General features: G+C 72.8%; 51 protein-coding genes (2 of these 51 only partly in view). 16 read left to right on the top strand and 35 right to left on the bottom strand.

Going from position 1 to position 57,511, the window contains the following annotated elements; translation table 11 throughout:
* The 3 genes in view from asnB to I601_RS00530 are tightly spaced (at most 3 nt apart) and all read right to left on the bottom strand, a layout consistent with a single transcriptional unit that may run on beyond the window.
* A protein-coding gene (asnB, locus tag I601_RS00520; RefSeq protein ID WP_068105077.1) for an asparagine synthase (glutamine-hydrolyzing) crosses the window boundary here: on the bottom strand, positions 1-1,408 show its 5' portion. The gene continues 503 nt to the left of window position 1, outside the view; only the first 1,408 of its 1,911 coding nucleotides appear in the window; it begins with the start codon at positions 1,406-1,408; the stop codon falls past the left edge of the window.
* A 3-nt stretch (positions 1,409-1,411) separates the two neighbouring features.
* Positions 1,412-2,674 carry a glycosyltransferase family 4 protein gene (locus I601_RS00525; RefSeq protein WP_068114073.1) on the bottom strand — a complete coding sequence of 421 codons (1,263 nt, stop codon included), beginning with the start codon at positions 2,672-2,674 and terminating at the stop codon, positions 1,412-1,414.
* Positions 2,671-3,990, bottom strand: coding sequence for a nucleotide sugar dehydrogenase (locus tag I601_RS00530; RefSeq protein WP_068105079.1), 1,320 nt, complete (start codon positions 3,988-3,990; stop codon positions 2,671-2,673). The genes I601_RS00525 and I601_RS00530 overlap by 4 nt, the downstream gene beginning before the upstream one ends.
* Positions 3,991-4,376: 386 nt before the next feature.
* Between I601_RS00530 and I601_RS00535 the strand changes: the two genes are divergently transcribed.
* Entirely contained in the window at positions 4,377-5,132 is a 756-nt protein-coding gene (locus tag I601_RS00535; RefSeq protein ID WP_068105081.1) for an AfsR/SARP family transcriptional regulator, read from the top strand.
* 15 nt (positions 5,133-5,147) lie between these two features.
* Here the strand turns inward: I601_RS00535 and I601_RS00540 are convergent, their stop codons facing one another.
* Positions 5,148-5,684 carry a MaoC family dehydratase gene (locus I601_RS00540; RefSeq protein ID WP_068105084.1) on the bottom strand — a complete coding sequence of 179 codons (537 nt, stop codon included), beginning with the start codon at positions 5,682-5,684 and terminating at the stop codon, positions 5,148-5,150.
* 179 nt (positions 5,685-5,863) lie between these two features.
* Here I601_RS00540 and I601_RS00545 point away from each other — a divergent pair, with 179 nt between their 5' ends.
* Together I601_RS00545 and I601_RS00550 are read left to right on the top strand one after the other, a co-directional pair.
* Positions 5,864-6,415: a DUF6174 domain-containing protein gene (locus I601_RS00545; RefSeq protein WP_068105087.1), complete on the top strand. Its 552-nt coding sequence runs from the start codon at positions 5,864-5,866 to the stop codon at positions 6,413-6,415.
* 28 nt (positions 6,416-6,443) lie between these two features.
* Positions 6,444-7,547 (top strand): hypothetical protein, encoded by a 1,104-nt coding sequence (locus tag I601_RS00550; protein WP_157519793.1) that lies wholly within the window; start codon positions 6,444-6,446, stop codon positions 7,545-7,547.
* A gap of 68 nt (positions 7,548-7,615) precedes the next feature.
* Here I601_RS00550 and I601_RS00555 read toward each other — a convergent pair whose 3' ends face one another.
* Genes I601_RS00555 through I601_RS21000 form a run of 6 tightly spaced genes read right to left on the bottom strand, consistent with a single transcriptional unit; the run spans position 7,616 to position 14,275 of the window.
* Complete coding sequence (locus I601_RS00555) at positions 7,616-8,812, bottom strand: acyl-CoA dehydrogenase family protein (RefSeq protein WP_068105091.1); 1,197 nt, start codon at positions 8,810-8,812, stop codon at positions 7,616-7,618.
* A 3-nt stretch (positions 8,813-8,815) separates the two neighbouring features.
* A complete protein-coding gene (locus I601_RS00560) occupies positions 8,816-10,198 on the bottom strand; it encodes a phospholipase D-like domain-containing protein (protein WP_068105094.1) in 1,383 nt (460 codons plus the stop codon).
* Positions 10,199-10,214: 16 nt separating this feature from the next.
* A complete protein-coding gene (locus tag I601_RS00565; protein ID WP_068105098.1) occupies positions 10,215-11,333 on the bottom strand; it encodes a hypothetical protein in 1,119 nt (372 codons plus the stop codon).
* A 10-nt stretch (positions 11,334-11,343) separates the two neighbouring features.
* Positions 11,344-11,577 (bottom strand): DUF6752 domain-containing protein, encoded by a 234-nt coding sequence (locus tag I601_RS00570; RefSeq protein WP_237089512.1) that lies wholly within the window; start codon positions 11,575-11,577, stop codon positions 11,344-11,346.
* The gene (locus tag I601_RS20995; RefSeq protein ID WP_068105103.1) at positions 11,574-13,148 is read right to left on the bottom strand and encodes a class I SAM-dependent methyltransferase; all 1,575 of its coding nucleotides are present in this window, start codon (positions 13,146-13,148) and stop codon (positions 11,574-11,576) included. The genes I601_RS00570 and I601_RS20995 overlap by 4 nt, the downstream gene beginning before the upstream one ends.
* Entirely contained in the window at positions 13,145-14,275 is a 1,131-nt protein-coding gene (locus I601_RS21000) for a hypothetical protein (protein ID WP_068105106.1), read from the bottom strand. The genes I601_RS20995 and I601_RS21000 overlap by 4 nt, the downstream gene beginning before the upstream one ends.
* A 181-nt stretch (positions 14,276-14,456) precedes the next feature.
* Here I601_RS21000 and I601_RS00585 point away from each other — a divergent pair, with 181 nt between their 5' ends.
* Together I601_RS00585 and I601_RS00590 are read left to right on the top strand one after the other, a co-directional pair.
* Positions 14,457-16,319, top strand: coding sequence for an alkaline phosphatase family protein (locus I601_RS00585; RefSeq protein WP_157519796.1), 1,863 nt, complete (start codon positions 14,457-14,459; stop codon positions 16,317-16,319).
* A 69-nt stretch (positions 16,320-16,388) separates the two neighbouring features.
* The gene (locus tag I601_RS00590) at positions 16,389-18,014 is read left to right on the top strand and encodes a sulfatase family protein (protein WP_068105113.1); all 1,626 of its coding nucleotides are present in this window, start codon (positions 16,389-16,391) and stop codon (positions 18,012-18,014) included.
* A gap of 4 nt (positions 18,015-18,018) precedes the next feature.
* On the opposite strand, the gene I601_RS00595 is transcribed toward I601_RS00590, so the two are convergent.
* On the bottom strand, positions 18,019-19,134 hold the full coding sequence (locus I601_RS00595; RefSeq protein ID WP_068105116.1) for an endonuclease/exonuclease/phosphatase family protein: 1,116 nt from the start codon (positions 19,132-19,134) through the stop codon (positions 18,019-18,021).
* A gap of 69 nt (positions 19,135-19,203) precedes the next feature.
* A complete protein-coding gene (locus I601_RS00600) occupies positions 19,204-20,292 on the bottom strand; it encodes a hypothetical protein (RefSeq protein WP_068105119.1) in 1,089 nt (362 codons plus the stop codon).
* Between the two features lie 53 nt (positions 20,293-20,345).
* Between I601_RS00600 and I601_RS00605 the strand changes: the two genes are divergently transcribed.
* From I601_RS00605 to I601_RS00620, 4 genes are read left to right on the top strand one after another with little or no spacing between them, the layout of a single operon-like run.
* Positions 20,346-21,626, top strand: coding sequence for a magnesium transporter MgtE N-terminal domain-containing protein (locus I601_RS00605; RefSeq protein WP_068105122.1), 1,281 nt, complete (start codon positions 20,346-20,348; stop codon positions 21,624-21,626).
* Positions 21,619-22,152 (top strand): DUF1003 domain-containing protein, encoded by a 534-nt coding sequence (locus tag I601_RS00610; protein ID WP_068105125.1) that lies wholly within the window; start codon positions 21,619-21,621, stop codon positions 22,150-22,152. The genes I601_RS00605 and I601_RS00610 overlap by 8 nt, the downstream gene beginning before the upstream one ends.
* A gap of 11 nt (positions 22,153-22,163) precedes the next feature.
* Complete coding sequence (locus I601_RS00615; protein WP_068105128.1) at positions 22,164-23,327, top strand: Mrp/NBP35 family ATP-binding protein; 1,164 nt, start codon at positions 22,164-22,166, stop codon at positions 23,325-23,327.
* A 23-nt stretch (positions 23,328-23,350) separates the two neighbouring features.
* The gene (locus I601_RS00620) at positions 23,351-23,689 is read left to right on the top strand and encodes a sec-independent translocase (protein WP_068105131.1); all 339 of its coding nucleotides are present in this window, start codon (positions 23,351-23,353) and stop codon (positions 23,687-23,689) included.
* A gap of 1 nt (position 23,690) precedes the next feature.
* Here the strand turns inward: I601_RS00620 and I601_RS00625 are convergent, their stop codons facing one another.
* Positions 23,691-24,230, bottom strand: a complete 540-nt coding sequence (locus tag I601_RS00625; protein ID WP_068105134.1) for a hypothetical protein — start codon at positions 24,228-24,230, stop codon at positions 23,691-23,693.
* A 115-nt stretch (positions 24,231-24,345) separates the two neighbouring features.
* On the opposite strand from I601_RS00625, the gene I601_RS21310 reads away from it, so the two are divergent.
* Positions 24,346-24,987, top strand: coding sequence for a LysM peptidoglycan-binding domain-containing protein (locus tag I601_RS21310; RefSeq protein ID WP_169834645.1), 642 nt, complete (start codon positions 24,346-24,348; stop codon positions 24,985-24,987).
* Between the two features lie 41 nt (positions 24,988-25,028).
* Positions 25,029-25,556 (top strand): Rv3235 family protein, encoded by a 528-nt coding sequence (locus I601_RS00635; RefSeq protein ID WP_068105137.1) that lies wholly within the window; start codon positions 25,029-25,031, stop codon positions 25,554-25,556.
* Positions 25,557-25,576: 20 nt separating this feature from the next.
* On the opposite strand, the gene secA is transcribed toward I601_RS00635, so the two are convergent.
* The 15 genes from secA to I601_RS00710 form a co-directional block, all read right to left on the bottom strand.
* Complete coding sequence (secA, locus tag I601_RS00640) at positions 25,577-28,396, bottom strand: preprotein translocase subunit SecA (RefSeq protein WP_068105140.1); 2,820 nt, start codon at positions 28,394-28,396, stop codon at positions 25,577-25,579.
* 59 nt (positions 28,397-28,455) lie between these two features.
* Complete coding sequence (locus tag I601_RS00645; RefSeq protein ID WP_068105143.1) at positions 28,456-29,700, bottom strand: winged helix-turn-helix domain-containing protein; 1,245 nt, start codon at positions 29,698-29,700, stop codon at positions 28,456-28,458.
* A 7-nt stretch (positions 29,701-29,707) separates the two neighbouring features.
* A complete protein-coding gene (locus I601_RS00650) occupies positions 29,708-30,400 on the bottom strand; it encodes a response regulator transcription factor (RefSeq protein WP_237089513.1) in 693 nt (230 codons plus the stop codon).
* A gap of 104 nt (positions 30,401-30,504) precedes the next feature.
* Positions 30,505-31,125, bottom strand: a complete 621-nt coding sequence (gene hpf, locus I601_RS00655) for a ribosome hibernation-promoting factor, HPF/YfiA family (protein WP_068105149.1) — start codon at positions 31,123-31,125, stop codon at positions 30,505-30,507.
* Between the two features lie 460 nt (positions 31,126-31,585).
* Positions 31,586-32,317, bottom strand: a complete 732-nt coding sequence (locus tag I601_RS00660; protein ID WP_068105152.1) for a ComF family protein — start codon at positions 32,315-32,317, stop codon at positions 31,586-31,588.
* Between the two features lie 65 nt (positions 32,318-32,382).
* The gene (locus I601_RS00665) at positions 32,383-34,131 is read right to left on the bottom strand and encodes an LpqB family beta-propeller domain-containing protein (protein WP_068105155.1); all 1,749 of its coding nucleotides are present in this window, start codon (positions 34,129-34,131) and stop codon (positions 32,383-32,385) included.
* Entirely contained in the window at positions 34,128-35,669 is a 1,542-nt protein-coding gene (gene mtrB / locus I601_RS00670) for an MtrAB system histidine kinase MtrB (protein ID WP_237089514.1), read from the bottom strand. The genes I601_RS00665 and mtrB overlap by 4 nt, the downstream gene beginning before the upstream one ends.
* Before the next feature lie 71 nt (positions 35,670-35,740).
* Positions 35,741-36,457 (bottom strand): MtrAB system response regulator MtrA, encoded by a 717-nt coding sequence (mtrA, locus tag I601_RS00675; protein ID WP_068105158.1) that lies wholly within the window; start codon positions 36,455-36,457, stop codon positions 35,741-35,743.
* 85 nt (positions 36,458-36,542) lie between these two features.
* Positions 36,543-37,988, bottom strand: coding sequence for an adenosylhomocysteinase (ahcY, locus tag I601_RS00680; protein ID WP_068105160.1), 1,446 nt, complete (start codon positions 37,986-37,988; stop codon positions 36,543-36,545).
* Positions 37,989-38,093: 105 nt separating this feature from the next.
* On the bottom strand, positions 38,094-39,032 hold the full coding sequence (locus I601_RS00685; protein WP_068105162.1) for a DUF808 domain-containing protein: 939 nt from the start codon (positions 39,030-39,032) through the stop codon (positions 38,094-38,096).
* Between the two features lie 63 nt (positions 39,033-39,095).
* The gene (locus tag I601_RS00690) at positions 39,096-40,208 is read right to left on the bottom strand and encodes an acyltransferase family protein (RefSeq protein ID WP_068105165.1); all 1,113 of its coding nucleotides are present in this window, start codon (positions 40,206-40,208) and stop codon (positions 39,096-39,098) included.
* Positions 40,209-40,245: 37 nt separating this feature from the next.
* The gene (locus tag I601_RS00695) at positions 40,246-41,274 is read right to left on the bottom strand and encodes an SIS domain-containing protein (protein ID WP_068105167.1); all 1,029 of its coding nucleotides are present in this window, start codon (positions 41,272-41,274) and stop codon (positions 40,246-40,248) included.
* On the bottom strand, positions 41,271-41,453 hold the full coding sequence (locus tag I601_RS00700; protein ID WP_068105171.1) for a Trm112 family protein: 183 nt from the start codon (positions 41,451-41,453) through the stop codon (positions 41,271-41,273). Before I601_RS00700 ends, I601_RS00695 begins: the two co-directional genes overlap by 4 nt.
* Entirely contained in the window at positions 41,450-42,826 is a 1,377-nt protein-coding gene (locus I601_RS00705) for a phosphomannomutase/phosphoglucomutase (protein WP_068105180.1), read from the bottom strand. The genes I601_RS00700 and I601_RS00705 overlap by 4 nt, the downstream gene beginning before the upstream one ends.
* Positions 42,827-42,836: 10 nt before the next feature.
* On the bottom strand, positions 42,837-43,196 hold the full coding sequence (locus I601_RS00710; protein ID WP_068105182.1) for a DUF3499 domain-containing protein: 360 nt from the start codon (positions 43,194-43,196) through the stop codon (positions 42,837-42,839).
* Positions 43,197-43,245: 49 nt separating this feature from the next.
* On the opposite strand from I601_RS00710, the gene I601_RS00715 reads away from it, so the two are divergent.
* On the top strand, positions 43,246-43,686 hold the full coding sequence (locus I601_RS00715) for a metallopeptidase family protein (RefSeq protein ID WP_068105186.1): 441 nt from the start codon (positions 43,246-43,248) through the stop codon (positions 43,684-43,686).
* A gap of 1 nt (position 43,687) precedes the next feature.
* On the opposite strand, the gene I601_RS00720 is transcribed toward I601_RS00715, so the two are convergent.
* The 3 genes from I601_RS00720 to I601_RS00730 all read right to left on the bottom strand — a co-directional run bounded on the left by I601_RS00720 (position 43,688) and on the right by I601_RS00730 (position 48,387).
* Complete coding sequence (locus I601_RS00720; protein WP_068105189.1) at positions 43,688-45,115, bottom strand: DUF5719 family protein; 1,428 nt, start codon at positions 45,113-45,115, stop codon at positions 43,688-43,690.
* A complete protein-coding gene (locus I601_RS00725) occupies positions 45,112-48,018 on the bottom strand; it encodes a glycosyltransferase family 2 protein (RefSeq protein ID WP_068105190.1) in 2,907 nt (968 codons plus the stop codon). The genes I601_RS00720 and I601_RS00725 overlap by 4 nt, the downstream gene beginning before the upstream one ends.
* A gap of 114 nt (positions 48,019-48,132) precedes the next feature.
* Positions 48,133-48,387 carry a WhiB family transcriptional regulator gene (locus tag I601_RS00730; protein WP_068105192.1) on the bottom strand — a complete coding sequence of 85 codons (255 nt, stop codon included), beginning with the start codon at positions 48,385-48,387 and terminating at the stop codon, positions 48,133-48,135.
* A 199-nt stretch (positions 48,388-48,586) separates the two neighbouring features.
* On the opposite strand from I601_RS00730, the gene cofD reads away from it, so the two are divergent.
* The 3 genes from cofD to I601_RS00745 are packed head-to-tail and all read left to right on the top strand — an operon-like array spanning position 48,587 to position 51,377.
* Entirely contained in the window at positions 48,587-49,600 is a 1,014-nt protein-coding gene (cofD, locus tag I601_RS00735; RefSeq protein WP_068105195.1) for a 2-phospho-L-lactate transferase, read from the top strand.
* Positions 49,597-50,571 carry a coenzyme F420-0:L-glutamate ligase gene (cofE, locus tag I601_RS00740; protein ID WP_068105197.1) on the top strand — a complete coding sequence of 325 codons (975 nt, stop codon included), beginning with the start codon at positions 49,597-49,599 and terminating at the stop codon, positions 50,569-50,571. Before cofD ends, cofE begins: the two co-directional genes overlap by 4 nt.
* A gap of 53 nt (positions 50,572-50,624) precedes the next feature.
* Entirely contained in the window at positions 50,625-51,377 is a 753-nt protein-coding gene (locus I601_RS00745; RefSeq protein ID WP_068105199.1) for a DUF3105 domain-containing protein, read from the top strand.
* A 3-nt stretch (positions 51,378-51,380) separates the two neighbouring features.
* Here the strand turns inward: I601_RS00745 and I601_RS00750 are convergent, their stop codons facing one another.
* Positions 51,381-52,463: a mannose-1-phosphate guanylyltransferase gene (locus I601_RS00750; RefSeq protein WP_068114083.1), complete on the bottom strand. Its 1,083-nt coding sequence runs from the start codon at positions 52,461-52,463 to the stop codon at positions 51,381-51,383.
* 58 nt (positions 52,464-52,521) lie between these two features.
* Between I601_RS00750 and I601_RS00755 the strand changes: the two genes are divergently transcribed.
* On the top strand, positions 52,522-53,262 hold the full coding sequence (locus I601_RS00755) for a TIGR03089 family protein (protein WP_068105201.1): 741 nt from the start codon (positions 52,522-52,524) through the stop codon (positions 53,260-53,262).
* Here the strand turns inward: I601_RS00755 and I601_RS00760 are convergent.
* From I601_RS00760 to I601_RS21010, 3 genes are all read right to left on the bottom strand, one after another.
* Complete coding sequence (locus I601_RS00760) at positions 53,244-56,093, bottom strand: FG-GAP-like repeat-containing protein (protein ID WP_068105203.1); 2,850 nt, start codon at positions 56,091-56,093, stop codon at positions 53,244-53,246. The genes I601_RS00755 and I601_RS00760 overlap by 19 nt on opposite strands.
* Positions 56,094-56,311: 218 nt before the next feature.
* Positions 56,312-57,091, bottom strand: a complete 780-nt coding sequence (locus I601_RS21005; protein WP_068105206.1) for an ABC transporter ATP-binding protein — start codon at positions 57,089-57,091, stop codon at positions 56,312-56,314.
* Positions 57,088-57,511, bottom strand: partial view of an ABC transporter permease gene (locus I601_RS21010; RefSeq protein ID WP_237089516.1) — the 3' portion only. Its footprint extends 515 nt past the window's final position; only the last 424 of its 939 coding nucleotides appear in the window; the start codon falls outside the window, past its right edge; its stop codon occupies positions 57,088-57,090. Before I601_RS21010 ends, I601_RS21005 begins: the two co-directional genes overlap by 4 nt.

Consider the following 57,511-nt stretch of genomic DNA (forward strand, 5'->3'; position numbering starts at 1 on the left):
TGCGGCGGTGGTCCTCGAGCAGGCCGTCCACCAGACCGCCCAGGTCCGGGTCGAGCAGCCCCAGCAGCCCCGCGCGGTCGTGCATCGTGTAGCTGCGGCGGAAGGCCTCCTCCTCCGGCAGCCCGGCGAACGACACGAACCGCTGCGCCCACCTGACCGGGCGCAGCCCCCGGCCGGCGAGCGCCACCGGCATCCGACCGACGGCCGGCGCCAGGACCCGCTCGCGCAGCGGGCCGGGGATCCGGCGCCACCGGGTCGCCAGCAGGTTCGCGAGGTGCTTGCGGTAGCCCCCGAACAGCTCGTCGGCGCCGGTGCCCGAGAGCAGCACCTTCACCCCGGCCTCCCGGGCGGCCTGGCACATCAGGAACGTGTTCAGCGCGGCCGGGTCGCCGACCGGCTCGTCGAGGATGTCGACCATCTGCGGCAGCAGCTGCACCACGTCCGGGCCGATCTCGATGTCGTGCAGCCGGACGCCGAGGTGGTCGGCGAGGCGTCGGGCGTAGTAGGCGTCGTCGGGCATCGCCTCGAGCCGCCGGTCCTGGGCCCGGAACCCGATGGTGTAGGCCTCCAGCGAGGGATCGGCGCGGTGGGCCAGCGCGGTGATGATGCTGGAGTCGAGCCCGCCGCTGAGGAAGGTGGCCACCGGCACGTCGGCCACCAGGTGCGCTTCGACGGAGCGCTCGATGCAGTCGGCGAGGTCCACCGGGGCCCCGGCCGCTGCCCGGCCGGCCTCCTCGGTGCTGCTCCAGAAGACCCCCGTCCGGGTGCTGCCGTCGGGCCGGTGCTCCGACCAGGTGCCGGGCGGCAGCTTGTGCACGCCGCGCACGGCGTCGCACTCGGTGGGCAACCAGTAGTAGAGGGTCGAGGCGACCATGCCGGCCGGGTCGACCTCCAGCTCGGGTCCCAGCGCGTGCACGACGGCCTTGAGCTCGGAGGCGAACACCACGCCCGCACCCCGGCGCAGCACGAAGAGCGGCTTGATGCCGAACGGGTCCCGGGCCAACGTCAGCCGGCCGGTGCGCTCGTCGTGCACGGCGAAGGCGAACATCCCGCGCAGCTTCGGCAGGCAGGCGGTCCCCCAGGCCCGCCATGCCTCCAGCACGACCTCGGTGTCCGAGGCGGTGCGGAACCGGACCCCGCGGCCCTCGAGGTCCGTGCGCAGCTCGCGGTAGTTGTAGACCTCGCCGTTGTAGCTGATCGTCAACCCGTCCTTGACCAACGGCTGGTCGGACGGCGCGCCCGGGTCGATGATCGACAGGCGACGGTGGGCCAGGACCACGCTGGTCGACGGGTCGACCAGCTCCACGAGGCCCCGGGCGTCGGGCCCGCGGTGGTCGAGCCGCTCGGCCATGGCGGCCACGACGAGCTTGCCGTCCTCCTGCTGGTAGGCACCGGCGATCCCGCACACCGCTCAGCCCTCCGTCACGCGGGAGCCGGCGGCGGAGGCATCGACGCGGGCCGCGCAGCCGATGAGGTCCTCGACGACGCCGAGGTAGGTCTCCTGCTGGTGCACCCAGGCCAGCTCCTGCTCGACCCGCTCCCGGCCGGTCCGCGACATCTCGACGCGACGGGCGGGGTCGTCGAGCAGCTCGACCAGCGCCCTCGCGTAGGCCTCCGCGCCGCCGTCGGCAGCGACGTACGACGCCGCGCCGGCCGCCGACACCCGGGTCTCGGGCAGGTCGAAGGAGAGCACCGGCAGCCCGAGCGCCATGTACTCCATGGTCTTGTTCATGGTCGAGACGTCGTTGAGCGGGTTGCTGGGGTCCGGCGAGAGACCGATGTCCGCCGTCGACAGGACGGCGACCATGGTGGCGTCGGAGACCCGGCCGGGCAGCTCGACCACGTCCTGGAGACCGCAACGGTCCCGCTCGGCCACGAGGGCGGCCCGGCTGTCACCGTCGCCCATCACCGTGAAGGCGACGTCGCGCCGTCCCCACCGGTTGACCAGGAGGTCCGCCGCGGCGATGACGATGTCGACGCCGTCCTGGGGGCCCATCACCCCGAGGTAGGCCACCAGGTGACGGTGTCCGCGACGCAGGGCCGGGTCGGGCTCGACCGGGCGCAGGCGCTCGAGGTCGGGGCCGGTGCGGACCACGCTGACCTCGCTCGCCGGCTTGCCGCCACGCTCGACCGCGACCTCGGCGTACGACGTGTTGGTCGACACCACGTGGTCGGCCGCCAGGAAGGTCTGGCGCTCCAGGGCCAGCAGCCCGCGCAGGGCGAGTCGTGAGCCACCCTCGAAACGGGACCGGAAGAGCTCGGGGCACAGGTCGTGGTGGTCGAAGACGAAGCGGGTGCCGTCCCGCAGCCGCAGCCACCAGGCGATCGGCCAGAAGATGTCGGGCGGGTTGCAGGCCTGCAGCACCGCGAAGGGACCGCCCCGCCGGGCGCGCAGCACCAGCCACAGCGTCGCGAGGAAGGAGTAGGCGTACTCCAGCACGAACCCGAGCGCACTGCCGCCGGGCGCGTAGGGCCGGTAGCCGTGGATGCTGACCCCCTCGACCACCTGGAACCGTCCGGTCCCGCTGCCGCGGGGGCACACGACGCTCACGTCGAGGCCCGCACGCGCCAGCGTGCGGCACTCCAGCCACACCCGTCGGTCGAAGGGCACCGGCAGGTTCTGCACGATGATCAGGACCCGCGCGCGCTCCGCTGTGGCACGCTCGCCCCTCACCACCCCGTGCCCCCGTAACCGGCCAGTGCCTCGACGTCGGCGCCCAGGGCGCCGTGGAGGTCGATCACCATCGGCGGCGCCGCGGCGACGAGCGCCGCACGGCTCTCGGGCGAGGCGCACGAGACCACCGCGATGTCGACCCCGGCCAGTGCCTGCTCCGGGGTCGGCGCCAGCAGCCGACTGAGGTGCGGCAGGCGGGAGGCGAGGTGGGCCCGGTTCTCCCCCACCAGGTCCTCGGGCACCAGGACCGGGTCGAAGATCGTCACCTCGAAGCCCTTGCCGACCAGCCGCTCCGCCAGGTCCACGCTGGGGCTCTCGCGCACGTCGTCGGTGTCGGCCTTGAAGCTGAGCCCGAGCATCCCGACCCGCCGGTGGCCCGTCACCACGATCCGGTCGACCACCTCGCGCACCACCAGCTCGTTGCTGGCCAGCGTCCCGAAGAGCAGCGGCACGTCCACGTCGCTCTCGCGGGCCATGTGGTGCAGCGAGCGCAGGTCCTTGGGCAGGCAGGACCCGCCGAACGCGAACCCGGGGCGCAGGTAGGCCGCCGCGATGTTGAGCTTGTGGTCCTCGCAGAAGATCTCCATCACCTTGCGGGCGTCGACGCCGTAGGCCCGGAACACCCGCGCCACCTCGTTGGCGAAGCTCACCTTGGTGGCGTGGAAGGCGTTGCAGGCGTACTTCAGCGCCTCCGCGGTGCGGACGTCGACCTGGTGGCTGCCGGCGTCGAGGAAGGCGAACAGCTCCTCGAGCTGGGCGCGCGTGCCCGGGTGGTCGGTGCCCACGACCAGGAACGGCGGGTCGTAGAAGTCGGCGACCCCGCAGCCCTCGCGCAGGAACTCCGGGCACATCGCGGTGCCCACCTCCCAGCCGTCGGCCAGGGCGTCGGCGAAGGCCGGGACCACGACCTGGTCGCCGGTGCCCGGCGGCACCGTGGAGCGCACCACCACCGAGAGGAGCCCGGACGCCGGAGGCGTCGCATGCGGCAGGGCCGCACGGACCTGGCCCAGGGCACGGGCCAGGAACGCCAGGTCGGTCTCGCCGTGCAGGCCCGACGGTGTGCCCACGCACACCAGGCACACCTCGGCCCGGTCCAGCGCCTCGGCCATCTGCGTCGTCGCGGTGAGCCGCCCCGAGGCGACGCCGGCGGCGATCAGCTCCGGCAGGCCCGGTTCGACCACCGGGCTGCGGCCGGCCGCCAGCAGCGCCACCTTCCCCTCGTCGACGTCCACGCCGGTGACGACGTGACCTCGCGCTGCCAGTCCTGCGGCCGTGACCGCACCGACGTACCCCAGACCGACGATCGTTACCCTCATGTCTCCTCCAGCCCGCGTGGGAGCGGCACCGGGGTGCTCCCAGCGGCGCCGCGACCATCGTGCGGCGGCTGCACGGGGCGATCTCCGACCCGGCGGGGCAATCCCCCGAACTTGGGTAGACCCCCCACCGAGGGGGCAGACGGGCTCGTCCCCTATCTGGGGGATGTGGTGTTCACCGCGGCCGCGGGACCCTTCTGGATGAGGCCCGTGGACAGCGAAGAGGCCCTCCGGGACGCAACATCAGAGTTGACCACCGGGTGACGAGGCGTAGAGTCGAAAGTGCGGTCAGACCAGCGCTGCAACTCAGACCCGCTCGACCGGGGTCTTTTTCTGGGGGACACACCGTGAACAGGAACTCAAATCTCGGGACCATCAAAGTGCGGCTGTTGGACGACCTCGCGGTCGTCCTCGCAGACGGCACCGTCGTCGGCGCGTCGGTCTGGCGCACCGGGAAGACGATGGACCTCCTGCGGATGCTGGCGATCAACGTCGAGCGTCCGCTGCGCACCGAGACGGTCATCGAGCGCCTGTGGCCCGACGCCGACCGCGAGCGCGGACGCGGGAGCCTGCGCACCGCCGTGAGCGAGATCCGTCGCACCCTCGGCGACAAGGAGCGACTCGTGCGCGTCCACGACAGCCTGGTGCTCACCGGGGTGTGGGTCGACGTGGCGGCCTTCGAGACGGTGGCGGCCCGGGTGCGGGCGCTGCGCCAGGCCGAGCGCCACCAGGAGGGCATGCGAGCGGCGTTCGAGGGAACCGAGCTCTACCGGGGCGACCTGCACGCCTACGACGACGACCACCCGTGGATCTGCACCGAGCGCGACCGCCTGCAGCTGCTGCACCAGGACTTCCTCACCGACGCCGCCGAGTGCGCCCTCGCCTGCGGCTGCCACCGCGAGGCGTGGAAGCTCGCCACCACGGTCCTGCACGTCGAGCCGACCTCCGAGGTCGCCGTGCGGACCGCCATGGCGGCACTCGCCGGCCTCGGCGACACGGCCCGCGGCCTGCGGGTCTACGAGGAGTTCCGTCGCTCGCTGGTCGAGGAGCTCGGGGTCGACCCCTCGTCCCGCACGCAGGCGATGCACCTGCAGCTGCTGCGCGGGGAGGACCCCAGCAGCGCGGACCGGCTCGAGCAGGGCTGACCTGCTCGAGCCGGGTCACTCCTGCGCGTCGGGACCCGGCCAGTTCTTGTCCGGCTGCGGCACCGGGCGACCCGGCTGCTCGCCCCCGCGCTGCTGGAGGTAGCTGTCCTTGGGCACCATCACCTTGCGGCGGAAGAGGCACACGACCTTGCCGTCCTGGTTGTAGCCCACGGTCTCGACGTGGACCACCCCGCGGTCGTCCTTCGAGGTGCTCTCCCACTTGTCGAGCACCCGGGTCTCGCCGTACAGCGTGTCCCCGTGGAAGGTCGGCGCGACGTGGCGCAGGGACTCGACCTCCAGGTTGGCGATCGCCTTGCCCGACACGTCCGGCACCGACATGCCCAGCAGGATGGAGTAGACGTAGTTCCCGACCACCACGTTCTTGCCGAACTGGGTGGTCTCCTCGGCGTAGTGGTTGTCGAGGTGCAGCGGGTGGTGGTTCATCGTGAGCAGGCAGAACATGTGGTCGTCGAACTCGGTGACCGTCTTGCCGGGCCAGTGCTTGTAGGTCGCGCCGACCTCGAACTCCTCGTAGCTGCGACCGAACTGCACGACGACTCCTCCTGGTGGGGCTCGGACCGCGGCACGCGCCGCGGTCGGGACGGCCCCATCGTGTCCGAAGCCCGTCACCGCGTCAGCCCCCAGCGGGGTGGGCTTCGTCACCGTGCGGTGCCTCGATGGCCCAGGATGGCGGCGTGCAACCAGGAACGCGCCCCGCTCGTCCAACGACCATGACCCACCTCCGGTCCACCCCGCCCCTGATGGTCCTGCCCCTGCTCGCGGTGCTGCTCGCCGGATGCGGGGACAGCGAGCCGGGGCTCGGCGCCGACCCGACCGCTAGCGACAGCGCGGTCGAGACCGGCGACCCGACGCCCACCCCCACGACCAGCCCCACCCCCACGACCAGCGCCACGCCGGGGACGTACCCGGACTTCGCCCCGACCGACTACTCCTACACCCTGACGCTGACCTGCTACTGCCCCGACGCGGGCCTGCCGATCCGGGTCACGGTCGCGGGCGACGAGGTCGTCGAGGCGGTCTACCTCCGAGGCGGCGGGCGCGGCGGCGCGGTCGCCGGCGAGGACGTCCCCCCGGGGCGCGCCGCCACCATCGACGAGGTCATCGAGGCCGCCAACACCGAGGACGCCTACCGGGTGGAGGTCGACTGGCCCGAGGGCCAGGACCACCCCTCCTCGGTGTCCGTCGACCGCTCGAAGCTCACCGTGGACGAGGAGGTCGGCTACCGGGTCCGCGACGTCGAGGTGGCCGTCGGGTCGGGCTGAGCCTCCGTCGTGCGAGGATGACCGCTCCTTGAGCGGAGCGATCGAGAGGCAGGCGATGGCGGAGCGAGTGCTGCTGCACGTCGGACTGATGAAGTCGGGCACGACCTTCATCCAGGGTCGGCTCAACGCCAACCGGGAGCTGCTGGCCGAGCAGGGGGTGCTGTTCCCCGGCCCCACGTGGGCCCGGCACGCCCGGGCGGTCTCCGACCTGACCGAGTCCCAGCACGCCCAGGAGGGCGCCTGGGCGTCCCTGGCCGAGGAGCTGCGTGCGCACCCCGGCACCGCGATCGTGTCGATGGAGTACCTGGGCCCGATCTCCGCCGACCGCATCCGCCAGGTCCGGGCCGACCTGGACGGGTCGCCGGTCGAGGCGGTCGTCACCGTGCGCGACCTGGGTCGCAGCGTGCCTGCGATGTGGCAGGAGACCCTCAAGAACCGCAAGAGCTGGGGCTGGTCGGAGTACCTGACCTCGCTGGAGGACGGGGGCGACGCCGGTCGCCGCTTCTGGCGCCAGCAGGCCGCCGACCGGGTGGTGGGCCGCTGGGCCGAGGTCCTGGGACCCGAGAACGTCTCGGTCGTCACGGTCCCGCCGCCGGGGGCACCCGGAGAGCTGCTGTGGGAACGCTTCTGCGAGGTGGCCGGCATCGCCCCCGCAGCGTGGGTGGAGGCGCCGCGCGCCAACGAGTCGCTCGGGGTCGCCTCGGCGCTGCTGATGGGTCGGCTCAACGAGCACCTCGGCGACCTGGCGCTCCCGGAGTACAACAAGAAGGTCAAGGCCCTGGGCAAGCACGTCCTGGTGCGGCGTCGCGCCGACGAGGAGGCCATCGGCTTCACGGTCCCGCGTTGGTTGCGCAAGCGCGCGCGCACGATGATCACGGGGATCGAGGCGACCGGGGTCCGGGTCGTCGGCGACCTCGCCGAGCTCGAGCCGCTCGACGTCCCGGGCGCCGACCCCGCCGAGGTGGCTCCCGAGGCCCAGCTCGACGCCGCGGTCGTGGCGCTCGCGCAGGTCCTGCGCGACGGCGGGATCCGGCGCCCCGGCCACGGTGGCGGCAAGGGCCGGGGTGGTCGCAAGGGCCGCGGCCAGGGCAAGGGCAAGGGCCGGCGCAGGGCCAGACGCACCGAGGCGTAGGCCGCAGACGCCGCTGCCCGCACGACCAGTGGTCGGTGCGGGCAGCGGTCGGGGCGTGCGGCGCCCGGTCAGCCGATCTTGTACTCCTGGAGGAGGCTGCGCCCGATGATCATCTTCTGGATCTCGGCGGTGCCCTCACCGATGAGCAGGAACGCCGCCTCGCGGTAGAGACGCTCGATCTCGTACTCCTTGGAGTAGCCGTAGCCGCCGTGGATGCGGAACGAGGCCTGCACGACCTCGTTGCAGTACTCCGCGGCGAGGTACTTGGCCATCCCGGCCTCGACGTCGTTGCGCTGGCCCTTGTCCTTGGTCCGGGCGGCCCGGACCATCATGGCGTGGGCGGCCTCGACCTTGACGGCCATCTCGGCGAGGCTGAACTGGATCGCCTGGTGCTGGGCGATCGGCTTGCCGAAGGTCTCGCGCTGCTGGGCGTAGGCGATGCCCAGCTCGAAGGCCCGGTTCGCCACCCCGCAGGCACGCGCGGCGACGTTGACCCGCCCGACCTCGACACCGTCCATCATCTGGTAGAAGCCCTTGCCGGGCTCGCCGCCGAGGATCTGGTCGGCCGAGATCCGGTGGCCCTCCAGGACCAGCTCGGTCGTGTCGACGCCCTTGTAGCCCATCTTGTCGATCTTGCCGGGCACGGTGACGCCCTGAGCCGTCTCCCCGAAGCCCGGCTCCTTCTCGACCAGGAAGGTGCTCATGTTCTTGTAGACCGAGTCGGCACCCTCGTCGGTGCGCACCAGCACGGCCACCAGGTTGGAGGAGCCACCGTTGGTCAGCCACATCTTCTGGCCGTCGATGGTGTAGCCGCCGTCGTCACCGCGGGTGGCCTTGGTCTTGATGGCGGCCACGTCGGAGCCCAGACCGGGCTCGGACATCGAGAACGATCCACGGACCTCGCCGGTCGCCATCCGGGGCAGGTACTTCTGCTTCTGCTCGTCGGTGCCGTGCTGCATCAGCATGTAGGCGACGATGAAGTGGGTGTTGATGACGCCGGAGACACTCATCCAGCCGCGCGCGATCTCCTCCACGCACAACGCGTAGGTCAGCAGCGACTCGCCCAGCCCGCCGTACTCCTCGGGGATCATCAGGCCGAAGACGCCGAGCTCCTTGAGGCCCTCGACGATCTCGGTGGGGTACTCGTCGGCGTGCTCGAGCTCGGTGGCCACCGGCAGGATCGCCTTCTCGACGAAACCGCGCACCGCCTTCAGGATCTCCTGCTGGTCCTCGCCGAGGCCCTCGGTCTCACACAGTCGCGCCATGGGTCACTGGTCCTTCCACTCGGGACTGTCGGTCCCGAGCCCGTCGTCGTAGATGCGCTGGTCGGAGGTGGCCGCGCCGTCGAGGCCTCGTCCGCTGACGCTCTGGTAGGGCACCGCCCGGGTGCGGTTGTTCCACATCCAGTCGAAGTTGGCGAGGTACTGCTTGGTGGCCTTGCCCTGGTCGAACATCCGGAAGATCAGCTCGTCGCCGCGCAGGCCGCTGTCCTGGTAGTTGCTGGAGCCGGTGACCACGACACGCTTGGAGGAGTCGTTGCCGTAGTTGCCGGAGATGATCAGCAGCTTCATGTGGCTGTAGAGGTCGATCTCGCCGTCGAGGTCGGTGTCCATGCCGTTGGAGCGCACCGGGACGTAGCCGCGCGAGGTCCGCACCCCCAGCTCGTTGCGCACCTTCTTGCCCGCATAGCCGTACTGCAGCTTGACGTCGCAGCCCAGGGCGTAGAGCTTGCGCATCCGCCGGGCCAGGTAGGTGCCGCGGTCACCGTCCCAGGCGTGCATGTTGACGCGGATCCGCGTGCGGCCCTGGTTTCCGGTGCCACCGGTGGCGCCCAGGCACTTGACCGGGTCGAGGATGGTGTCGATCGGGTCGTGGTCCGGCCCGTTGCCGTGGAAGGGCAGCGCCTGGAGCTGGAAGGCCTTGCCGATGTTCTGCACCCAGTAGTTGGGCTTGGCGACCTTGTCGCGCTCCATCTGGTCGTGCAGCGCGTCGAACGCCCGGTAGATCTCGGGCACGTTGTTGCGCGTCCACAGGTCGTTGTACTGGTTCTTGGCGCCGTTCATCTTCATGTTGACCGAGCCGGTCATCACGACGTTCTTGGCACGACCGGTCCTGGAGAAGAGGAAGTACTTGTCGTGGTTGTTCTCGCCGGAGGAGCGGCACCCGTTGGTGCACTGGTAGATGTAGCTGCGCTTGGCCCGGTTGGCACCGATGACGCTGCGCAGCTTCTTCTGCGCACCCGGGATCTCGTGGTTGTTCATCAGCACCTGGACGTCCACACCGCGGCGGTGGGCCTGGATGAGCGCGTCGGCGACCGGGTAGCGGTCGAAGGAGAACAACGAGATGCGGATCATCGAGTCCGGCTTGGCGTGCCGGATGGCACCGAGGACCTGCTGCTCGAGGCGGAACTGCGTGGCGGGACCGGAGCGGGGCACGTTGAACTTGGCGCCGGCGACCGGCTTCCAGCCCGTCTTCTTCCTGGCTGCGACGGCGGGCCTCGCGGCGCTCGACGCGAGGGAGGCGGCAGTGGTCGTGGCTGCCACCCCGGGGGCGGTCGGACCGCTCGCGGATGCCAGCGAGGTCCCCAGGCCGCTCAGGACCAGGACCGTGGCGGCGGCCAAGGCGGTGACCGGCTTCCAGTCGCGTCTCACGTGTGTTCCCCTCTCGTCACCCCGGCCGGGGCGTGCGACGTGGAAACGTAACACGCGACAGTGACCATCTCCGTGGTCGTGACGGGACTCGCACCAGGGCGTCGCGCTCACGCGTGAGCGACCTCACGTCGCTGGTCAGGCGGGCGATCGCCACGCTCGCGGCGGCGAGCATCTCCCCGTCGTCGACCTCGTCGGGGTGGCGGCGACCGCTCAGCTCACCCGGGGCCAGCAGGTCGAGGTCCCCCACCACGTCGAAGCCGCCGTCACGCAGCATCGCCGACGCACGCTCCCCGCGGGCCACCAGGTCGGCCAGGGTCTCCTGCGAGGGTCGGAACTTCTCCCGGGAGGACGGCAGCACCCCGCCCTCCCCCAGGTAGCCGCGGATCCAGGTGCCACGGTCCACGGCGGAGCGGAAGTCGTCGAGGTGCTTGTTGACGCGGCGCAGCAGCTCGACCTCGACCAGCCCGAGCGAGGCGTTGGCGGCCGACTCCGGGACCTCCAGCCCCTCGTCCCCCTGCCCCAGGACGCCGAGGAAGCGGCGCAGCAGCTCGGCGGGCTCCGAGCGGCCGGGCGCCATCGGCAGCACGTGGACCCGGTCGTGCGGCAGCACCGCCCCCCAGCGCTCCAGCACGATGGCGAGGTCGAAGCTCGGCCAGCCCCACTCCCCCGTGTCCGCGCGCGCACCGTCGGGCGGGTAGGCGTCGATGCGCCCACGGGCGCCGTTCTTGACCCACTCCTGCCAGCGCGAGATGAACAGGTCGGGCATCGCGCGGGCGGTGACCAGCACGTGCACCTCGGTGTCGGGCAGGTCGGCGACCACGCGGTGCACCTGCTCCACGGAGGCGGCGGCGAAGAACTCGTGGGAGATCAGCACGTCGCCCGGCCAGGCCAGCGCCTCCTCCACCAGGTCGCGCCACGGATGCGCGGTGTCACCGGGGCGACGGGCCAGGCCCGGGTCCTCGCGGACGTCGAGGGAGGCCAGCAGGTGGCGACGCCGCGCACCGGGCAGGAGCAGCCCGCGTCGGCGCAGCAGCGCGCGGTTGCCCCACAGCGCGTCCTGCAGGTACGTCGTACCCGTCTTGGGCAGCCCGACGTGCAGGAAGACCCGCCGCGGCGCCGACCTCACGGTGCTCATCGGGGACCGGTCACGTGACGGAGGGACCTGCGGGGTCGCTGACCCCGGCGCGGTACTTCTCGAGGAGCTCGAGCACCCTCGGGTCGTCGCTGTCGGCCAGCGGCACGAGCAGCTCGGCGACGAGGTCGGTCAGCTCGGCGACCCGCAGGTTCATCGAGCGGCACTCCTGCACCTCGGCCTCGAGCTCGCTGACGCGCCGGGCGAGACCGGCCTGGCCACGGTACTGACGGACGAGGTTCTTCACTGAGGCCACTGGACCACCAATCTGCAGAGGTACGGGGTCGCACCGGGGTCGGTCGGGCCGGGGCGCTCCCCGGCGAGGTCGTGCCGAGCCACCACGGTGCCACCCGAGGCCTCGACCTGGGCGACCAGGGCGTCCACGTCGATCGGGTGCACCCCGAGGGGGTTGCCGCCGGGGGCCGGGGCGGAGAGCACCTGGAGGTAGAGCCGGCCCTGGCCGCCCAGCGCCATCCGCGCCAGGCGCAGCAGGTTCGCGCGACCGTCGGCGTTGGTCGCGTCGGCGACGTGGCGGGCCAGCACGACCCGGGGGCCGGGTTCGCGTGAGAGCAGGGCGCCGGTGACGAGCGCCGAGCGGACCTCGGTCAGGTTGGCCCAGCGGAACGTCGCGGGCAGCCCGCGCCTGGCCAGCTTGCGCTGCTTGCGTGCGAACGCCCGTCGCGAGTAGTCGAGCCCGATCGCGTGCACGCCGTGCTTGGCCAGGAACGCGACGTCCGCCCCGGTGCCGCAGCCGACGTCGACGGCCGTGGTGGCGTCGCGCTCGCGCCGGCGCACCCAGCGCACGAAGTCGCTCGGGCGCTCCTGGCTGCGTCCCTTGGCGCGGGAGTAGTAGGGGTCCCACACCTCCTCGCGCTGCACCCGGGTGCCGCGGAACCAGCCGTTGAGGCGGCGCCGCGTGCCGGCGGGCGTCTCGAACTGGTAGGCCGGGTCGGGCACCCGCCACGACTCGCCGTACATCGCCGCGAGCAGGCGCTCGGGCCGGGCGGGCACGGGCAGGTCCCGGCCCTCGAGGCTCGCCGTGCCGAGCGGCCAGATCCACTCCCGCTCGAAGGGATGGCCGACCTCGCCCATCAGGTAGAGCACGCCCTCGCGCAGGAAGCCGCCGAAGACGTCGAGCCCCCGGCGGGTGCCGTCGGACTCCTGGACGAAGATCTTGAACGCGAGACCGGAGTAGCGGGTGACCGGGTAGCCCATGTCGACCAGTGCGCGCTGGAGCCGGAAGGACTCGCGCACCACGTCGGCCGGGTGGTCGTGGGCGCTGACGTAGCCGAGGTCGGCGTCGGAGTCGTGGCCGATGAAGCCGCCCTGGCGGACCGCGCCGAGCAGCGTGCCGTAGGCGATGAAGGCGTGCACGCCGGCGGAGCGCAGCGCGGTCAGGACGTCCTCGATGGAGTCCAGGAGCGGGTCGAGGTGCTCGGCGGAGCGGTCGGCGAAGAGCCGCATCAGCCGCATGCTCTTGTCGAGCCCCAGCGGGTTGCCCTGTCCGTCGGCGACCGTGATCCGTTGCTGGGGGTCGTCGGGCGCGCCCAGCACCACGTCCTCGGCGAAGAGCTCCGCCGAGGTGGCGTGGTCGACCAGCGACAGGCGGGTGCGACCGACGAGGTGCGGGCGCAGCGGCGCCGGCCATGCCCAGAAGCGCTCTGCGCCACGGGCGACGGTGTCGCGCTCCAGCCAGAACGAGCCGATGCGCTGCTCGTCGAAGACGAGGTCGACGGGGCGGTCCTGCGCGCCGCGCGGCAGGTCGACCCACACCCCGGTCTCGTCGGTCCGGGCGTCGAGCCCGTCCGGCGTGCTCATCGTCGGTCCTCCTGGAGGTTCTCGGTGTCCTGCGCCCGCCGCAGCAGCACGACCGCGTCGCGGACCAGGGCGTCGACGTCGTCGCGCGCCGGCCCGGACCCGGGCGTCCCGGCGCGGGCGGCGGCGTGGTCGTGCACGACCTGGGCGCAGCGCAGCACGTGCTCCGCCGGCGGGGGCGGGGCCTGCTCGGGGTGGCCGGACAGGTCGTCGGGCACCGGGAGGTCCGCCAGGTCCCCGACGAGCCCGACCCGCCCGTCGGCGACCAGGCCGCGCAGGACCTGGTTGCGCTCCCGGGCCCAGTGGGCGGCCCGGGCGTCGAGACGCGGCCGGTCCTGCTCGTCGCGCAACGGGGCGAGGACACCCCGGGCGAGGGGGCGCACCAGGCGCCGGTAGGTGCGTGGCGCCAGGTCGTCGAGGTGCGGGTTGGCGCGGCGCAGCCAGTCGCACGAGGCGTAGCCGAGCGACTCGTTGTCCGCGACCCCCTCGAGGTCGGCCACGTCCGGCTCGAGCCCGGTGGCCCGGGCGAAGCGGCGCCACAGCTCGTCCCGGGGCGCCGAGGACGGCGGCACGGTGATGACGTCGATGCCGGAGACCGCGGGCACCGACCACCGCTCGACGATCGTCGCGACGTCCTGGGCGCGATGGAACGTGCGGTGGGCCCGTGAGGGGCGCTTGCGGGCGGGCACCGGGGCCTCGATGGCGCGCAGGTAGGCGGACCAGTCGTCGGTGCCGAGGTTGCGGGTGTAGGTCTGCCACTGGGCCGGCAGCACGCGGAACTGGTCGCGCACGGTCACCAGGACGCGGACGTCGAGCCCCTCGAGCGGCGCCAGGAAGGCCTCGACGTGCCGCGGGCCGGCGAAGCTGAGGAACTCCATCGACACGACGCCGGTGTGGCCCTCCATCTGCTGCGCGGCCCGGGCGATCTTGTGCCATCGGCGCAGGTTGCGGCGCTCGTCCTGGGGCAGCTTGAGGACGTCGCGCACCGCCTTGGTCTGGCGCGCGAAACCACCCAGGAACTCCACACCGGTAGCGGCGATCTCGTCCTTGTTGCTACCCAGGACAGACTGCACGTAGCTGGTGCCGGTCTTCATGGCACCGATGTGCAGCACGACGCGGCGACCCATCATTCTCCCTGCTCCTCGCGGCACCCTCGACCACGGCCGGCCACACGCTACGCCACGTCGTGCGCCGCGAGCACGAGACGAAACACGGGTTGTCACAGTAGCATCACCAGCACCGCTGGCCCCCTGAGCAACACCGCGGGGTCGGAGGCCTTCCCACCAGCGAGCACGTCAGGACGTCGTACCCATGAGGCTCCACAGGATCGCACCCCCCCGGTCCGGTCGCCGACTCACGACCGCACTCCTCTCCAGCGCACTGTTGCTCGGCGCGGCCTCGACCCTGCCGAGCACGGCCGAGGCTCCCCCCGCCCGGTCGGCGGCGCAGCCGGCAGGTCCGCTGACCTTCCAGGTCAGCTCCTTCAACCTGCTCGGCGCCGGGCACACCGACGGCGCGAAGCCGCGACGCGGGTTCGACAAGAGCGAGGTCAGGCTGCGGCGCGCCATTGAGATCCTCGACCGCGAGAGCATCGACGTCGTCGGCTTCCAGGAGATGCACCAGGCGCAGTTCCAGAAGTTCACCGAGTGGGAGAGCGCCCGCTTCGGCCTCTACCCCGGCAGCCAGCTCGGCGCGGCCCCGATGCACAACTCGATCGCCTGGCGCACCGCGCAGTGGCAGGCCCTGCGCACCGAGTCGATCAAGATCCCCTACTTCAAGGGCAACGAGATCCGGATGCCGTACGTGCTGCTGCAGCACGTCGAGACCGGTCAGCAGGCCTGGTTCCTCAACGTCCACAACCCGGCCGACGCCCGGGGACCGGCCCAGAAGTGGCGGGACGAGGCGGTGCGACGCGAGAGCGCCCTGGTCAACCGTCTGCGCGCGCAGAGCCCCGGGGTCCCGGTCTTCTTCACCGGCGACATGAACGACCGCGAGGAGTTCTTCTGCCCCGCCGTCGGGCGCACCGAGCTCCAGGCCGCCAACGGCGGCGGCGCGGACGGCGACGTCTGCGAGCCACCCCCGGGCATGCGGGTGGACTGGCTGCTCGGCACCGCCCCCACCGTCTTCACCGGGTACGCCGCGCTGAGCGACGCGCTCGTGAAGAAGACCACCGACCACCCCGTGATCGTCGCCGACGCCGTCATCCCGAACGCGACCGTCCAGGCCTCCCCCATCGACCGGGTCGTGGTGCTGGCGGTCGAGGGGCTGCGCTCGTCCTCCCTCGACCTCGGTTCCGGTGCCTTCGGCCGCCTGGCGCAGGAGGGCGCCTCGACGCTCAACGCCCGCACCACGCTCGAGTCGACCTCGCCGCTGCCCAACGCGGTGTCGATGCTGACCGGACGGCGGGTGGACGCCGCTGCGCTGGGCCACGGCGTGGCCTACAACAACGACCGTGGCGAGACCGTGCGCACGACCGCGGGACGCTACGTCTCGAGCATCTTCGACGTGGTGCACAACCAGGGCGGGCGCACCTACCTGGCCGCCAACCGGAACCGCTTCGACATGGTCGACCGCTCGTGGGACGCCACCAACGGCGGACGGGACCCCTACGGCTTCGACGACGGGGCCGACAAGATCGACAAGTACTTCCGCGGCGGCAACGACTACCGCCTCGTCGAGGACCTCCGGGCCCGCCTCGAGCGGCGTCCGGCCACGTTCACCTACGCCGAGCTGTCCAGCCTCGACAAGGTGGGGCGCAAGCAGGGCTTCGCCTCCGAGCGCTACGCCAAGGCGCTGCGCCGGGTCGAGCGGATGGTGGGACGCACCCTCGACAGCATCTCGGGGTCCAGGAAGCTGGCCGGTCGCACGCTGCTGGTGGTCGCGGGCACCAACGGCGGGGTCGACGGCGCCGCTCGCGACGACGACCGCACCGGCAACTACACGGTGCCGCTGATGGTCTGGGGACCCGGCGTGGTGCCCGGCGCCGACCTCTACGACCTCAACCCCGAGTGGTCGGACCCCGGCAACCAGCAGGCGGGCTACGAGTCCCCGGCGCCGATCCACACCGGGATCGTGGCCAACCTGACGCTCTCCGTGCTGGGCCTGCCGCCGCTCCCGGGCAGCCTGATGAACAACACCCAGCGGTTCGCGGTGCTGGGCGGACCGCAGGGCTAGGTCCCTCGGGTCCCTGCCTAGACTCGACCCTCCCCACCCCCGCAGGACCCGCCAAGGAGCTGTGCACCCATGTCCCCTCCGCCCAGGTACCGGCGGGTCCGGCCCCGGCGTCTCGGCGCCGCCGCCGTGGTCGCCGCGCTCACCCTGGCCGGGTGCACCTCCGGCGGCGGGTCGCCGGAGGACGGCGGCCCGGGGGCGGACCCGACCACGAGCCAGCCGCCCCGCAACGACGCCCGTCCCGGGCTGACCTCGGTGCGCGATCCGCGCCCCTCCGACCGGGTCCTGCCGCGCGGTGCCGGCGGCCGCGCCACGCCGACCCCGGTCGACTCCCCCGAGCAGCCGAACCTGCTGATGATCACCCTCGACGACGCAGCGTGGGGCGACATGGTGCACATGCCGCGGCTGCAGGAGCTGTTCGTCGACCAGGGGGTCACCCTGCGCAGCGCCCTGGCCCCCAACCCGATCTGCGTGCCCGCCCGCAGCTCGCTGCTGACCGGGCAGCACTCGCACAACCACGGCACCTGGAACACCACCCAGGACGCGGGTCACGGCCTGGACCGCCTCGACGACTCCAGCACCCTCCCGGTCTGGCTGCAGGAGGCCGGCTACGAGACGTTCTTCCTGGGCAAGTACCCCAACGGCTACACCGACGGCACCGTGGTGCCGCCCGGCTGGACGGGCTGGCGCGGTCTGGTCGACCCCACGACGTACAACTTCGTGCGCCCGACGGTGAGCATGGACGGGGTCGAGGAGCGGTTCGAGACCTACTCCACGACCCTGCTCTCCGAGCAGAGCGACGCGCTGCTCAGCGACCCCGCCCGCGCCGACACGCCCTGGTACATGTGGCTCAACTACGTCGCCCCGCACCACGGCGGCCCCGACGCACCGGACGACCCGGCGGTGCTCTACCCCGACGACCCCGACCCGGTGAAGACCACGACCCCCGAGGACCGGGACGTCGACACCTTCTCCGACCTCGACCTGAGCGACGCGCCGAACATGTTCGAGGAGGACGTCAGCGACAAGGTGCTCGTCCGCTCCACCCAGCGCACCATCTCGCAGCAGCGGCGCGCCCAGATGCGCGAGGCGCACCAGCAGCGCGTCGAGTCGCTGCAGTCGGTGGACCGGGCCCTGGGACGGACCCTGGCGACCCTCGAGGACACCGGCCAGCTGGACCGCACCTACGTGGTGCTGACCTCCGACAACGGCTACACGCTGGGGGCGCACAACCTCGAGGGCAAGCTCTGGTACTTCAGCGAGCTCGTCGGCGTGCCGATGTACGTGCGCGGCCCCGGCCTGCCCGAGGGCGAGGTCAGCAGCACCCCGGTGACCAACGTCGACTGGGCGCCGACGTTCGCGGCGCTCGCGGGGGCCGAACCCACCTCCTCGGTCGACGGGGTCGACGTGCTGCCCTGGATCACCGGTGACGCCTCCCGTCGGGTGGTGCCGATCGAGGCCTACCCGGTCAAGCGGGGCAGCAAGCGGCTCTACCGAGGTGTCGTGGTGGGGCCCTGGACCTACGTGCAGGGCAGGTCCGGGCGTGCCGAGGCCTACTACCGCGAGGTCGACGAGTGGGAGCTGGAGAACCTCGCCGGGGATCCCCGCTACCGCGAGCAGGTCAGCGAGCTGAAGAAGCTGACGCGCAGCGCCGCCACCTGTGCCGGCGACGGGTGCCCGTCCACGTTCTACCGCTGAGCGGCTACTCCTCCGACTCGCCCGTCCCGCCGATGGTCCCCGTCGCCACGATGACCGGGTGGTCGGTGGTGCGGTTGACCAGCTCGGTCTCGAGAGCAGCGAACGACGAGAACGTGATGTCGGGCGAGCCCAGGATCCAGTCGACGTTCATCCGCGCGGGCGGGGCGCAGGCGCTGCCCGTGGACCCGCCGTTCGCCGCACGCAGGCTGCTGCTGCGGGTGATCGGGCAGAAGAACTCGGCCCGGTCGTTGAAGTCGCCGGTCATCACCAACGGCGTGCCGGTGGCGGTCAGCCGGTTGGCCAGCGCGGCCTCGATGCCGACGGCGGCGTTGCGCCACTTCTGCGCCGGACCGTGCGCGTCGGCGGGGTTGTGGAAGTTCGCGAACCAGACCTGCTGGCCGGTCGCGTTGTGCTGGAGCAGCACGTAGGGCATCGGCACCCGGCGACCTCCGAAGTACGGGATCGCCACGGTCGCGGCCTCGACACGGGTCCACACGTCGCTGCGCCAGATCACCGAGTTGGCCATCGGCCCGGGGCCCAGGCCCGGTCCGGGGTAGACCTGCCAGACCGGGGCCGAGGAGCGCAGCGTGTTGTACTGCGGCGCCTGGAGCTCCTGGAGCCCGGCCACGGTGACGCCCTCGTTGGCGAGGATCTGGATCGCCCAGCGCATCCGGGTCACCCCGTCGGTGAAGCGGGAGTGCCGCCCGCCGGCCTTGGTGTGGTTGGCGCCGAGCACGTTGAAGGAGCTGACCCGGAAGGTCGTGGGCCCCTGGCTGGACTCCCCCTCGTCGCGGGAGGCCGCGCGGACGCGACGCGCGAGCTTCCCGCCGCCGTGGACGCGCTGCGGTCGGGGCGTGCGGGTCTCCCCCGGCTCCCCGAGGTAGCCCTCCGGCTGGATGACCACCCCGGTCACGACGCTGCGCGGACCCGCCTGGTTGGCCGGAGGCAACGGACGTCCGTCGGAGCCGAGGGCCACCGAGGCGCTCTCGCGACCGCCCTGGGAGGTCACGAGCAGGACGGCAGCGGCACCGATGACCAGGGCGAGGACACCGGCGAGCAGGCCTTGGACCAGTGCTCCCCTGCCGGGTCCCTCGGTGGGGGAGCCGTAGTGCTTGGCCATGCCTCTCCCCTCGGTGTGCTCTGCTCGAATCGGTGTGCGGCGACGAGAGTACCCGACCTGCCGCCGACGTCAGCGCTTCGCGAACCACCTGCGACGGCGCTCCGGGGCGAGCAGCCGCGCCGCCACGGCGGCCGGATCGGCACCGGCCGGGGGCGCGGTGTCGGGCGCCGGGTCGCCGGGGCCGGCCAGCACCGGGGCCAGGTCGTCGGCCTCGCCGTGCACCGCGTGACCCGCTGCGCGCACCTCGTCCAGCCAGGCCCGGGACGCCGGCTCGAGCACCTCACGCAGCGCGGCCGGTGCCCGCGGGGGCGCCCCGGCGTGCTCGGCGAGCACGCCCTCGGCGTACTCCCGCTTCACCAGCCGCAGGCGCCTGGCGACGTCGGCGGCGTCCCCGCGGGTGGCGAGCTGCTCGACCTCCCGGTTCACCGCGCGCAGCAGCGCGACCTGCTCGGCGCCGAGCGAGGGGTTGGCACCCACGGCGGCCAGCGGGTCGACGATCGCAGGATCGATCCCGCAGGCCGCGGCGAACCGTTCCCACAGCAGCGCGCGGGGTGCCCCCGGAGCAGGTGCGAGCACGAGGTGCCCACGGCCCTCGGGCAGCGGCTCGGTCCAGCGCTGCAGGGCGGCGGCGAAGTCCTGGGCGTGCCAGAAGTGCGGCCGCATCCCGCCCGCGTCGGGACCGGCGTCGCGGCCCGTGTCGGCGCGCAGCTCGGTGCGCTCGAGCTCCGCGAAGCTCGTGGTGGCACCGAGCTTGACCTGCTCCTGCCAGTGCGCGACGGCCTGGCGACCCAGGTCGCGCGCCGTCACCACCACGTGCACCTCGAGGCCCGTGAGCGGCGCCAGCGCGCGTCGTACCTGCTCCGGGGTGGCACCGGCGAGGACCTCGTGGCTCAGCACGGCCGTCGAGCCGCCCTCCTGCTCGAGGAAGGTCCGGGCCCGGTCGCACACCGCCTGCCAGGTGCCCCGCACGCGGGCGGGGTCGAGACCGAACTTGGCCTCGCTGCCCCGCACCTCCACCGCCCCCTCGAACATCGCCCCGGCACGCACGAACGGGTAGACCACGCCTGCGGCGCGCAGCGCGTCACGGTGCCCGGCCAGGAGCCCCTGCAGATAGGTGGTGCCGGTCTTCGGCAGACCGATGTGGAGGACGACGCGCACCGCACCATCGTGCCACCGAGGCGAGCCGGCGCCGCGGAGGCTAGTTTGGGCCCGTGAGCTCGAGCCCCTCCCGCGTCTACGCCGCACGCCTGGTGGGCCTGCCCATCTTCGACCCTCGGGGCGACCAGGTGGGCAAGGTCCGTGACCTGGTGGCCGCGGTGCGCTCCGAGGTCAGCCAGCCCCGCGTGCTCGGGCTGGTCGCGGAGGTCTTCGGGCGACGCCGGATCTTCGTGCCGATGACTCGCGTGACCAACATCGACAGCGGGCAGGTCTACACGACCGGGCTGCTGAACATGCGTCGCTTCGAGCAGCGCTCCACCGAGACCCTCGTGATCGGCCAGATGCTCGACCGCACCGTCACCATCCACGACACCGGCCACAGCGCGGGGGTGGTCGGTGTCGTCTACGACGTCGCCATGGAGCAGGCCCGCAACCGGGACTGGGTGCTGAGCCGGGTCGCGGTCCAGGAGCCCGCCAAGGGCCTGCGGCGCAAGGGCCAGACGCACGTCGTCGAGTGGCGTGACGTCGACGGGCTGACCCGCCGCGAGGAGACCCAGGGCGCCACCCACCTGGTGCACGCGCTCAACGAGATGCGCCCGGCCGACGCGGCCACGATGCTGCACGACCTCCCGATCGAGCGGCGCACCGCCGTGGTCAAGGCGCTCGACGACGAGCGGCTCGCCGACGTCCTCGAGGAGATGCCCGAGGAGGACCAGGTGGAGATCCTCAGCCACCTCGCCGACGAGCGTGCCGCCGACGTGCTCGAGGAGATGTCCGCCGACGACGCCGCCGACCTGATCGCCGAGCTGCCACCCGAGACCGCCGCCAACCTGCTGGCGCTCATGGAGCCGGACGAGGCCGAGGACGTGCGCCGCCTCCTGTCCTACGTGGAGGACACCGCCGGGGCGATGATGACCCCCGAGCCGGTCATCCTGGGCCCCGACGCCACGATCGCGGACGCCCTCGCCCACGTGCGCAACCCCGACCTGACCCCGGCGCTGGCCTCGCAGGTCTACATCTGCCGTCAGCCCCTGGAGACGCCCACCGGCAAGTTCCTGGGCGTCGGGCACATCCAGCGGCTGCTGCGCGAGCCCCCGTCGACGCTGGTGGCCGGGGCGCTCGACGACACCATGGAGTCGTTGCGGGCCGAGGCCGGCATCGACGAGGTGGCCGCCCACCTGGCGACCTACAACCTGGTCGCCGCCCCGGTCGTCGACGAGAACGGGCACCTCGTCGGCGCGGTCACCGTCGACGACCTGCTCGACCACATGCTCCCCGAGGGATGGCGCGACCGGCGTCCCCGCAAGCGGCAGCCGGAGGTGGGCCGTGGCTGAGCAGCAGCGGCGCAGCCGTCTCGACACCCCCCGCGACACCCGCCGTCAGCTCGTCCGGCGCCCCGCCGTCGACGCCGACACGTTCGGGGTGTTCGCCGAGCAGTTCGCGCGGTTCATGGGGACCGCGAGCTTCCTGCTCTACATGACGTTGTTCGTGGCCTTCTGGCTGCTGTTCAACGTGCTGTCGCCCGACGGCATCCGCTTCGACGACTACCCCTTCATCTTCCTGACCCTGATGCTCAGCCTGCAGGCGTCGTACGCCGCCCCGCTGATCCTGCTGGCCCAGAACCGCCAGGAGCAGCGCGACAAGGTGATCGCCGAGCAGGACCGCCAGGCGAACACCCGGGCCCACGCCGACATGGAGTTCCTCGCCCGCGAGGTCGCCTCGTTGCGGATGTCGGTCGGCGAGGTGGCCACCCGGGACTTCGTGCGCAGCGAGCTGCGTGCCCTGCTGGCCGAGCTCGACGAGCGCGACGAGACGTCCACCACCCCCGCCGAGGACGGTTCCCCGCCCCGGACCACCTAGACTCGGGGATCATGAGCAGTCCCTCCCTCGACCAGGTCCAGGCCGCACTCGCGACAGTCAACGACCCCGAGATCAAGCGCCCGATCACCGACCTCGGCATGGTCGGCTCCGTCGAGATCTCGGAGGCGGGGGTGGTCACGCTGACCGTCCTGCTGACGGTCTCCGGATGCCCGCTGAAGGAGACCATCACCCGCGACGTGACCACGGCCGTCTCCAAGGTGCCCGGCGTCACCGACGTCGACCTCACGCTCGGGGTGATGAACGACGAGCAGCGCGCCGGGCTGAAGGAGACGCTCAACGGCGGCAAGGCGCAGCGCGAGATCCCCTTCGCCCAGCCCGGCTCGCTGACCAAGGTCTTCGCGATCGCGAGCGGCAAGGGCGGTGTCGGCAAGTCGTCGGTGACGGTGAACCTCGCCCTGGCGATGGCCAAGGAGGGGTTCAAGGTCGGCGTCGTCGATGCCGACATCTACGGCCACTCGGTGCCGGCCATGCTCGGCGTGGCCGACTCGCGACCGACCCAGGTCGACGACCTCATCATGCCGGTCCCCACGCCCTCCGGCGTCTCCGTCATCTCGATCGGCATGCTCAAGCCGCGCCGCGACCAGGTGGTCGCCTGGCGCGGACCGATGCTCGACCGCGCCCTCGTGCAGATGCTCGCCGACGTCTACTGGGGCGACCTCGACATCCTGCTGCTCGACCTGCCGCCGGGCACCGGCGACGTCGCGATCTCCCTGGGCCAGCACCTGCCGGGCGCCGAGGTCGTCGTGGTCACCACGCCCCAGGAGGCCGCGGCCGAGGTGGCCGAGCGGGCCGGGACGATGGCGTCGATGATGCACCAGCGCGTCGTGGGCGTCATCGAGAACATGAGCTTCCTGCCCTGCCCGCACTGCGCCGAGGACGGCGTCGAGCACCGCCTCGAGATCTTCGGCAGCGGCGGCGGCGCCCGGGTCGCCGCGACCCTGTCGGGCCGCTTCGGCTACGACGTGCCCGTGCTGGGCGAGATCCCGCTCGACGTGTCGCTGCGCGAGGGGGGCGACTCCGGCAAGCCGATCGTCGACTCGGACCCGACCGCGCCCGCCGCCCAGGTGCTCTCGTCCGTCGCCACCCGCCTGGCCGGCCGCGGTCGCGGCCTGGCCGGCATGCAGCTCGGACTGACGCCGACGCGCTCGGCCTAGGTATCGACCCCTAGGCTGTCGGCGTGTTCGGAATCGGGCTGGCGGAGCTGGCGGTCATCGCGCTCGTCGCCATCTTCGTCTTCGGGCCCGAGAAGGTCCCCGAGCTGGCTCGTCAGGCCGGGCAGTGGATGAGGACGGCGAAGAAGTTCGCCAACAACGCCCGCGACGAGCTGCGCGAGGAGCTCGGTCCCGAGTACGCCGACCTCGAGCTGCGCGACCTCGACCCGCGCACCATCGTGCGCAAGCACATCATCGAGGCGATGGAGGACGCCGACGACGAGGACGAGCGCGAGCAGCGCCGCCCCGGCTTCCAGCCCCTCGACGAGGGCGAGCTGCCGCCCTACGACCTCGAGGCGACCTGAGCTAGCCGGCGTCGCGGCTCTGCACCGCCGCCAGCACGTCCAGGGCGACCAGCTGGAGCCGCTCCCCCGTCGCGCGCAGCTCCACGAAGTCCGCACCCACCCGGGTCGGCACCCCCTCGTGCCGGGCGCCGTCGACCAGGTGCACCACACACCGCTCGCCGGCGTCGGCCAGTCGACGCAGCGCGGACGACACCCCGAGCCGCGCGACCCGCGGCCAGGCGACCTCGGGCACCGACCGTGCCGGGAGGTCCCGCGCGACCGAGACCGCCGCGGTGCGCACCACCCAGTCCTGGGCCGGACCACGCACCAGCAGCCACCCTGCCCCGACGCGCTCCAGCCTGCCGCTGACCACCCCAGCCCCCCGGACGTCGAGGACCACCTCCGCTCCGGTGGCGGCCATCAGACGGCTCGCGAGGGTGACGTCGGCGTACGCCGCACGGGAGCGGTCCGTGAGCTCCAGGGAGCGCTCCGCATCGAACATCGCCTCAGCCTGCTGCTCGAGGTCGTCGAGGATCGCGAACAGCTCCTCCTCCCATGCCATGGCGGGAGTGTGGCACGCGGCGACCGCAGCTGTGGAGGAGCAGTTGACGATCAAGGCTTCCGAACGTTGAATGATGCAAACGGAAGCAAACGCAACGATCGAGAAGGTTCTCGGGATGATCGCCATCGGATCCGCCCCGCGCAGGCGTTGCCTGCTCGTCTGGACCGGCGCCACCGCCGCCGCGGCGCTGCTCCTCGCGCTGCTGGTGCCCGGCGTGCTCGCCGGCGGCAGCGACTTCGCCGACCTGCTGGTGCGGTGCTGCGCCGCGGTCTTGGCCGGCTGCGTCGCCTGGGCCTGGCTGGTCACGAGCGTGGTCGTGCTCGAGGCAGTGCGCGGCCAGGGCGCACCCGCACCGGCGCCCGGGTGCCCCTGGGGCCTGCGCAGCCTGGTGCTGCGGGCCTGCGGCCTGGCCCTGGCCGGTGTCGCGGTGTCGGCCCTCTGCCCGGCCCAGGCGACCCCCGACTCGCTGCAGCAGGGCAGCGCCGTCAACGCGACGCTCGGCGGCGACCCGCTGGTCGGGCTTCCCCTGCCCGACCGCGCCCCCGGAGGCGCCCGGCGCGCGCGCACCGTCACCGTGGCGCCGGGCGACACCCTCTGGGGCCTCGCCGCCCGTCGTCTCCCCGACGCGTGTGACGCCGCCGTCGCGGAGTACTGGCCGCGGGTGCACCGCGCCAACCGTGCGGTGGTCGGGGCGGATCCCGACCTGCTCCGGCCCGGCCAGCTGCTGCGGCTGCCGCCCCCACCCCCGGCCTCGTGAGGCCGTCCCCACCTGTCAGACCGGACCGAAGGAGCTCGACCATGGCTGCACCGACCCGCTTCGACCCCGTGCCGCTCGCCGCGGTCCAGGGCACCCTCGCCCTCGACCTGCAACCGCGTACGGCGCCGCCGCGGCCACCGCGGGCGCGTCCGGGCTCGAGCGCCGGTCCGGGTCAGGTGCTGCCCATCGACCAGCGCGCCCGTCGCGAGGGCGAGCAGTGGGCCGGCACCTTCGCCCAGGCGGTCGTCGAGGTGGTCGGCGGCGACCGGCCCTCCTCACAGCTGGTGCGGTGGACCAGCCGCACCGTGCACGAGGACCTCACCCGACGGGCCCAGCTCGTGGCCCGGGCCGGCGGCCACCAGCCGGGCGTGGCCCGGGTGCAGCCGGTGCGGCCGCAGGTGCTGAGCGTGCACACCTGCTTCCCGTGCCGCGACGTCCTCGAGGCGAGCGTGCACGTGGCCTACGGGCACCGCTCCCGCGCACTGGCGGCCCGCTTCGAGCGGCGCCCCGGCAGCGCCGGGACGCGCACTGGAGAGCGGTGGCTGTGCACCGCTCTCCAGTTCGCCTGAGACGTCTCGCCCGTGGGACCTCAGCCCTGGGCGCGCGCCGTGGTGCCGGTCGGACCCTCGGGGGCGCCGTGGCACTGCTTGAACTTCTTGCCCGAGCCACAGGGGCACTTGGCGTTGCGGCTGACCCCGGCGTAGGGGTCCTCGACCGTGGCGACGTCGGCGCGGACCTCGGCCTCGCCGACCTCGTCGGGCGCGGAGTAGGTGAGGTTCTGCGGCGCTGCCGGGGCGTCGAGGCCCTTGGCGTGGATGTGCGGGACGTCCTTGCCGGCCTCCCCGCCCATGACGGGGGCGCGCAGGCCGGGAGCGACCGCCAGGACCGGCTGCTCCTCCTCGTCCTGCTGCTCGTCGACGCTGACCTCGAGGTTGAAGAGGAACCCTGCGGTCTCCTCCTTGATGCCGTCCATCATCGTGGCGAACATCTCGAAGCCCTCGCGCTGGTACTCCACGAGCGGGTCGCGCTGCGAGTAGGCACGCAGGTAGATGCCCTCGCGCAGGTAGTCCATCTCGTAGAGGTGCTCACGCCACTTGCGGTCGAGCACGGAGAGGATGACGCGGCGCTCGAGCTCGCGGGCGACCTCCTCGCCCATCTCGGCCACGCGCGCGTCGTAGGCGCTCTGGGCGTCGGCCTTGAGGCGGGCGATGATCCGCTCGCGGTCGAGCTGGGCCTTGCCGCCGACCTCCTCGACCAGGGCGTCGAGGTCGACACCGACCGGGTAGATCTGGGCGAGGTCGATCCACAGCTGCTCCAGGTCCCACTCCTCCGGGAGCTCCTGGGTCGCGCCGGTGACGTAGCCGACGACCACGTCGTCGATGAAGGTGCGGATCTGGTCCTCGATGTCGGCGCCCTCGAGGACCTCGCGGCGCTCGGAGTAGATCACCTTGCGCTGGCGGTCCATCACGTCGTCGTACTTCAGGACGTTCTTGCGCGACTCGAAGTTCTGCGACTCGACCTGGCCCTGCGCGTTGGCGATGGCGCTGGTGACGCGCTTGTTCTCGATCGGGACGTCGTCGGGGATCTTGAGGACCTGGAGCACCCGGTCGACCCAGTCGGACTTGAACAGCCGCATCAGCTCGTCCTGCAGCGACAGGTAGAAGCGGGACTCGCCCGGGTCTCCCTGGCGACCCGACCGGCCACGCAGCTGGTTGTCGATGCGGCGCGACTCGTGCCGCTCGGTGCCCACGACGTAGAGGCCGCCGAGCTCCTTGACCGCGTCGTGGTCGGCCTGGACCTGCGCCTTGACACGCTCGAGGGTCTCGGGCCAGGCGGCCTCGTACTCCTCGGCGGTCTCGCCGGCCGGCTCGAGGCCGCGCGCACGCAGCTCGTCGTCGGCGAGGAACTCCACCGCGCCGCCGAGCATGATGTCGGTACCGCGACCGGCCATGTTCGTGGCGACCGTGACGGCGCCCCGGTGGCCGGCCATCGCGACGATCTTGGCCTCGTCGGCGTGCACCTTGGCGTTGAGGACCTTGTGCGGGATGCCCTGCTTCTTCAGCAGCGCACCCAGGTACTCCGACTTCTCGACCGAGACGGTGCCCACCAGGACCGGCTGGCCCTTGGCGTGCCGCTCCGCGATGTCGGCGGCCACGGCCTCGTACTTCGCCTCCTCGGTGCGGTACACCAGGTCGGGCTGGTCGATGCGCGCCATCGGGCGGTTCGTCGGGATCGGGGTGACGCCGAGCTTGTAGATCTTGTCGAACTCCGAGGCCTCGGTCATGGCCGTACCGGTCATGCCCGAGAGCTTCTCGTAGAGACGGAAGTAGTTCTGCAGGGTGACGTTGGCCAGCGTCTGGTACTCCTCGCGGACCTGGACGCCCTCCTTGGCCTCGATCGCCTGGTGCAGGCCGTCGTTGTAGCGACGTCCGGCGAGCATCCGGCCGGTGTGCTCGTCGACGATGAGCACCTCGCCGTCCATGACGACGTACTCCTTGTCGTTGCGGAACAGCTCCTTGGCCTTGATGGAGTTGTTCAGGAACGAGATGAGCGGGGTGTTGGCCGACTCGTAGAGGTTCTCGATGCCGAGGTGGTCCTCCACCTTGGTGATGCCGGGCTCGAGCACCGAGATCGTGCGCTTCTTCTCGTCGACCTCGTAGTCGACGTCCTTCTCCAGGCGGCGCGCGATCTTGGCGAACTCGCCGTACCACTTCACCTCGTCCTGGGTCGGGCCGCTGATGATCAGCGGGGTCCGGGCCTCGTCGATGAGGATGGAGTCGACCTCGTCGACCACGGCGAAGTTGTGCCCGCGCTGGACGCAGTCCTCGATCGAGGAGGCCATGTTGTCGCGCAGGTAGTCGAAGCCGAGCTCGTTGTTCGTGGCGTAGGTGATGTCGCAGTTGTACGCCTCGCGGCGCGCGTCGGGGCGCAGCTCAGGCGTGATGACCCCGACCGTGAGGCCCAGGAAGTGGTGCACGCGGCCCATCTGCTCGGCCTGGTACTTGGCCAGGTAGTCGTTGACCGTGACGACGTGCACGCCCTTGCCGGACAGGGCGTTGAGGTAGGACGGCAGCACCGCGACCAGGGTCTTGCCCTCACCGGTCTTCATCTCGGCGATGTTGCCGAGGTGCAGTGCCGCACCGCCCATGACCTGGACGTCGAAGGGCCGCATGCCCAGCACCCGCTTGGCCGCCTCACGCGCGGTCGCGAACGCCTCGGGCATCAGCTCGTCGAGGCTCTCGCCGTCCTCGTGCCGCTTGCGCAGCTCGGAGGTCATCGCCTGCAGCTCCTCGTCGCTCATCGCGACGAAGTCCTCCTCGATGGCGTTGACGGCCTTCGCGATCCCCTCCAGCTGGCGCAGGATCTTCCCCTCACCGATGCGGAGGAGTTTGTCGAGAATCACGGGCACGGCGGGGCTGCTCCTTGCTGTGGAAGACCGACGACGACTCATGCCGCGGCGCCGTCACTCTACCCAGGGCCCTGAAGAGCCCCTAACCGCGGTGCGAGGTCCCCGCACGGCTCGACCCGCAGGTCCTGCAGGCCCAGCCAGCCCGCCAGGCGACGCAGCTCGACGAGCAGCTCCTCAGCGGTGTGCGCGGGCGCGCCCGGCTCGGCGTGGGAGGCCTGGACGACCAGCACCCCGCCGGGGGCCCGCCGGTCGGCCTTGAGGTCGACCCGCGCCACCAGCCGGTCGCCCAGCAGGAAGGGCAGGACGTAGTAGCCGTGCACCCGCTGGGCGGCCGGGGTGTAGATCTCGATGCGGTAGCGGAAGTCGAAGATCCGCTCGGTCCGCTCGCGCTCCCACACCACCGGGTCGAAGGGGCTCAGCAGGGTCCGGGCCCCGACCCGCCGGGGCAGGCGCGCGTCGCGGTGCAGGTACGCCGGGCGCGACCAGCCCTCCACCCGCACCGGCTCCAGCTCCCCGGTCTCGACGAGGGTGGCCACCGCCTCCCGGGCGCTGGCCAGGCCCGGGGCGGGCGCCGCGCGCATCCGGTAGTAGTCGGCCAGGCAGCGCTCCGTGGCCACGCCGTGGGAGCGGGCGGCTCGGCGGACGAGCTCGACGGCCGCCTCCCGCACGTCCGGCACCGCAGCCGCCAGCACCTCCGGCGGGAGGACTCGCTCGGGCAGGTCGTAGCGGATCTCGAACTGGCTGTTGCGCGAGGCGATGGCCAGGTCGCCGACGGTGAAGAGGTAGTCGAGCACCCGGCGCGTGGTGGACCAGTTCCAGCCCCACTGCTCCTTCGAGGCGGCCGGCCCCTCTCCCAGCCGGGCGGCCACCTCGCGAGACGTCGCCGCCCCGAGCTCCTCGACCGCCGCCAGCACCCGCGCCTCGAGGGCGGGCTCCTCGGCCAGGGCGCGCCACTTCCCTCGCCGCGCGCGGTGGTCGGCCATCCGGTGCTGCATCACCGGCCACAGGTCGACGGGCATGAACGCCTGGACGTGCGCCCAGTACTCCACCACCCGGCGCGGCCGACGCTCCGCGGCCCGGTGCAGCAGGTCGGTGTCGTAGGGACCCATCCGCGAGTACAGCGGCATGTAGTGGGCGCGCTGGAGGACGTTGACCGAGTCCACCTGGAGCACGCCGGTGCGCGCCAGCGCCCGGTCGAGGGTGCGCATCGTCGGCGTCGCGTGCGGGGGGTCGCAGAAGCCCTGGGCCGCCAGCGCGATGCGTCGGGCCTGGGGGCGGCTGAGCGTCTGGGTGGACGGGGGCACGGTCAGCTCAGGGGAGATCGAGCAGCTTCTCGCGGACGGCGTACATGACCGCCTCCATGCGCGAGTGCAGCTGCAGCTTCTCCAAGATGTTGCGCACGTGGTTCTTGACGGTGTTCTCGGAGATGAACAGCTGCTTGGCGATCTCGCGGTTGTTCATGCCCTTGGCCACCAGCCTCAGCACCTCCAGCTCACGCTCGGTGAGGCGCAGGCCCGGGCCGCTGACGCGCTCGGGCTTGCTCATCTGCTTGAACTCGTCGATGAGCTTGACCGCCATCGAGGGGCTGATCAGCGACTGGCCGTCGGCGACCACCCGCACCGCCTGCGCCACCTCCTCGATCGAGGAGTCCTTGAGCAGGTAGCCCGAGGCCCCGCTCTTGACCGCCTCGTAGAGGTCGGCCTCCTCGTCGGAGACCGTGAGCATGATGATCTTGGCGGACGGCACCGCCTCCTTGATGGCGCGGCACGCCTCGATGCCGGTGCGCTTGGGCATCCGGATGTCGAGCAGCACCACGTCCGGGGCGACGCTCGCCGCCATCGTGGTGCCCTCGATGCCGTCACCGGCCTCGCCGACGACCTCGATGCCGCCCTCGATGCCCAGCAGCATGGTCAACCCCCGGCGGAAGAGCTCCTGGTCGTCCACGACCATCACCCGGATGGGCTCGGTGCCCGCGCTTGCGGGGCCCGCACTCTCGTCTGCCACGTCGGCATCATGACACGGCAGTGGCCCGTTCGGGTGTCCGTACCACCCGAACGGGCCACGCCGTCCTGGTCCTCCTGGACCTCAACCCGCCTGCAGCGGGCCGTTCACTCCTGGCCGAGGTCGAGCGAGAGCACGCCGTAGTCGTAGCCGCGACGGCGGTAGACCACGGAGGGGCGCTCGCTCTCCTTGTCGACGAAGAGGTAGAAGTCGTGACCCACCAGCTCCATCTCGTACAGCGCCTGGTCCAGCGTCATGGGGCTCGCCGGGTGCGTCTTCTCCCGCACGATCATCGGGCCGTCGCCGTCCATGGCGACCGGGCCGACCTCGCGCTCGGTCTCCGTCTCGCCCTCGGCCCCCAGGTCCGTGACCATCGGGGTGCCGGAGAGCGCCTCTCCCACCGAGACCGGCGTCTTGCGCCCGCGGTGCACGCGGCGGCGGTCCGCGGCCCGCTGCATCTGGCGGGCCATCTTGTCCAGCGCCAGGTCCAGCGCACCCATCTTGTCGTCGGCTGATGCCTCGGCCCGGATGACCGGGCCCTTGGAGAAGGCGGTGAGCTCCACGTGCACGGCCCGGTCGTGCTGACGGGGGTTGGGCTCGCAGTCGACCATCACCTGGACCCTCATGATCCGGTGGTCGTGCTTCTCGAGCTTCGTCAACTTCTCCGAGACATGGGCCCGGAAGCCCTCCTTGATCTCGCAGTGCCTGCCGGTGACCACAATTTCCATGTGAACCTCCTCGTGCGCACCAGGTGCGCGATGGGTTTCTTCAGGCTCCTGGCTCGCCCCCGGTGCGCGCGGAGCGCGCAGGGCGGAGCCAGGCCGACGACCGGGTTGTCACCCGGTGGTGGGAGTGGGATGGAGCCCGTCCGGCCGACCTGGTCTTCGTCCCCACAACCGCCTGCTGAGGCTCTCGCAGCTTCTCTGCCACTACCCGCCTTCTCCCGGCGAGGACCGCATCTGACGGTCCGACCGAGGCAGGACTGACTTCTAAGCCGCACCGTGATCGTCGCCCCCCTCGAGGGGAGGTCGACTTACGTGGACCGTTTCGCCTGCGACTGGCATCGGCTTGTCGCGCGGACGCCCGGGCTGGCCGGAGCGTCCCCACGACGCAACCACGGACCCGGACGGACTCCATGACGAGACGATAGGCGAGGTGCGTCCGCGATGTAAGGGACCCCCCGGACTTTCACCCTGGCGAACGCCTGGCGACGCCGCGGCGCCGGGTCGCCGCCACCGCGGCGAGCGACACCACCGGCACCCCGACCGCCTCCAGGGCGCGCTGCGCCTCGCGCATCGTGGCGCCGGTGGTGACCACGTCGTCGCACACGACGACCCCGACCCGGGGACGGGCCACGGCGAGGCGACGCAGCGCCGGCGAGGGGCAGGTCATGGACCCCGCCAGGTTGGCGGCCCGGGCCCCGGCGTCGAGCCCCGCCTGGTCCTGCACGCCCGGCCGCAGGACCAGCAGCCGCGCGGCGGTGACCGGCTGCCCGGCGCGAGCCAGTCCTGCTGCGGCCGCGCGGGTCATCGACCAGGTCGGGTCGTGGCCCCGCGCACGCAGCGTCGAGGACCGTGACGGCACCGGGACGAGGACCAGTCCCCCGGCAGCGCCGGTCCTCGACGACGTGGGCGCCGGCAGGACCGGCTGCAGCGCCACCTCGAGCATCCGCGCCAACGGACCCCGCAGGGCGTGCAGGCCACGCTCCTTGTGCCCCAGGACCATCGCCCGCAACAGGTCGTCGTACGTCCCGGCGGCCCAGGAGTCGACCAGACCCGCCGGGCACGGGTCGGGCCGCGCTGCGACGGGTGTCACCGGGAGCCGGGCCCGACACGGACCGCACAGCACCCGGCCCGGTGCCGCACAGCCGACGCAGGCGCTGCCGAGCAGCAGGTCGAGTGCGGCGTCACGCAGCAGCATCCGCCGATGACACCACGAGGACCCCCCGTCCTCCAGGCCGTGGGCCGCGCCTGTGGACGAGCGGCTCAGCCGACGTAGCCGACGTAGGTGATGCCCTCGTCGAGCACCTGGGGACCGCGCACGGCCACCGACAGGTCGATGAGACCGCTGCCCGTGACCGCGTAGACGACCTCGGTCGGCTCCGGGGAGCCGGCGAGGGCCACGGCGCCCCCCAGCGTCGTGGTGATGCCCCCGAGACCGGTCGGGGACCCGTCGACGCCGATGGTGCTGACCTTGGCGCTCGTGGGCGTCAGCCGGTGCAGCACCGCGATGGTCGTGGTCGTGCGCCAGGCGATGTCGATGATCCGTCCGGAAGGCTCCTGCAGGGACAGGGGGCGGGCCTGGGTGGCCGCCACGACGCCCCCGCGCGGGTCCTGGCGCAACCGGGCCACGCGCACCTCGTCGAGGCGCGCGCGACGCACCACCGCGATCAGGCGACTGCCGTCGCGGGAGACCAGGAAGCGCTTGACCCGCTGCCCGGAGATGCCCGGGACGTCGAGGACGCGCCCACGCTCACCTCGGACCCACCGCACCACGGCGCCCTGCGGGGTCCGGTCCACCAGCCACAGCCGGCCGCGGTGGTCGTAGGCCGGGGCCGCGAGGTCGGTGGCCCCCTCCAGCACCGTCGTGACGGGCTCGTCGTCGCCGCGCACGGGCGCCGAGAACACCTCGGTCCCGTCCGCGGACACCTCGGCCGCCCGCTCGCCGCGCAGGTCCACCCCGACGCTGCGCGCCCCCAGGTCCGTCGAGCCGAGCGGTCCGACGACGGGGTCCAGCGAGCCGGGGGTGCCCGACACGAGCAGCCCGTCGCGCAGCCCGTAGAGCAAGGAGCTGGACTGGTAGCCGGTCGGGTCGAGCCGTGCCCCGCTCTCGACCGGGATCCGGTCCTCCCCGTCGGCCAGGCGGATGCGCTGCCCGCCGACGCTGAGCGTGAACGCCTCGATGTCGGGGTCCTGGCGCAGGGTCCAGGCCAGCTGCGAGAGCATCTGCGCGTTCTCCGAGGGCGTCAGCGCCATCGGCTCACCGCTGAGCTCGATCGTGGCCGTGCCCTCGTCCGTCACCGGGACCGACAGCTCCAGGCCGAGCCCGTCCGGGATCTGCGAGCGGGCGACGCGGTTGTCGACCGGCCCGTCGAGCAGTCCCGCGATCAGGGTGCTGGCGAGCTTCTCGTCGTCAGCCACGAAGACCGGCTCCGGCACCAGGATCTCGCCACCGGGGTCGAGGAAGTACAGCGCGAGCTGGGCGTAGCGGGCCTCGAACCAGCTCTGCGGGACCACCAGGTCGGTCGGCGGGTTGGTGATGCGCAGCTGACCGTCCTCGGTGGTCAGCGAGAACTGCAGGATCGACTCGTACTCCGACAGGCGCCCCTCGAAGGATCCGCGTCCGTCGATCCGGTCCGCCCCGCTCAGGCGCAGCGAGACCCGGCTGCTCGAGGTGCCCTGCGGCGGCTGCGCCTCGAGGTAGGTGACCATGCCCTCCGGGTTCCAGGCCGCGCGCGCGTCGGCGGTCAGGTACTGCTTGGCGGTGGTGAGCTCGCGCGGCCAGGCCTGCATCGCGTCGAGGAAGCCACGCACCACCTCGGGCGCGCTCTGCCCCTCCTGGGGGGCCCGGGCGTCGATCGCCGGCACGCCACCGCTCTCGGCGCTGACGGCGCTGCTGGAACCGGTCCCCACGACCGGGCCGGAGGCGGGCATGCTCACGCACCCGGCCACCAGCAGGAGCAGCGGCAGGAGCAGCGGCAGGAGGACGCGGACCGTGCGGCGGCGGCGGTTCACACCGGCTCCTCGGCGTCGTCGGGGATGAGGGTGATCGGGCTGCGGCGCAGCGGCTCGCCGACCCGCCGCGGCAGCGTGAGCCGGAACTGCGCCCCCTCGCCGGGCCGCCCCCACGCCTGCAGCCAGCCGCCGTGCAGGTGGGTGTCCTCCAGGGCGATGGCCAGCCCCAGGCCGGTGCCGCCGGAGGTGCGCGCCCGTGCCGGGTCGGCGCGCCAGAACCGGTTGAACACCATCGCCGACTCCCCCGGCGCCAGACCCACCCCGTGGTCGCGCACCGCCACGGCGGCCGAGTGCTGGTCGCCGGCCACGTGCACGACGACCTCGGCTCGCCCGCCCGGCACCTCGGGTGCGGCGTGGTCGATGGCGTTGGTGACGAGGTTGCGCAGGATCCGCTCCACGCGGCGCACGTCGGCCTCCGCCAGGCAGGGGCGGTCCTGCGGCGCCCGCACCAGCAGGTGCACACCACGCTGGGACGCGAGCGGCATCGTGCTGTCGACGATGCGGTGGGCCACGTCGCTGAGGTTGACGTCGTCGAGGTCCAGGACCGCGGCTCCGGCGTCGAAGCGGCTGATCTCGAGCAGGTCGACCAGCAGGGTCTCGAACCGGTCGAGCTCGACCTGGAGCAGCTCGGCGGCACGGGCCGAGACGGGGTCGAAGTCCTCCCGGGCGTCGTGCAGGACGTCGCCCGCCATGCGCACCGTCGTCAGCGGGGTGCGCAGCTCGTGGGACACGTCGGAGACGAACCGGCGCTGGACCCGGCTCAGCTCCTCGAGCTGGCGGATCTGGCGCTGCAGGTTCGTGGCCATCTGGTTGAAGGACGTGGCCAGGCGCGCCAGGTCGTCCTCGCCCTTGACGACGAGCCGTTCACGCAACCGGCCGGCCGCCAGCCGCTCGGCGACCTCACGGGCCAACCGGACCGGCGTCACGACCTGGCGGGTCACCAGCCAGGCCACCCCGGCGACCAGCACCAGCAGCAGCGACCCGGCGGTCAGGAGGGCCCGGCTGACCAGGTCCAGGGTGCGCTCCTCGCCGGAGAGCGGGAAGAGCAGGTACAGCGTGTAGGTGCGCCCGTCGGCCGGCAGGGTGACCTGGGACCCGACCACGACGCCCGGCTCGGCGACCCGGGCGCCGTCGGGGCCCTCGCGGCGGATGCGGGTGTAGGTCCAGGCCGGTTCCGCGACCTCGGAGAAGTGCTCGACGAGGGAGTCGGGCACCGAGGTCCGGTCCAGGCCCGGGGTGTAGGTGGCCCCGCCCTCGCGGAGGACACCGGAGCCGCTCGGCCCGGCCAGCACGACCGCGAAGTCGCGGCCGGCGCCGCGGGCGATGATCGGCTCCACGAGCGCACGCTGCTGCTGCGCGGCGTCCACGTCGTTGAACGGGGTCGACTGCAGCCGGGTGCGGGCGTCCTCGGTCTCGTTGACCGCCTCGGCGACGACCGTGTCGACGCGCTGGTCGAGGAGTCCGTCGCGGGTCTGCTGCAGCAGCAGCCAGCCGACCACGCCCACGACCGTGGCCGAGAGCAGCAGCGTGCTGATCACCACGCGCGCCTGGATGGAGCGACGCCAGAACGTCAACGCCCTGCGCGCCCCCGTCGCCACCGTGACCTCGCTCAGGCGTTCCCGGCCTTGTAGCCGACGCCTCGCACGGTCACCACGACCTCGGGGTTCTCGGGGTCGTGCTCGACCTTGGAGCGCAGCCGCTGCACGTGCACGTTGACCAGACGTGTGTCGGCGGCGTGCCGGTAGCCCCACACCTGCTCGAGCAGCACCTCGCGGGTGAAGACCTGCCAGGGCTTGCGGGCCAGGCACACCAGCAGGTCGAACTCCAGCGGGGTCAGGCTGATCGAGTCCGCGCCGCGGGAGACCTGGTGACCGGCCACGTCGATGCTGAGGTCGCCGATGGTCAGGCTCTCCGCCTGCGACGTCGAGTCGTTGCGTCGCACCCGGGCCCGGATGCGGGCCACGAGCTCCTTGGGCTTGAACGGCTTGACGACGTAGTCGTCGGCGCCGGACTCGAGGCCCACGACGACGTCGACGGTGTCGCCCTTGGCGGTGAGCATCACGATCGGCACGCCCGACTCGGCGCGGATCTCCTTGCACACGTCGATGCCGTCCTTGCCGGGCAGCATCAGGTCGAGCAGCACGACGTCGGGCCGGTAGTCGCGGAAGGCCGCGATGGCCAGGTCACCGCGGGTGACCATCCGGCTGTCGAAGCCCTCCTGGCGCAGCACGATGGTGAGCATCTCGGCGAGGGAGGCGTCGTCGTCGACGACGAGCACGCGCCCCTTGGTGGCGTACTCGCTCTGACTGGCTGCTGCCTCGCTCATGTGTCCCATCCTGCACCCTGGTGCCACGACCGCCCGACAGGCGGTCGTGGCACCAGGGACCGTGGCGCGGTCGGTGTCGTGGTGCTCAGTACCGGTACTGGTCGGACTTGTACGGTCCGGCCACGTCGACGCCGAGGTAGGCGGCCTGGTCGCCGGACAGCTCGGTCAGCTTCACGCCGAGCGCGCCGAGGTGCAGGCGGGCGACCTCCTCGTCGAGGTGCTTGGGCAGCACGTAGACCCCGACGGGGTACTCCTCGGGCTTGGTGAAGATCTCGATCTGCGCGAGCACCTGGTTGGTGAAGGAGTTCGACATCACGAACGACGGGTGGCCCGTGGCGTTGCCGAGGTTCATCAGGCGGCCCTCGGACAGCACGATGATCGAGGACTCCTCGCGCCCCTCGGCGGCCGGGAAGGTCCACACGTCGACCTGCGGCTTGACGTTCTTGCGGTGCACGCCGGGGAACGTCTCGAGGCCGGCCATGTCGATCTCGTTGTCGAAGTGACCGATGTTGCCCAGGATCGCGTTGTGCTTCATCCGGCGCATCTGGTCGACGGAGACGACGTCCTTGTTGCCGGTGGCGGTGATGATGATGTCGGCGACGTCGAGGACGTCGTCGAGCGTCGTCACCTGGTAGCCGTCCATGGCGGCCTGCAGCGCGCAGATCGGGTCGATCTCGGTGATGATGACCCGGGCACCCTGGCCGCGCAGGGAGTCCGCGCTGCCCTTGCCCACGTCGCCGTAGCCGCAGACGACCGCGACCTTGCCGCCGATCAGGACGTCGGTGGCGCGGTTGATGCCGTCGATGAGGCTGTGGCGGCAGCCGTACTTGTTGTCGAACTTCGACTTGGTCACCGAGTCGTTGACGTTGATCGCCGGGAAGAGCAACGAGCCCTCGCGCATCATGTCGTAGAGACGCAGCACACCGGTGGTGGTCTCCTCGGTCACGCCGCGGATCTCGTTGCCGATCTTGGTGAACCGGTCGCTGCTGGCGGCCAGCGAGGCCTGCAGGACCTCGAAGACGACGCGCTGCTCGGTGCTCTTGGCCGTGGCCGGGTCGGGCGCCTGGCCCGACTTCTCCGCCTCGGTGCCCAGGTGCACCAGCATGGTGGCGTCGCCACCGTCGTCGAGGATCATGTTGGCGAACGTGTCGGCGGGCCAGTCGAGGATCTGCTGGGTGCACCACCAGTACTCCTCGAGGCTCTCGCCCTTCCAGGCGAAGACCGGGACGCCCTGGGGGTCCTCGGGGGTGCCCTCGGGACCGACGACGATCGCTGCGGCCGCGTGGTCCTGGGTGGAGAAGATGTTGCACGAGGCCCAGCGGACCTCGGCGCCCAGGGCGACGAGGGTCTCGATGAGCACCGCCGTCTGGATCGTCATGTGCAGCGACCCGGCGATGCGGGCGCCGGCGAGCGGCTTGTCGGCGCCGTAGCGCTCACGCATCGCCATCAGGCCGGGCATCTCGTGCTCGGCCAGCGTGATCTCGGTGCGGCCGTAGTCGGCCAGGGTCAGGTCGGCAACCTTGAAGTCCATCGTCAGTCTCCTCAGACAGGTGGTGCAACGTCTGCGTCGCGCATCTGCGCATCGTCGGGATCTCCCACGCGGACGGATTCCAGCGTAGGTCGCTCCTGCGAGGATTCAGGAATTCGCGGAGGCGGACCGCCGCGGGCGCAGGTGGGCGAGGGCGACGACCACGGCTCCCACCAGCAGGCCCAGCAGCGCCGAGGCGGTGGTGTTGACCAGCCAGGCGGCGACCGCGCCGCCGGCGCCCGTCACGTCCTCCTCGAGGTGGTGCACGAGGTCGTAGAGCGCGTGCCAGCCCAGCTCGTCGACGCCGACGAGCAGGATGTGCCCGCCCACCCACAGCATCGCCGCCGTGCCGATGACGCTGATGACGCTCAGCAGCCGCGGCATCGCGGCCACCATGGCGTGCCCGATCCGCTGGGCGGCGGTGGAGGTGCGCTGAGCGAGGCTCAGCCCGATGTCGTCGACCTTCACGATCAGGGCCACGACGCCGTACACGAGCACCGTGATGCCGACCCCGACGACGGCCAGGATGATCGCCCGCGACAGGAACGGCTCGTCGGCGACCTCGTTGAGGCTGATCACCATGATCTCGGCCGAGAGGATCAGGTCGGTGCGGATCGCCCCGCTCACCATCTTCTTCTCGGTCTCGACCGGGTCGCCGCCCGCCTGCGCGTCGGGCGGCTCGCTGTGGTGGCCGCTGAGCTTCTCCCAGATCTTCTCCGCACCCTCGTAGCAGAGGTAGGTCCCGCCCAGCATCAGGATCGGGGTGAGCAGCCACGGCAGGAACTGCGAGAGCAGCAGTGCTGCCGGCAGGATGATGAGCAGCTTGTTGCGCAGCGAGCCGATCGCGATCTTGCGGATCATCGGCAGCTCGCGCTGGGCGGCGACGCCCTGGACGTACTGCGGGGTGACGGCGGTGTCGTCGACGACGACCCCCGCGGCCTTCATGCTCGCCCGGCCGGCCGCGGCACCCACGTCGTCGACCGAGGCCGCTGCCAGCCTGGCCAGGGCCGCCACGTCGTCGAGCAGCGCGAAGAGGCCGCCACTCATCGCGGGCCCCCCGGGAGGAGGAGCGAGGACGCGGTCATCGGGGTCGTCGGCACGGCGCGAAGCCTACCCACGCGCCGCCGGCGCAGCCACGGGTGCGGCCTGGTCGGTGTCCTGGGCCGCGACGAGGTGCTCGACCTGCTGCGCGTGCTCGTCGACGCGCTGGGAGGCGACGGCGACCTCGGCCGCGTCGCCGACCCTGCGGCCGGCGAACCCCAGGGGGTCGACGACGTGGGTGAGCACCCGCGCCACCGGCGGGCTGGCCAGCAGCAGCGCCAGCCCGACCGCGAGCAGGCTGGTGACCACGAACCCGGCGACGGGGTGGGCATCGGTGACGTCACCCCAGCCGGCGTACCCGGCGCCCTTGATGGCGAAGCCGTGGAAGAGGTAGACGACCAGCGTGGCGCCTCCCATCCGGGCGAACCAGCCCTGGACCCGGGGCACCAGGGCGAGGAAGGCCATGGCGCCGAGGGTGCCGAGGACCAGCAGGCTCGCGCGGGTCAGGAACGCCCGCGAGTCGCTGACGTCGAGCTCGTCGTAGCGCGCCCGGTAGTACAGCCACTCGGTCGCCGCCCACTGGTCGGTCCGGGCGGTGACCCAGAAGATCGCGACGAGCACGAGCACCGAGACCACCCGGACCCAGGTGGCCCGCAGCAGCTCGAGACGCTCCGGCGTCGCCTTGAGCCCCAGCACGAAGAAGGGCAGCAGGCCCAGCACCCGGGCGACGTCGAGGGTGTCGCCGGCGTAGAGGCCCGCGACGAGGCTGATCGCGACCGCCAGCGCCAGGCCGCCCCACAGGTCGCGGAAGACCGGGGTCAGCAGCCGCCAGAAGAAGAGGGCCGACAGGAACCACATCGGCCAGTGCGGGTCGCGCCACAGGTCCTCCAGTTGCTCGCCCCCGACCTGGATCCGGAACATCGCGATCCCGGCCTCGAAGAGCACGTAGGGCACCGCGACGGTACGCACCAGGTTCCACAGCCGGGCCCGGCTGTAGCTGAACGAGCGGGAGAGGTAGCCGGTGACCAGCACGAAGGCCGGCACGTGCCAGGCGTACAGGAAGTCGTAGGCGTGCTCGACCCGCGCGGTGTCGGGCAGCAGCACCCACGAGTGGCCCAGCACCACGAGCGTCACCAGCGCCATCTTGGCGTTGTCGAACCACGGGTCTCTTGGGGAGGCCATCCGGTGGTCCTACCCGCTGCGGGGGTGGGCCCAAACCTCAGTCGTCGACGAGGCCGAGGCTCAGGTACGCCGCCGCGTAGGTGCCGGAGAGCAGGAGCGAGGCGTAGCGGGCGACCTCGTCACCGTGCTCGGAGGTCAGGGTCTCGACGCGCACGCCCCGCTCGGCGGCGGTGGCCTCGAGCAGCTGGCGCTGCTCACGCACCCACGGGTCGTCCACACCGTCGTCGAGGACGACCAGCACCGGTCGTCTCTCTCCCCCGCCGTCGGAGAAGGGGTCGTCGAAGACGTCGCGGGGGCGGGCCGCCTCGAGCACGGGGAGCAGCTGGTCCACCTCGCCCGCGAGGGCGGTCCGGCCGCTGGAGCGGCGGATCGACTCCGCGACCCGGCGGGCCGCACGGGCGGCCAGCACGCTGCCACCCCAGACGAGCGGGTTGGCGTCGGCGAGCGCGATCGCGAGGGTCTTGGCCGGGTTGACCGCGAGGTCGCGGCGCGGGGCGCAGGACAGGGCGACCGCATCGAGCGCGTCGGCCACCGTCCCCGGGGCGGCCCGCGGCCCCAGCCGCACCTGCTCGAGGTAGGAGAGCATCACGACCGCGGTGGCCAGCGGGTCCCGCGTGGTCGTCGGCAGGATCGTGCTCCAGCGCCCCTCGGCGTGCTGGGCGACCATCGAGCCCGGCGGGCAGGCCACCACGACCTGGCAGCCGCGGCGCACGGCCTCGGCCACCGCCGACGCGGTGCTGGTGTCGCCGCCGTCCGGGGCGAGGACTGCGACGAGGTCCAGGCTCCCGGCCCAGCCGGGCAGGGCGTGGCCCGGCCAGGCGACGAACGGCACCGGGCACCAGGGCTCGAGCACCGCTCGCAGCAACCTCGAGTCCGGACCGGCGGCGATCACGGCCCGCGGCCGGGGCAGGTCCTGGGCGCGGAGCACGGCCTCCTCCATCGCGGGCGCGGCGTCGCCGGCCTCGCGGCGCACCCGCGAGCCGGACTCGGCGAGCGTGCGCAGGCGGAGGTCGAAGCGCTCGAGCGCGACCTCGTCGTCGAGCCGGGACTCGTCGAACCAGGTCACGGCCTGCGGGCCTCGTCGACCAGCAGCACCGGGATGCCGTCCCGCACCGGGTAGGCCAGTCCGCAACGGCCGCACACGAGCTCCGGGGCGGCGTCGGCGCCGGCCTCGGCCAGCTCGCCGTGGCAGTCGGGGCACACGATGATGTCGAGCAGGGCCGGGTCGAGGCCCAGGCCGCTCATCGGGTTCCCCGGATCATGCTGAGCACCTCGTCGCGCACGGTCGTCATGGTCTGCTCGTCCTTCCCCTCGGCGTTGAGTCGCAGCAGCGGCTCGGTGTTGGAGCCGCGCACGTTGAAGGCCCAGTCTGCGTGCAGCACGCTGAGCCCGTCGAGGCGGTCGGTGCGTACGCCCTCGCGATCGGCGTAGCGCGTCTCGATGTCGGCGATGACCGCCGCCTGGTCGGCGACCTCGGAGTTGATCTCGCCGCTGAGCGGGTACCGCTCGTACTCCGCGAGCAGCTGCGAGAGCGGGACGTCGGTCTCGGCCAGCGCGGCCAGGGCGTGCAGCGCGGCGAGCATGCCCGAGTCGGCGCGCCAGAAGTCGCGGAAGTAGAAGTGACCGCTGTGCTCCCCGCCGAAGACGGCGTCGGTCTCGGCCATGGTGGCCTTGATGTAGGAGTGGCCCACCCGGGTGCGCACCGGCGTGCCCCCGAGCTCCTCGACGATCTCCGGCACCGCCCGGCTGGTGATCAGGTTGTGGATGACCGCCGCACCGGGGTGCTTGGCCAGCTCCCTGGCCGCGATCAGCGCGGTGAGCGTGGACGGCGAGACGCCCCGGCCGCGCTCGTCGACCAGGAAGCAGCGGTCGGCGTCGCCGTCGAAGGCCAGCCCCACGTCGGCCTTCTCCGCCAGCACCCGCGCCTGCAGGTCGACCAGCGTCGAGGCGTCGATCGGGTTCGCGTCGTGGTTCGGGAAGGTCCCGTCGAGCTCGAAGTACATCGGCACGACCTCGGCGACCTCCTCGCCGAGCCGGCCGAAGACGGCCGGGGCGGTGTGGCCGGCCATCCCGTTGCCGGCGTCGACGACGACCGTGAGCCGTCGACCGACCACGGGGGCGAGGGTGAGCAGGTGCGCGGCGTAGGCCTCGAGGACGTCGTGGTTGCTCACGCTGCCGGTGCGGGCGCCGGTGCGGAAGTCTCCCGAGACGACGAGGTCGCGGATCTCGGCGAGCCCGCTGTCGGCCCCGACGGGCACGGCGTGGGCGCGGCACATCTTGATGCCGTTGTACTGCGCGGGGTTGTGGCTGGCGGTGAACATCACGCCGGCGTGGCCGAGGTACCCGGAGGCGAAGTAGAGCTGGTCGGTCGAGGCCAGCCCGATCATCACCACGTCGGCGCCCGCCTCGGTGGCCCCGTCGGCGAAGGCGCCGGCCAGGCCCGGCGAGCTCGGCCGCATGTCGTGGCCCACCACGACGGTCTCGACGCCCAGCACCTGGACGTAGGCCCGTCCCGTGGCGCGCGCCAGCGTCTCGTCGATCTGGTCGGGGGCGATCCCGCGCACGTCGTAGGCCTTGAAGACCGCGTGGACGTTGTCGGCACTCAGGGTGTCGGCCATGCCTCGAACCCTAGTGGTCGGTGCTGAGCACCCGCAGATGGCCCCGTCGGGTCGTCTCGCGGCCGGTCTCCTCCTCCGGCAGCGAGCGCTGCACGGGAGCCGGTCGGCCGGCCTCGCGCACCGCGTCGGCCAGGGCCAGGAGGTCGTCGTTGGTGGGTCCGGGCGGCGCCGGCTGGGCCAGGCGCAGGACGTCCCACCCCCGTGGGGCCGACAGTCGTTCGCTGTGGGTCTCGCAGAGGTCGTAGGCGTGCGGTTCGGCGTAGGTGGCCAGGGGGCCGAGCACGGCCGTCTGGTCGGCGTAGACGTAGGTCAACGTCATCACCGCAGACCGGCCGCACGCGGTGCGGGAACAGCGGCGGACGGGACTCACGCGGCAGACGGTACCCCGCACCACCGGCCCCGGCGACTAGGCTCGCGGCATGCCCGACCTCCCCTCGGCCCGCGGCCGCAGGCGCGACCGGCGCGGACGTGGCCCCCGGGGGCCCGCCGTCCTCCCCGCGGTGCCGGGCACGGTGGCCGTGCGCACCCGCCGGGAACGGTTCGACGACCTGGTCCTGGGGCTGGTCACCGACCTGGAGGACCGCTGGTCCGACCGGCTCGGCCTGGTCGAGTTCGCGGTCGAGGACACCCCGCTGGTGCCCGACGACTGGACGCCCGACAGCGTGCCGCTGGCCGCGCTGGTGCGTGGCAGCGGCACCCGACCGTCCCGGCTGGTGGTGTTCCGTCGACCGATCGAGCACCGCTGCGAGACGCGGTCGGACCTGCACGCCCTGGTCCTGACCGTGCTGGTCGAGCAGGTCGCCGAGCTGCTGGGCATCGACCCCGCCGACGTGGATCCGCGCTACGACCCCGAGGTCTGACTCAGGGTCGACCGGGGCGCACCGCGGGGACGAGGTCGGTGCGCACCAGCTCGCGCAGCGGCAGCACCGCGGCGCCGCCGTCGGTGTCGACCAGGACCGACCCGACGAGCGAGACGCCCTCGGGACGCACCTCCACGACCTGGGCCCCGTCGGGCAGCTCGACCTGCAGGCCGACCTCGGGGGTGATCTCGACCTTGCGGCGCAGCAGCCGCTTCCCGTCGACCGTCCGGGCCTCGACCCGGACCACGCCGACCGCGTCGGCGTCGGCGAGCAGCAGCTGCTTGGCGCCGGTCGGGGCCAGGAGGAGCGTCGTGGTGCTCACCCGCCCCCCCGGGACCGACTCGACCAGGTCGGCGCCGGTGCGCGCCCGGAAGGTCGCGGTGACGGGTCGGCTGCTGACCACGCGCAGGCCCAGCGCGTCCGAGGCGGCCTCCGACCTCAGGAGGCCTGCGATCGAGAGCCGCTTGACGCTGCCCGGGTCGATCGTGACCTCCTCGACGTCCGAGGGGGCGAAGACCGAGCGCGCCGTGACCAGCTCGAGGCGGACCCGGGCCACGTCCTCGCTGCCGTTGGCGACGACGACCGTGCGCTCCCCGCTGCCGGCGGGCAGGCCCATCAGCACGTTGGTCCCGGCCGGCTCGGCCTGGCCGGGCAGGTACTCCTTCGTGGGGACGCCGCGACCGATCGGCACGAACGCGTCCACGACCACCGCGGCGACCCGGCCCCGGTCGGTGGTCACCTGCAGGGCCAGCTCCTCGCGCTTGGGGATCTCGCTGCCCAGTCGCAGGCGGACGGTGCCGCCGCCGGGCACCGAGACGCCGCGCAGGCCGTCGGCGGCCACCGGACCCGACTGACCGTGCACGAGGACGTCGACCGTCGCCGGACCGGCGTCGGGGTTGGTCAGCTCGAGCACGGAGGTGTGCTCCGCGCCGGCCCCGACCCCGGTGAACCACTGGTCCGAGCTGGTCGCCGCACAGGCGACGGCTCGCAGGCCCGGACCGGACGTGCGCGCGGCCACGAGCCCGGGCGCGAGGTCGTCCACGCCGGTGATCACCTGGACGCCGTCGACACCCGCCTCGACGACGCCGGCCGCGCGGCGGGCGAGCGGGAGGTCCTCGGTGTCACCACCGGTGCCGAGGGTCACGGCGCCCGTGGCGCCGGTCCCGCTGGCCACCAGCAGCCGACCGTCCTGGCTCGCGGAGGGGCACACGACGGTGCTGCGCCCCAGGTCGCTCTCGGCCGGCGCCTGCTCCGACGCGCGTGGCGCGACCTCGAGGTCGGCGAGCAGGACCGCTCCCACGGTCAGGAGCGGCACCAGCACCGCTGCGAGCAGCATCCGGTCGACGCGCCGCCCGGGGGTCGCGGCCGTGCGCCGCCGTGCCGCTCGGCGCTCGTCGGAGGGGTGCTGCTCGGGCGGGTGCTGGCTCATGCGGTCCTCCTGCGCTCACGGGTGGGCGCGCAGAGCACGAGCACGAGGATCAGCCCCAGGCCCTGCACGACGAGCGCCACGACGTGCACCGCCGAGGTGCCACCGCCGAGCGCCTCGGTCGAGAGGTCCTTGCCGACCTGCCAGGCCCGGGTGTCGCGATCGGCGGCGGAGGCCTGCACCAGCCCGCCCGTGGCGTCGAGCCGGGCCGCCACGTCGCCGTCCGCGGGCGCGGGCAGGACGACGTACTCGATGCCGAGCGAGCCGAGCCGGTCGACGGTGGCGGGGGTCGGGGCCGAGACCAGGTCGCGGACGGTGGCGGTGAGGTCGGCGTCCTCACCGCTCAGCGCGAGCACCTCGTCCTCGCCCACGGTGGTGCCGTCACCCCGGCGCACCGTGTACTCCAGCCCCGTCGCCACCTCCCCGCCCAGCACGAGGATGCCGTGCTCAGGTCCGAGCTCGGAGCTCTGGACCATGTAGGCCGGGACCCCCGAGCCGGGGTCGCCGCCGAGGCCGTGGTCGGTGAGCACGCCCCAGCCCAGGCCCACCACCGGCACCAGCGCGGCCACGACCGACAGGACGACCAGCGCCGCGCGCGACAGCGTCGAGCTGCGCGCCGTCCGGTCGCGGGTCTCCCCCGACGCGCGGGCCCCCACTCCGCCGAGCACGACGGCGACGACGAGGGCGCCCACGAGCACGGCGAGCGGCGCACCCACCCCCGGCGCGGCGGTGCCGGTCGGGAGGTCGAGGGTGGTCCACGAGAGCGCCAGCGTCGTCAGGGCGGCGAGCAGTGCGACGCCCCAGGTGAGCAGGACCGGCAGCCGGGTGGTGCGGGGCACCAGCGCGAGGACCGCGAGCGCGACCAGGAGCAGGCCCACCACCGAGGGCGCGCCGGAGGAGTCGAGACGGCCGGCCAGGAGGTCGAGCCCGCCGGGTGCCGCGCTGGGCAGGCGCCCGGGGTCGAGCAGGAGCGCCTCGGCGGCATCGTGGCGCAGCGAGCCGACCCACCACGGGGCGAGCAGGACCAGCGGCACCGCCAGGGCGACCACCGGCGGCAACCAGGTGGAGCGGTCGCGCGCCGCTCCGCGCAGCAGCACGGAGGTGACCAGGACCGTGACCGACCCGATCGCGGCTGCGACCAGCCAGGCCGTCGGGGTGAACGCGACGAGCAGCGTGAGCAGCAGCCCGACCCGCCAGGCGGCCCGCCACCGGCGGTCCGGGGCCGGGTCGACGAAGCCGAGCGCCGCGTGCGCGGCCCACGGCAGGAGCGCGGTCGTCACCACGGGGCCCAGCCGTCCCCCGCCCCAGGCGCCGCTGGTGACCGGGACGAGCGCATAGGTGGCCGCGCCCCACAGCAGGAGCCAGCGGGGCGCGCCACGCACGGCCGCCAGGCGACCGGTCACGCGCAGGAACCGCCAGGCGCCCCACAGCGCCACGGGGACGGCGAGCAGGAGCACGGCGGACACCGCCGCGCCGGGGCCGCCGCCGAGCAGGGTCGCCACCAGGGTGAGCGGGAGCAGGTAGGCGGGAGCGGGGACGGGCGTGCCCTGGCCCAGCGCGTGCCAGGACTCCAGGTGCAGGCCCCACCAGGCGCCGACGCTCTCCGGCACCGGGGCGAGGGCGCCTCCGACGACCTGGCCGAAGGCGTCGCGGGTGGCCAGCACGGCGAGGACCACGACCAGCGCCGCGGTGACCGCGACCGGGTCGCTGAGGAAGCGGGCCACGAACGAGGTGTCGTCGGGGACCTCGTCCTCCTCGGCGACCGCACGACGCGCGCCCGCCGCACCGGAGGCGGCGTACGCCGCGGGGTCACGGGCAGCGGCCGCCGCGCGGCGCCGCTCGGCGACGTCGGAGGCCTGGTCGGTGATCGCGGAGGCCACGTCGCCCACGGCGTCGAGACCGTGCCGGTAGGGCAGCCACGGGGGTGCGAGCAGCCGGCGGACCTCCTGCGGCGGGGCCTGCGTGTGCTGCGCGCGCTCACGACGGGCCCGGCGCAGCTCACCGGTGGACCCCGCCAGCGAGAACAGCGCGGCCAGCTCGTCGAGGGCCTCGCTGACCGAGCGGACCAGCAGGAAGCCGAGGACGCGCAGGAACGTGCCGAGCACCAGTCGCACGACCTGGAGGGGCAGGCTCCGGGGGCGCGCATTGGCGATCAGGGTGAACAGCGCGGCGCGGCGCTGCTGGAAGTGCACGTGGCGACCGGTCAGCGCGGTGCGGCGCAGGCCCCGGGTCGCGGCCTCGGCGTGGAAGACCACTGCCGACGGCACCACCAGCGTGGTGTGGCCGGCGGCGGCGGCGCGCCAGCCGAGGTCGAGGTCGTTGCCGAAGACCGGCAGGTGGTCGTCGAGGCCGCCGAGCGCCTCGAGCACGCGGCGCCGCACCAGCATGCCGGCGGTGTTGACCGCGAGCACGCGGCGTACGTCGTCGTGCTGGCCCTGGTCGTACTCGCCGCGCTCGAGACCGGTCTCGCGGCGACCGGTGCCGGAGATGGTGACGCCGACCTCCAGGAGCCGCCGCAGCGAGGGCCACTCGCGCAGCTTGGGACCCAGGACGTCGGCCTCCGGGTGCTCCTCGGCCGCGGCGAGCAGCGCCTCGAGCGCGCCGGCGTCGGGGGTGGAGTCGTCGTGCAGCAACCAGATCCACTCGGGCGCATCGGGGCCCGCGAGCTCGGCGAGCCCTCGGCGCACGGCCTCGGGGTACCCGGTGGTCGGCGGCGCCGGCACCACGGGGCCGAACGCCTCCTCGAGGAGCTCCACGCTCCCGTCGCGGCTGCCGGTGTCGACGCAGACCACCCGGTCGGGCGCCCGGGTCTGGGCGCGCAACCCCTCGATCACGACGGGCAGCCAGCGCGCACCGTCGTGACTGACCACGAGGGCGACCACGGCCCCCCGACCCGACTCGGACACGATCGGCAACAGTATCGGGACCCGGCCCGCAGCCTCGAACCCGCCTTGCGGAAACGAAGGGACCCCGGTCGCGGACGACCGGGGTTCCCCCTCACCAGGGTGCGCGGGGCACCCTCAGACTGCGCGCTTCTTGAGCTTGCGGCGCTCCCTCTCGGAGAGACCGCCCCAGATGCCGAAGCGCTCGTCGTTCATCAGCGCGGACTCGAGGCACTCGTCGCGCACCTCGCAGGTCAGGCAGACCCTCTTGGCCTCCCTGGTCGAACCACCCTTCTCAGGGAAGAACGCCTCGGGGTCGGTCTGTGCGCACAGGGCGCGATCCTGCCAGCCCGCCTCGGTGGCGTCCGATTCGAGGAGAAACAGCTCTCTCACGGCGTACGCCCTTTCGACCCAGTGGAAATCCCGAAGAACACTGTGGGAATTACATGCCTGTCGTACACCGGAAGTCAAGCGAAAGTCTGGTATTGCCGCCCGGTCCCCGCCCTGGTACCCGGGCCCGGCCGGCTCCCCTCGGACCCCTGGCCCGGCCCGGCCGGCCCGCCTCGGGGACGACTGCGGCACAGTACTCCCCATGCGCGCCCTCACCGTCCTGTCCGGGGGGATCGGCGGTGCCCGGTTCCTGCAAGGTCTCCTGCACGCCCTCGACACCGGCCGACTGCCCGGCGTCGAGCCGGACGCCGTCATCACCGTCGTCACCAACACCGCCGACGACCTGTGGGTCCACGGGCTGAAGGTCTGCCCCGACCTCGACACGGTGATGTACACCCTCGGCGACGGGATCGACCCCGGCCGCGGCTGGGGCCGGCGCGACGAGACCTGGAGCGTGCGCGAGGAGCTCGCGGCGTACGGCGTGGAGCCGACCTGGTTCGGCCTCGGCGACCGAGACGTCGCCACCCACCTGGTGCGCACCCAGATGCTCGAGGCCGGCTACCCGCTCTCCGAGGTGACCACCGCCCTGTGCCGGCGCTGGCTCACCCCGACGTACGGCGAGCGGGTGCGGCTGCTGCCGATGACCGACGACCGTGTCGAGACCCACGTGGCCGTGGCCGACCCCGACGCCCCGAGCGGCAAGCGGGTCGTGCACTTCCAGGAGTACTGGATCCGGCTCGCAGCGGCGGTGCCGGCCGAGACGGTCGTGAGCGTCGGCCTCGACGAGGCCGCTCCGGCCCCGGGGGTGCTCGAGGCCATCAGCGGTGCCGACCTGGTGATCGTGCCGCCGTCGAACCCGGTCGTGTCGGTCGGCACCATCCTGGGCGTGCCCGGGGTGCGTGACGCCCTCGCCGCGACGGCGGCCCCCGTCGTCGGGCTCTCCCCCATCGTCGGCGGCCAGCACGTGCGCGGCATGGCCCAGCAGCTGCTCACCTCGATCGGCGTGGAGGTCAGCGCCGCCGGCGTCGGCCTGCACTACGGCGCCCGCTCGCGCGGCGGGGTCCTCGACGGCTGGCTCGTCGACAGCGTGGACGCCGACGCGGTGCCGGCGCTGGAGGCCGCGGGTCTGCGCGCGGCGGCCGCGCCGCTGATGATGACCTCGGCCGACGCCACCGCGGCGATGGCCGCCGCTGCGCTCGACCTGGTGACCGGGTGACGCTCACCGTCCACGCACCCGACGGCGTCCCGGAGGTCGTCGAGGGGACCGACCTCGCGGCCGTGCTGGTGGGCCTGGTCGACCTGGTCGACGGCGACGTCGTCGTGGTGACCAGCAAGGTCGTCAGCAAGTCCGAGGGCCGCGTCCGCGCCGGTGACCGCGACGGCGCGCTGGCCGCCGAGACCGCGCGAGTGGTGGCCCGCCGCGGCCCCACGACGATCGTGCGCACGCACCACGGCCTGACGATGGCGGCCGCAGGCATCGACGCCTCGAACGTCGCGCTGGGCTCGATCGTGCTGCTCCCGCTCGACCCCGACGCCTCCGCCCGCCGGCTGCGCGAGCGGCTGCACGCGCTGACCGGCCGGGTGGTCGGGGTGGTCGTCACCGACACCGCGGGACGCGCCTGGCGCGAGGGTCAGACCGACATCGCGATCGGCGCCGCCGGGCTCACGGTGGCCGAGAGCTTCGCGGGCCGCGTCGACGCCCACGGCAACGAGCTGGCGGTCACCGCCCCAGCGGTCGCCGACGAGATAGCGGGGGCCGCCGAGCTCGCCCAGGGCAAGCTCGGCGGGCGTCCGTTCGCCGTCCTGCGCGGTCGCGCCGACCTGGTCCTGCCCGCCGACGAACCGGGCCCCGGAGCGACGGCGCTCGTGCGGGCCGAGGGCGGCGACCTCTTCGGGTACGGCGCCCGCGAGGCCGTCGTGCGCGCCCTGCGCGGCGCGGCGCGCGACCAGGCCCCGTTCGGGGCCCCGGTCCCGCCCGAGGAGCTGCTCGCGGCGGTGGCCGCCGCGACCTGCGACCGGGCCACCGGCTCCGTCGAGGAGGGTGTGCTGGTCGTCCGCGCGGCTCCCGACGACGCCGCGCGGGTGAGGCCGCTGCTGGACCCGCTGGCCTTCGCGCACGGTTGGGTCTGCACCCCTGTCGAGCCGGGATCCGCGGTCGTTGCCCGGATGCGACCGTCCACTCCGTAGACTCCCGCAAGCCCCTCCGAGACCATCCCCGAGACACCGAGGACAGCCGAACCGTGGCCAAGCCCGCCAAGTCCGACCGTCAGGCCAAGATCGACGCGATCCGCAAGCAGCAGAAGGGCGCCGACAAGCGCCGCGGCTACACGATCGTCGCCGTGAGCGGCGTGATCGCCGCCGCGCTGATCGCCGTCCCCGTCTACGGGATCGTGAGCGACCGGATGGCCACCAGCAAGTACAGCTCCCTGGACCTCTCGGAGATCGGGGCCGCGGCGGACGTGTGCGGCGAGATCACCACCGAGCCGGCCGCCGACAGCGGCAACCACGTGCCGCAGGAGCAGCAGGTCACCTACGACACCGCTCCCCCGGCCTTCGGACCGCACTGGAACGTCGCAGGTGTCGCCCCGGTGTCGGGTGCCCGCGAGTTCTACACCGCTGACGACCGGCCCGAGCTCGAGGCTCTCGTCCACAACCTCGAGCACGGCTTCACCGTGCTCTGGTACGACGAGACGATCGCCGAGGACGACGACGCCGTGGCCGAGCTGCGCGGCATCGCCGGGAAGTTCTCCGACGACTCCAACCGACGCCTGGCCTTCATCGCCGCGCCGTGGACCTCCGACGACGGCGAGGCCTTCCCGGAGGGCCAGCACGTCGCGATGACGCACTGGTCCGCGGGCGGCGCCGGCGAGACCGACACCGCGAAGCAGGTCGGCGCCTTCCAGTACTGCTCCGAGGCCAGCGGGGCGGCCCTGCAGGACTTCATGGACCAGTACCCGCAGCAGGACAGCCCCGAGCCCAACACGCTGCTCTGACCCTCAGGTCAGGTCGCCACGACCGGACTCCTTCAGGGCCGCGACCACGGCCTTGACGTCCTGGGCTCGCGCCCGGGTGGTGACCAGCAGCGCGTCGGGGGTGTCCACCACCACGACGTCGTCGAGGCCGACGACCGCGATGGTGCGTCCCCCGGCCACCACCAGACCGCTGGCGTCGACCACGCGCACGTCGGCGTCGCCGAGCACCGTGACGGACTCCCCCTCGCGGGCCAGGAGACCGGCCAGGGAGTCGAAGTCGCCGACGTCCTCCCAGTCGAACGAGGCCGGGACCACGGCCACCCGACCTGCGGTCGCCGCGGGCTCGGCGACGGCGTGGTCGACCGCGATCCGCGGCAGCTGCGGCCAGACCTCGTCGAGGCGGGACCCGTCGGCGGCCAGCTCGCGCAGGGCCGCGGCGAACGCGGGGTCGGTCTCGGCCAGCAGGTCGAGCAGGACCCCGGGGCGGGCCACGAACATGCCGGCGTTCCAGCGGTAACCGCCCGCGGCCAGGTAGCCCTCGGCGACCTCCACCGAAGGCTTCTCGACGAACTCCGCGACCCGCCAGGCGCCGGCGTGGTCCTCGAGCCGGTCCCCCGAGCGGATGTAGCCGAAGGCCGACGAGGCGAAGGTCGGCTCCACCCCGAGCGTCACCAGCCAACCGTCCCGGGCGACCTCGACCGCGGTGCGCACGGCGGCGGTGAAGCCCTCGTCGTCGAGGATCACGTGGTCGGCGGCGAACGAGCCCATCACCGCGTCCGGGTCGGCGCGCTCGACCAGCGCGGCGGCCAGTCCGATCGCGGCCATCGAGTCGCGGGCCGAGGGCTCGGCGAGGATCGCCTCGGGCGGCAGCTGGTCCAGCTGGCGCGCGACCGCCTCCTGGTGGGCGGCCCCGGTGACGACCACCATCCGCCCGGGTGCGAGCGGCGCCAACCGGTCGTAGGTCTCCTGGATCAGGGTGCGCCCGCTGCCGCGCAGGTCGTGCAGGAACTTGGGCGCCGAGGCCCGGCTCAGCGGCCACAGGCGGGTGCCGGCACCGCCGGCGGGCACGACGGCCCAGAAGGAGTCGATGGGCGCGGGGCTCGTCATGGTCGACACCCTAGGGACCCGCCCGGGCCCCGTGCACCCGAGGTCCTAGGGTCGGGGCGTGACGACCTTCGCCGACCTGCTGCGCCGTGAGCTCTCCCGTGACCCGGGCCGCCCCCTGGTGACCTTCTACGACCACGAGAGCGGGGAGCGCACCGAGCTGTCGGTGACGACGTACGCGAACTGGGTGGCCAAGGCCGCCTCGCTGCTGGTCGAGGAGCACGACCTGGAGCGCGGGGACACCTTGTGCCTCGACCTGCCGGCGCACTGGCTCGGTCCGGTCGTGCTCGGGGCCGCCTGGAGCGTCGGCCTGGTGGTCGTGGGACCCGACGGCGCCTCGGGTGCCGACGTCGTCGTCTGCGGCCCGGCCACGGTCGAGGCGCACGCGGGGCGGGCCGAGGAGATCCCGGTGCTGGCCTGCTCGCTGCTGCCGATGGGGGTGCGCTTCCGCGACCCGCTGCCCGGGGGCGTCCACGACGTCGGGGTCGAGATCTGGGGCCAGCCCGACGCGTTCACCGCGTGGGACCCGCCGACGGCCGAGGACGTGGCCCTGCGAGCCCCGGGCGGCCCGCGCACCCACGCCGCGCTGTGGAGCGCGGCCGCCGCCGGGACTCTCGTCTCCGACGGCGGCCGCCTCCTGTCGGCGGCGAACCCGGCTTCCCCACCGGATGTCGCCACCTTCGCGGAGCCGCTCGCACGCGGCGGCTCGCTGGTGCTGGTCGCCCACCCCGACCGGACGCTGCTCGAGTCGACCGCGGTCGACGAGCGCGTCACGGACAGGGATCAGTCGACCAGGTCGTAGACCTCCGCCCCCTCGGCGAGGAAGCGGGGTGCCTTGAAGCCGTTGCCCTTGCCCCCCAGCAGCCACAGGTAGCCGGTCGCGCGCTCGCGCAGCACCAGGTCGGCCCGTCCCTTGAGGTCGGCGTCGCCGATGCCGGTCACCAGGTCGTAGCGGCCCAGGTCGAGGTCGATGCGGCGCGGGTCGGTGAGGCCGCCGGGGCCGTTGCCCGGGTAGGCCACGAGCCCGTCACCCTGGCGGAACATGCTGTCCGGGGCGCCGTCACCGTCCCAGAGACCGACGCCGACCTGGCGGGTGGCGCCGATCGCGCTGTGCGCCACGTAGCCGGGTCCGAGCAGGCCCGCGCCCTGTCCGGGGTAGATCCGCATCGATCCGCCGGCGGGCTGGCCCATCAGGTCCGGCCTGCCGTCGCCCGTCACGTCGCCGACGGCCTCGAGGAGCCGGACGTCGCCGAGGCCGCGGGCCAGGAGGACCGCCTTGCCGAAGCCGCCGGCACCGTCGCCCGGGCGCATCTTGAGCTTGCCGTTCTTGCGCTTGCGCAGCACGAGGTCGCCGTGGCCGTCGCCGTCCCAGTCGCCGGCGTTGACGAGCAGGTCGACGGCCCGGATCCGGACCCCGGAGTCGATGGGCGCCCGGGTCTCGACCTTGCCGGTCCCGGCCAGGCGCATCAGCTGGTCGCCCTTGAGGAAGACCAGGTCCGGGACCCCGTCGCCGGTCACGTCCGCGCCCGCGGTGAGCCCGGCGCGGCCCTTGAGCCGCTTGATGGGGCCCAGGGGGTGCCCGACGGTGCCGTCGCCGCGGCCGGGCAGCACGAACCCGTGCCCGCCCGCACGCCGTACGAAGAGGTCGGCGTGACCGTCGCCGTTCCAGTCGCCGAGGCCGCTCAGGACGTCCCAGCCCTTCCCGTTGCCGGCACCCTCGAGCACCAGCGCGGGGCCGAAGCCGTCGGCGGAACCGCGGTGCCACCACAGGGAGCCGTCGGTGCGGCGCGCGACCAGGTCGGCGTGCCCGTCCCCGTCGAGGTCGCCGCTGCCCGCCAGTGCGTCGTACCCGCCCCAGCCGCCACCGACGGCTGCGGAGCGGAAGCGTCCGTCGCCGCGCCCGGCGAGGATCTCGAGGCGGTCCCCGTCGCGCCCGACGAGGTCGGGCCGGCCGTCGCCGTCGACGTCGCCGACGGCGGTGACCAGGTCACGCCCCTCGGTGGCCGTCGCGGTGCGCGAGGTGTCGTCGAAGCCGTCGCCCCGGCCCGGACGCACGTCGACCGCGCCGGAGGCCGCCACGCCCAGCGCGTCGGGGTGACCGTCGCCGGTGACGTCGTCGGAGAGCAGCACCGAGTCGTAGCGCGACCACCCGGAGGAGACGGCCACCGGCTTGCGCACCCGGCTCAACCCCCCGGTCGGGATGACGAAGACGCGCCCGTCGGAGGCACGACGGGCCAGCAGGTCGGGGTGCGGGGTGTCGACGAGGTCGGCGGGCAGCTGGCGCCCTCCGAAGTCGGCCTGGGCGGAGTCGGCGAGCCCGCGGATGTCGCCGAGCCGCTGGTAGAGGAACTGCCCCGGGCAGGCGGTGGAGCCGGCGTCGCGGTGGCCGTTGACGGCCGGGAACGCGCGCTTGCCGACGGGCTGGGACATCGAGCCGGCATCCACGCCGTGCAGGGACAGCTTCCACGCGAAGAGCGCGCCGTAGGCCTGGACCACGGCCTCGGAGGGGCGGACGGTCTCGAAGTTGCCGATGGCCGACATGGCGAAGGAGTACTCGTTGTAGCCCAGCGTGTGGGCGCCGACGACCGGGCGGTCGATGCCGCCGTAGCGACCCTCCCAGATCCGGCCGAAGCGGTCGACCAGGTAGTTGTAGCCGACGTCGGACCAGCCCCGGGACTTGGTGTGGTAGGCGTAGATGCTGCGCAGCATCGCCGGGACCTGGTCCTTGGTGTAGTCGTTCGCGTTCACCGTGTGGTGCACGAAGCCTGCGTGCACCTCGTGGTAGCTGGGCGTCGAGCCGCGGCGCAGCGACTCGTCGGCGCCCCACTGGGCGCGGGAGTAGATGACGGGCTCAGGGGTGACCTCCCCGGCCCGGAGGACCAGCGTGCCGTCCGCAGCAGCCGGGTCCTCGGTGGCCGGGTCCGTGGAAGCCGGGTCCGTGGAGGTCGGGTCCGTGGCGCCGGCCGCGACGGCACGCGCCAGGGTCGAGGTGTCGAGCGCGGCGCGCTCCTGCGCCGTGGCGTCGGGCGTGCCGGGGTCGATCACGGCCATCCGCATGTCGGCGGGCAGCCGCCCCGCCGTGTCGGTGGTGCGCACCTGGACGTCGTCGACCTCGCCCAGCATCATCGGCTCGGTGCCCGGCCGCGAGGCGCGCCCCTCGGCGGAGTCGGGGTCGGGGGCGTGGTCGTCGTGGTACTCCAGCTCCGCCCAGGTGCTCCACGCACCGTCGGTGCGGGTGCGCACCTCGAAGGCGAGCTCCTCGTCGGGCACCGCGGCGCCGGGCTCCCAGGTGACGCCGACAGCGCCGTAGCCGGTGACCGGCTCGGGCCGGCTGGTCAGGGTGGCCACGCCCCCGCTGCGCAGGGTGCGGGCGGTGGTCGCTCCCGAGGGCGAGGTCAGCACGTGCTCGTCGACGACGGCCTCGACCGGCCGGGTCGGCACGGTCGAGGTCTTCTGCGCCGTGCGGACGTACGCCGCCAGGGCACTGTGGTCGCTGCTCGTGGTGTCGACGACAGGGCGCTTCACGACGTCCAGGCTGATGACGCTGGCGGCGGGCGCGAGCACGGCGACGACGGCTCCGAGCGCCAGCAGCTGCTGGCAGCCGGAGACGAAACGAGACCTGCTGGGGGGCATACGAGGGTCCTTCACGGTGCGCGGGGAAGTTCACACAGTGCGCAACTTTCACATGAGTCACAGGGGCCCCGAAAGGGTTCGTGAGTAACTACAAGCGTGTAATTTCCAGTCGACACGCCGATGAAGTCGAGAAAAGTCAAGTCTCGGAGTCGTCCAGGGACGCAGAACGGCCCCCAGGCGTGCTGCCTGGGGGCCGTTCGCGGTGCGGTGGAGCTCGCTCAGATGTCGGCGCCGAGCTCGTCGTCGTCCTTGTCCTCGTCGTCGGAGTCGTACTTGACGTACTTGATGCCCTCGTCGACGTCGCCGTCGAAGCCGAGGCGACCCTCCTCCAGGACCAGCACGCGGTTGCACATGCGACGCACCGAGCCCGCGGCGTGGCTGACGTAGAACACCGTCACCCCGGAGTCCCGGACCTCCTCCATCTTCTCCATGCACTTACGCTTGAAGGGCTTGTCCCCCACCGCGAGCGCCTCGTCGGCGAGGAAGATGTCGCAGTCGACGTTGATGGCGACCGCGAAACCCAGCCGGGCGAACATGCCCGAGGAGTAGTTGCCGACGGGTGAGTCCAGGTGCTTGCCGATGTTGGCGAAGTCGATGATCTCGTCGAGCTTGCGGTTGGTCTCCCGCTCGCTCATCCCGAAGACCGCGGCGTTGAGGTAGACGTTCTCGCGCCCCGTGAGCTGGGGGTGGAAGCCGGCACCGGTCGCGATCAGCCCGGCGATCCGACCGCGGGTCAGGACCCGGCCCGAGTCGGGCTTCATGATCCCGTTGACGAGCTTGAGCAGCGTGGACTTGCCGCTGCCGTTGAGTCCCATCAGGCCGATCGACTCGCCCTGCTCGACGGTGAACGAGACGTCGTCGAGGGCCTTGAAGGTGTCGCTGACCTGCTGGCCGCGCAGCTTCGCCACGCTCACCTGCTTGAAGGTGCGGTGGTAGCGCAGGGTGAAGGACTTCGTGGCGTTCTCCACCACGATGGACGTCGAGGGCGAGTAGCTCAATTCAACCGCTCCGGGATCTTGTCCTCCAGGGCTCGGAAGACCAGCTGGGCGATCACCAGGATCACCGCGGAGATCACCAGCATGATCACCCCGCGCGAGTAGAGGTGGTCGGGCAGGTCGGTGGCGGCAGTGGCCGCGGGGTCCTCGGTGGTGCCCACCCAGAAGGCCCGCTGGACCAGCAGCACCGCCTCGGCGAGCGGGTTGTAGAGGTAGTACTGCGCGAACCCCTTGAACCGCTCCTCGACCAGCGTGTACGGGTAGATCATCGGCACGCCGAAGCGCACGAAGTTCGTCAGGATGGAGACCGCGCTGGAGAAGTCGCGGAAGAACACGTTGGCCACGCTGAAGAGCAGCGCCAGCGCGGTGCCCAGCAGCATCACGATGCCCAGCGCCAGCACGAACGCCAGCATCCCGGCCACG

This window comes from Nocardioides dokdonensis FR1436 (genome assembly GCF_001653335.1).
Classification (GTDB): Bacteria; Actinomycetota; Actinomycetes; order Propionibacteriales; family Nocardioidaceae; genus Nocardioides; species Nocardioides dokdonensis.

What these genes read in the sequence shown, in the direction of transcription:
- cofD (WP_068105195.1), top strand. Translation starts at nt 48,587, where the DNA reads ATGCGCGCCCTCACCGTCCTGTCCGGGGGGATCGGCGGTGCCCGGTTC.
- I601_RS00660 (WP_068105152.1), bottom strand. Translation starts at nt 32,317, where the DNA reads ATGCTGCTGCGTGACGCCGCACTCGACCTGCTGCTCGGCAGCGCCTGC.
- I601_RS00685 (WP_068105162.1), bottom strand. Translation starts at nt 39,032, where the DNA reads ATGAGTGGCGGCCTCTTCGCGCTGCTCGACGACGTGGCGGCCCTGGCC.
- I601_RS00635 (WP_068105137.1), top strand. Translation starts at nt 25,029, where the DNA reads ATGGCTGCACCGACCCGCTTCGACCCCGTGCCGCTCGCCGCGGTCCAG.
- I601_RS21310 (WP_169834645.1), top strand. Translation starts at nt 24,346, where the DNA reads ATGATCGCCATCGGATCCGCCCCGCGCAGGCGTTGCCTGCTCGTCTGG.
- I601_RS00750 (WP_068114083.1), bottom strand. Translation starts at nt 52,463, where the DNA reads ATGACGAGCCCCGCGCCCATCGACTCCTTCTGGGCCGTCGTGCCCGCC.
- I601_RS21000 (WP_068105106.1), bottom strand. Translation starts at nt 14,275, where the DNA reads ATGATGGGTCGCCGCGTCGTGCTGCACATCGGTGCCATGAAGACCGGC.
- hpf (WP_068105149.1), bottom strand. Translation starts at nt 31,125, where the DNA reads ATGGAAATTGTGGTCACCGGCAGGCACTGCGAGATCAAGGAGGGCTTC.
- I601_RS00625 (WP_068105134.1), bottom strand. Translation starts at nt 24,230, where the DNA reads ATGGCATGGGAGGAGGAGCTGTTCGCGATCCTCGACGACCTCGAGCAG.
- I601_RS00715 (WP_068105186.1), top strand. Translation starts at nt 43,246, where the DNA reads ATGCCCGACCTCCCCTCGGCCCGCGGCCGCAGGCGCGACCGGCGCGGA.
- I601_RS00615 (WP_068105128.1), top strand. Translation starts at nt 22,164, where the DNA reads ATGAGCAGTCCCTCCCTCGACCAGGTCCAGGCCGCACTCGCGACAGTC.
- I601_RS00700 (WP_068105171.1), bottom strand. Translation starts at nt 41,453, where the DNA reads ATGAGCGGCCTGGGCCTCGACCCGGCCCTGCTCGACATCATCGTGTGC.
- I601_RS00565 (WP_068105098.1), bottom strand. Translation starts at nt 11,333, where the DNA reads ATGAGCACCGTGAGGTCGGCGCCGCGGCGGGTCTTCCTGCACGTCGGG.
- I601_RS00720 (WP_068105189.1), bottom strand. Translation starts at nt 45,115, where the DNA reads ATGAGCCAGCACCCGCCCGAGCAGCACCCCTCCGACGAGCGCCGAGCG.
- I601_RS00760 (WP_068105203.1), bottom strand. Translation starts at nt 56,093, where the DNA reads ATGCCCCCCAGCAGGTCTCGTTTCGTCTCCGGCTGCCAGCAGCTGCTG.
- I601_RS00555 (WP_068105091.1), bottom strand. Translation starts at nt 8,812, where the DNA reads ATGGCGCGACTGTGTGAGACCGAGGGCCTCGGCGAGGACCAGCAGGAG.
- I601_RS00545 (WP_068105087.1), top strand. Translation starts at nt 5,864, where the DNA reads ATGACCCACCTCCGGTCCACCCCGCCCCTGATGGTCCTGCCCCTGCTC.
- ahcY (WP_068105160.1), bottom strand. Translation starts at nt 37,988, where the DNA reads ATGGACTTCAAGGTTGCCGACCTGACCCTGGCCGACTACGGCCGCACC.
- I601_RS00705 (WP_068105180.1), bottom strand. Translation starts at nt 42,826, where the DNA reads ATGGCCGACACCCTGAGTGCCGACAACGTCCACGCGGTCTTCAAGGCC.
- I601_RS00530 (WP_068105079.1), bottom strand. Translation starts at nt 3,990, where the DNA reads ATGAGGGTAACGATCGTCGGTCTGGGGTACGTCGGTGCGGTCACGGCC.
- I601_RS00690 (WP_068105165.1), bottom strand. Translation starts at nt 40,208, where the DNA reads ATGGCCTCCCCAAGAGACCCGTGGTTCGACAACGCCAAGATGGCGCTG.
- I601_RS00595 (WP_068105116.1), bottom strand. Translation starts at nt 19,134, where the DNA reads ATGGCCAAGCACTACGGCTCCCCCACCGAGGGACCCGGCAGGGGAGCA.
- I601_RS00590 (WP_068105113.1), top strand. Translation starts at nt 16,389, where the DNA reads ATGTCCCCTCCGCCCAGGTACCGGCGGGTCCGGCCCCGGCGTCTCGGC.
- I601_RS20995 (WP_068105103.1), bottom strand. Translation starts at nt 13,148, where the DNA reads ATGAGCACGCCGGACGGGCTCGACGCCCGGACCGACGAGACCGGGGTG.
- I601_RS00585 (WP_157519796.1), top strand. Translation starts at nt 14,457, where the DNA reads ATGAGGCTCCACAGGATCGCACCCCCCCGGTCCGGTCGCCGACTCACG.
- mtrA (WP_068105158.1), bottom strand. Translation starts at nt 36,457, where the DNA reads ATGAGCGAGGCAGCAGCCAGTCAGAGCGAGTACGCCACCAAGGGGCGC.